At 54.7% G+C, this 57671-nt stretch carries 56 protein-coding genes and 2 tRNA genes (2 of these 58 cut by a window edge); 22 read left to right on the forward strand and 36 right to left on the reverse strand.

The annotated features are described in order from the left end of the window. Positions 1-920 carry the 3' portion of a bifunctional metallophosphatase/5'-nucleotidase gene (locus tag IKP20_02380; protein ID MBR4503805.1) on the forward strand. 550 nt of this gene lie to the left of the window's left edge, so only the last 920 of its 1470 coding nucleotides appear in the window; its start codon lies off the left edge, out of view; its stop codon occupies positions 918-920. An 88-nt stretch (positions 921-1008) separates the two neighbouring features. Here IKP20_02380 and IKP20_02385 read toward each other — a convergent pair whose 3' ends face one another. Next, positions 1009-1176 (reverse strand): preprotein translocase subunit Sec61beta, encoded by a 168-nt coding sequence (locus IKP20_02385; GenBank protein MBR4503806.1) that lies wholly within the window; start codon positions 1174-1176, stop codon positions 1009-1011. 104 nt (positions 1177-1280) lie between these two features. On the opposite strand from IKP20_02385, the gene lysS reads away from it, so the two are divergent. The 3 genes from lysS to IKP20_02400 are packed head-to-tail and all read left to right on the forward strand — an operon-like array spanning position 1281 to position 4214. Then, entirely contained in the window at positions 1281-2834 is a 1554-nt protein-coding gene (gene lysS / locus IKP20_02390) for a lysine--tRNA ligase (GenBank protein MBR4503807.1), read from the forward strand. Positions 2835-2887: 53 nt separating this feature from the next. After that, positions 2888-3070 (forward strand): hypothetical protein, encoded by a 183-nt coding sequence (locus tag IKP20_02395; GenBank protein ID MBR4503808.1) that lies wholly within the window; start codon positions 2888-2890, stop codon positions 3068-3070. Between the two features lie 4 nt (positions 3071-3074). Continuing rightward, the gene (locus IKP20_02400; GenBank protein MBR4503809.1) at positions 3075-4214 is read left to right on the forward strand and encodes an HD domain-containing protein; all 1140 of its coding nucleotides are present in this window, start codon (positions 3075-3077) and stop codon (positions 4212-4214) included. On the opposite strand, the gene serS is transcribed toward IKP20_02400, so the two are convergent. From serS to IKP20_02420, 4 genes are all read right to left on the reverse strand, one after another. Then, positions 4215-5486, reverse strand: a complete 1272-nt coding sequence (serS, locus tag IKP20_02405) for a serine--tRNA ligase (GenBank protein ID MBR4503810.1) — start codon at positions 5484-5486, stop codon at positions 4215-4217. Beyond that, positions 5479-5787 carry a YhbY family RNA-binding protein gene (locus IKP20_02410; GenBank protein ID MBR4503811.1) on the reverse strand — a complete coding sequence of 103 codons (309 nt, stop codon included), beginning with the start codon at positions 5785-5787 and terminating at the stop codon, positions 5479-5481. The genes serS and IKP20_02410 overlap by 8 nt, the downstream gene beginning before the upstream one ends. Beyond that, the gene (locus IKP20_02415; protein MBR4503812.1) at positions 5784-6104 is read right to left on the reverse strand and encodes a ribonuclease P protein component 4; all 321 of its coding nucleotides are present in this window, start codon (positions 6102-6104) and stop codon (positions 5784-5786) included. Before IKP20_02415 ends, IKP20_02410 begins: the two co-directional genes overlap by 4 nt. A 66-nt stretch (positions 6105-6170) precedes the next feature. Further along, positions 6171-7160: a hypothetical protein gene (locus tag IKP20_02420; GenBank protein ID MBR4503813.1), complete on the reverse strand. Its 990-nt coding sequence runs from the start codon at positions 7158-7160 to the stop codon at positions 6171-6173. 210 nt (positions 7161-7370) lie between these two features. Between IKP20_02420 and IKP20_02425 the strand changes: the two genes are divergently transcribed. From IKP20_02425 to IKP20_02450, 6 genes are all read left to right on the forward strand, one after another. Continuing rightward, on the forward strand, positions 7371-7889 hold the full coding sequence (locus IKP20_02425; protein MBR4503814.1) for a 50S ribosomal protein L16: 519 nt from the start codon (positions 7371-7373) through the stop codon (positions 7887-7889). Next, complete coding sequence (gene dph2, locus IKP20_02430; GenBank protein MBR4503815.1) at positions 7890-8876, forward strand: diphthamide biosynthesis enzyme Dph2; 987 nt, start codon at positions 7890-7892, stop codon at positions 8874-8876. Between the two features lie 149 nt (positions 8877-9025). Further along, a complete protein-coding gene (gene mtxX, locus IKP20_02435) occupies positions 9026-9667 on the forward strand; it encodes a methanogenesis marker protein Mmp4/MtxX (GenBank protein ID MBR4503816.1) in 642 nt (213 codons plus the stop codon). A 2-nt stretch (positions 9668-9669) separates the two neighbouring features. After that, entirely contained in the window at positions 9670-10146 is a 477-nt protein-coding gene (locus IKP20_02440; protein ID MBR4503817.1) for a 6-pyruvoyl tetrahydropterin synthase family protein, read from the forward strand. Further along, a complete protein-coding gene (gene queC, locus IKP20_02445; protein MBR4503818.1) occupies positions 10143-10814 on the forward strand; it encodes a 7-cyano-7-deazaguanine synthase QueC in 672 nt (223 codons plus the stop codon). Before IKP20_02440 ends, queC begins: the two co-directional genes overlap by 4 nt. Next, positions 10801-11427 (forward strand): radical SAM protein, encoded by a 627-nt coding sequence (locus IKP20_02450; GenBank protein ID MBR4503819.1) that lies wholly within the window; start codon positions 10801-10803, stop codon positions 11425-11427. The genes queC and IKP20_02450 overlap by 14 nt, the downstream gene beginning before the upstream one ends. Positions 11428-11448: 21 nt before the next feature. On the opposite strand, the gene IKP20_02455 is transcribed toward IKP20_02450, so the two are convergent. From IKP20_02455 to IKP20_02465, 3 genes are all read right to left on the reverse strand, one after another. Continuing rightward, the gene (locus tag IKP20_02455; protein ID MBR4503820.1) at positions 11449-14742 is read right to left on the reverse strand and encodes a leucine-rich repeat domain-containing protein; all 3294 of its coding nucleotides are present in this window, start codon (positions 14740-14742) and stop codon (positions 11449-11451) included. A 112-nt stretch (positions 14743-14854) separates the two neighbouring features. Beyond that, a complete protein-coding gene (locus IKP20_02460; GenBank protein MBR4503821.1) occupies positions 14855-15193 on the reverse strand; it encodes a NifB/NifX family molybdenum-iron cluster-binding protein in 339 nt (112 codons plus the stop codon). Continuing rightward, positions 15190-16014, reverse strand: coding sequence for an Mrp/NBP35 family ATP-binding protein (locus IKP20_02465; protein ID MBR4503822.1), 825 nt, complete (start codon positions 16012-16014; stop codon positions 15190-15192). The genes IKP20_02460 and IKP20_02465 overlap by 4 nt, the downstream gene beginning before the upstream one ends. Positions 16015-16113: 99 nt before the next feature. On the opposite strand from IKP20_02465, the gene IKP20_02470 reads away from it, so the two are divergent. Next, positions 16114-16980 (forward strand): CBS domain-containing protein, encoded by an 867-nt coding sequence (locus IKP20_02470; GenBank protein ID MBR4503823.1) that lies wholly within the window; start codon positions 16114-16116, stop codon positions 16978-16980. A 27-nt stretch (positions 16981-17007) separates the two neighbouring features. Here the strand turns inward: IKP20_02470 and ppsA are convergent, their stop codons facing one another. From ppsA to IKP20_02490, 4 genes are all read right to left on the reverse strand, one after another. Continuing rightward, positions 17008-19314 carry a phosphoenolpyruvate synthase gene (gene ppsA / locus IKP20_02475; protein ID MBR4503824.1) on the reverse strand — a complete coding sequence of 769 codons (2307 nt, stop codon included), beginning with the start codon at positions 19312-19314 and terminating at the stop codon, positions 17008-17010. A 251-nt stretch (positions 19315-19565) separates the two neighbouring features. Next, positions 19566-20372, reverse strand: coding sequence for a hypothetical protein (locus tag IKP20_02480; protein MBR4503825.1), 807 nt, complete (start codon positions 20370-20372; stop codon positions 19566-19568). Continuing rightward, positions 20369-22984 (reverse strand): hypothetical protein, encoded by a 2616-nt coding sequence (locus IKP20_02485; protein MBR4503826.1) that lies wholly within the window; start codon positions 22982-22984, stop codon positions 20369-20371. Before IKP20_02485 ends, IKP20_02480 begins: the two co-directional genes overlap by 4 nt. A gap of 107 nt (positions 22985-23091) precedes the next feature. Beyond that, entirely contained in the window at positions 23092-24792 is a 1701-nt protein-coding gene (locus IKP20_02490) for a hypothetical protein (protein MBR4503827.1), read from the reverse strand. 221 nt (positions 24793-25013) lie between these two features. Here IKP20_02490 and thrS point away from each other — a divergent pair, with 221 nt between their 5' ends. Beyond that, a complete protein-coding gene (gene thrS / locus IKP20_02495) occupies positions 25014-26768 on the forward strand; it encodes a threonine--tRNA ligase (protein ID MBR4503828.1) in 1755 nt (584 codons plus the stop codon). 75 nt (positions 26769-26843) lie between these two features. Here thrS and IKP20_02500 read toward each other — a convergent pair whose 3' ends face one another. The 3 genes from IKP20_02500 to IKP20_02510 all read right to left on the reverse strand — a co-directional run bounded on the left by IKP20_02500 (position 26844) and on the right by IKP20_02510 (position 30033). Next, on the reverse strand, positions 26844-27866 hold the full coding sequence (locus IKP20_02500) for a haloacid dehalogenase-like hydrolase (GenBank protein ID MBR4503829.1): 1023 nt from the start codon (positions 27864-27866) through the stop codon (positions 26844-26846). 65 nt (positions 27867-27931) lie between these two features. Then, positions 27932-29032: a GTP-binding protein gene (locus IKP20_02505; protein ID MBR4503830.1), complete on the reverse strand. Its 1101-nt coding sequence runs from the start codon at positions 29030-29032 to the stop codon at positions 27932-27934. Between the two features lie 176 nt (positions 29033-29208). After that, positions 29209-30033 carry a hypothetical protein gene (locus IKP20_02510; protein ID MBR4503831.1) on the reverse strand — a complete coding sequence of 275 codons (825 nt, stop codon included), beginning with the start codon at positions 30031-30033 and terminating at the stop codon, positions 29209-29211. Between the two features lie 174 nt (positions 30034-30207). Between IKP20_02510 and IKP20_02515 the strand changes: the two genes are divergently transcribed. After that, positions 30208-31335 (forward strand): zinc-ribbon domain-containing protein, encoded by a 1128-nt coding sequence (locus IKP20_02515; GenBank protein ID MBR4503832.1) that lies wholly within the window; start codon positions 30208-30210, stop codon positions 31333-31335. A gap of 44 nt (positions 31336-31379) precedes the next feature. Here IKP20_02515 and IKP20_02520 read toward each other — a convergent pair whose 3' ends face one another. Both IKP20_02520 and IKP20_02525 read right to left on the reverse strand, forming a co-directional pair. Next, entirely contained in the window at positions 31380-33347 is a 1968-nt protein-coding gene (locus tag IKP20_02520) for a type IV secretory system conjugative DNA transfer family protein (GenBank protein MBR4503833.1), read from the reverse strand. Next, positions 33340-33828 carry a hypothetical protein gene (locus IKP20_02525; protein ID MBR4503834.1) on the reverse strand — a complete coding sequence of 163 codons (489 nt, stop codon included), beginning with the start codon at positions 33826-33828 and terminating at the stop codon, positions 33340-33342. The genes IKP20_02520 and IKP20_02525 overlap by 8 nt, the downstream gene beginning before the upstream one ends. Before the next feature lie 158 nt (positions 33829-33986). Between IKP20_02525 and IKP20_02530 the strand changes: the two genes are divergently transcribed. Beyond that, positions 33987-35243 carry a histidine--tRNA ligase gene (locus IKP20_02530; GenBank protein MBR4503835.1) on the forward strand — a complete coding sequence of 419 codons (1257 nt, stop codon included), beginning with the start codon at positions 33987-33989 and terminating at the stop codon, positions 35241-35243. Between the two features lie 65 nt (positions 35244-35308). On the opposite strand, the gene IKP20_02535 is transcribed toward IKP20_02530, so the two are convergent. The 8 genes from IKP20_02535 to IKP20_02570 all read right to left on the reverse strand — a co-directional run bounded on the left by IKP20_02535 (position 35309) and on the right by IKP20_02570 (position 41830). Further along, entirely contained in the window at positions 35309-36073 is a 765-nt protein-coding gene (locus IKP20_02535) for a hypothetical protein (GenBank protein ID MBR4503836.1), read from the reverse strand. Continuing rightward, entirely contained in the window at positions 36073-37095 is a 1023-nt protein-coding gene (locus IKP20_02540; GenBank protein ID MBR4503837.1) for an ABC transporter permease, read from the reverse strand. Before IKP20_02540 ends, IKP20_02535 begins: the two co-directional genes overlap by 1 nt. Then, entirely contained in the window at positions 37092-38039 is a 948-nt protein-coding gene (locus IKP20_02545) for an ABC transporter ATP-binding protein (GenBank protein ID MBR4503838.1), read from the reverse strand. Before IKP20_02545 ends, IKP20_02540 begins: the two co-directional genes overlap by 4 nt. Positions 38040-38085: 46 nt before the next feature. Then, positions 38086-38496: a ribonuclease HI family protein gene (locus IKP20_02550; GenBank protein ID MBR4503839.1), complete on the reverse strand. Its 411-nt coding sequence runs from the start codon at positions 38494-38496 to the stop codon at positions 38086-38088. Beyond that, entirely contained in the window at positions 38487-38834 is a 348-nt protein-coding gene (locus IKP20_02555) for an aspartate 1-decarboxylase (GenBank protein ID MBR4503840.1), read from the reverse strand. The genes IKP20_02550 and IKP20_02555 overlap by 10 nt, the downstream gene beginning before the upstream one ends. Positions 38835-38884: 50 nt before the next feature. Continuing rightward, positions 38885-39661, reverse strand: coding sequence for an ABC transporter ATP-binding protein (locus IKP20_02560; GenBank protein MBR4503841.1), 777 nt, complete (start codon positions 39659-39661; stop codon positions 38885-38887). Between the two features lie 8 nt (positions 39662-39669). After that, complete coding sequence (locus tag IKP20_02565) at positions 39670-40653, reverse strand: iron ABC transporter permease (GenBank protein MBR4503842.1); 984 nt, start codon at positions 40651-40653, stop codon at positions 39670-39672. Between the two features lie 73 nt (positions 40654-40726). Then, complete coding sequence (locus IKP20_02570; GenBank protein MBR4503843.1) at positions 40727-41830, reverse strand: ABC transporter substrate-binding protein; 1104 nt, start codon at positions 41828-41830, stop codon at positions 40727-40729. A gap of 258 nt (positions 41831-42088) precedes the next feature. On the opposite strand from IKP20_02570, the gene IKP20_02575 reads away from it, so the two are divergent. Continuing rightward, positions 42089-43960 (forward strand): hypothetical protein, encoded by a 1872-nt coding sequence (locus IKP20_02575; protein MBR4503844.1) that lies wholly within the window; start codon positions 42089-42091, stop codon positions 43958-43960. A 155-nt stretch (positions 43961-44115) separates the two neighbouring features. Here the strand turns inward: IKP20_02575 and IKP20_02580 are convergent. After that, positions 44116-44188, reverse strand: a tRNA-Asp gene (locus IKP20_02580). 193 nt (positions 44189-44381) lie between these two features. Beyond that, positions 44382-44454: transfer RNA gene (locus IKP20_02585), tRNA-Asp, on the reverse strand. A 113-nt stretch (positions 44455-44567) separates the two neighbouring features. On the opposite strand from IKP20_02585, the gene IKP20_02590 reads away from it, so the two are divergent. Further along, the gene (locus tag IKP20_02590) at positions 44568-44969 is read left to right on the forward strand and encodes a VOC family protein (GenBank protein MBR4503845.1); all 402 of its coding nucleotides are present in this window, start codon (positions 44568-44570) and stop codon (positions 44967-44969) included. Positions 44970-44976: 7 nt separating this feature from the next. On the opposite strand, the gene IKP20_02595 is transcribed toward IKP20_02590, so the two are convergent. The 4 genes from IKP20_02595 to IKP20_02610 all read right to left on the reverse strand — a co-directional run bounded on the left by IKP20_02595 (position 44977) and on the right by IKP20_02610 (position 47757). Further along, positions 44977-45327, reverse strand: a complete 351-nt coding sequence (locus IKP20_02595; protein ID MBR4503846.1) for a hypothetical protein — start codon at positions 45325-45327, stop codon at positions 44977-44979. Positions 45328-45403: 76 nt separating this feature from the next. Continuing rightward, positions 45404-45733: a hypothetical protein gene (locus IKP20_02600; GenBank protein ID MBR4503847.1), complete on the reverse strand. Its 330-nt coding sequence runs from the start codon at positions 45731-45733 to the stop codon at positions 45404-45406. 112 nt (positions 45734-45845) lie between these two features. Next, complete coding sequence (locus IKP20_02605) at positions 45846-47048, reverse strand: SufD family Fe-S cluster assembly protein (GenBank protein MBR4503848.1); 1203 nt, start codon at positions 47046-47048, stop codon at positions 45846-45848. 4 nt (positions 47049-47052) lie between these two features. Continuing rightward, positions 47053-47757, reverse strand: a complete 705-nt coding sequence (locus tag IKP20_02610; GenBank protein MBR4503849.1) for an ABC transporter ATP-binding protein — start codon at positions 47755-47757, stop codon at positions 47053-47055. 119 nt (positions 47758-47876) lie between these two features. Between IKP20_02610 and IKP20_02615 the strand changes: the two genes are divergently transcribed. Then, positions 47877-48458, forward strand: coding sequence for a flavodoxin family protein (locus IKP20_02615; GenBank protein ID MBR4503850.1), 582 nt, complete (start codon positions 47877-47879; stop codon positions 48456-48458). Between the two features lie 8 nt (positions 48459-48466). On the opposite strand, the gene IKP20_02620 is transcribed toward IKP20_02615, so the two are convergent. The 3 genes from IKP20_02620 to IKP20_02630 are packed head-to-tail and all read right to left on the reverse strand — an operon-like array spanning position 48467 to position 50738. After that, entirely contained in the window at positions 48467-49180 is a 714-nt protein-coding gene (locus IKP20_02620; GenBank protein MBR4503851.1) for a hypothetical protein, read from the reverse strand. Continuing rightward, a complete protein-coding gene (locus IKP20_02625) occupies positions 49165-49680 on the reverse strand; it encodes a hypothetical protein (GenBank protein MBR4503852.1) in 516 nt (171 codons plus the stop codon). Before IKP20_02625 ends, IKP20_02620 begins: the two co-directional genes overlap by 16 nt. Positions 49681-49697: 17 nt before the next feature. Continuing rightward, positions 49698-50738: a hypothetical protein gene (locus IKP20_02630; GenBank protein ID MBR4503853.1), complete on the reverse strand. Its 1041-nt coding sequence runs from the start codon at positions 50736-50738 to the stop codon at positions 49698-49700. Between the two features lie 112 nt (positions 50739-50850). Here IKP20_02630 and IKP20_02635 point away from each other — a divergent pair, with 112 nt between their 5' ends. After that, complete coding sequence (locus IKP20_02635) at positions 50851-52995, forward strand: AAA family ATPase (GenBank protein MBR4503854.1); 2145 nt, start codon at positions 50851-50853, stop codon at positions 52993-52995. Then, positions 52992-54257: a hypothetical protein gene (locus IKP20_02640; GenBank protein MBR4503855.1), complete on the forward strand. Its 1266-nt coding sequence runs from the start codon at positions 52992-52994 to the stop codon at positions 54255-54257. Before IKP20_02635 ends, IKP20_02640 begins: the two co-directional genes overlap by 4 nt. A gap of 55 nt (positions 54258-54312) precedes the next feature. Here IKP20_02640 and IKP20_02645 read toward each other — a convergent pair whose 3' ends face one another. Continuing rightward, complete coding sequence (locus tag IKP20_02645; protein MBR4503856.1) at positions 54313-55068, reverse strand: ABC transporter permease; 756 nt, start codon at positions 55066-55068, stop codon at positions 54313-54315. After that, positions 55065-55919, reverse strand: coding sequence for an ABC transporter ATP-binding protein (locus IKP20_02650; GenBank protein ID MBR4503857.1), 855 nt, complete (start codon positions 55917-55919; stop codon positions 55065-55067). Before IKP20_02650 ends, IKP20_02645 begins: the two co-directional genes overlap by 4 nt. 292 nt (positions 55920-56211) lie before the next feature. Between IKP20_02650 and IKP20_02655 the strand changes: the two genes are divergently transcribed. The 3 genes in view from IKP20_02655 to IKP20_02665 are tightly spaced (at most 42 nt apart) and all read left to right on the forward strand, a layout consistent with a single transcriptional unit that may run on beyond the window. Next, positions 56212-56370 carry a hypothetical protein gene (locus tag IKP20_02655; protein ID MBR4503858.1) on the forward strand — a complete coding sequence of 53 codons (159 nt, stop codon included), beginning with the start codon at positions 56212-56214 and terminating at the stop codon, positions 56368-56370. A gap of 42 nt (positions 56371-56412) precedes the next feature. Continuing rightward, a complete protein-coding gene (locus IKP20_02660) occupies positions 56413-57330 on the forward strand; it encodes an ABC transporter ATP-binding protein (GenBank protein ID MBR4503859.1) in 918 nt (305 codons plus the stop codon). Beyond that, positions 57327-57671, forward strand: partial view of an ABC transporter permease gene (locus tag IKP20_02665; GenBank protein ID MBR4503860.1) — the 5' portion only. Its footprint extends 408 nt past the window's final position; 345 of the gene's 753 nt are visible here — the first part of the coding sequence; its start codon is at positions 57327-57329; its stop codon lies off the right edge, out of view. Before IKP20_02660 ends, IKP20_02665 begins: the two co-directional genes overlap by 4 nt.

A 57671-nucleotide genomic window follows, 5' to 3' on the forward strand; every position in this document is an offset into this window, starting at 1 on the left:
TCACGGTGCTGCTGACACATATCGGCTTCGAGGAGGACAAGAAGCTAGCGTCCCTGCTCGATCCCGCATGGGGAGTCGACGTCATCATAGGCGGGCATTCCCACACGTTCCTCGAGGAGCCTTTCGTGGTCAACGGCATCCCGATAGTCCAGGCCGGGGTGGGAACGGATCAGATCGGCCGTTTCGACATAACCATAGACACGGACAACAACTGCATCGATTCGTATATCTGGCGCCCTATCCCGATAACATCCGATAATTGTCCCAAAGACCCCTCCATCGACGAGATTCTGGGATCCTACAAATCCCGTACCGACGAGAAATACGGCAGAATCATCACCAAGTTCGTGAGGCAGCTGACGCATCCGACCAGGATAAGGGAGACCGAGCTCGGAGATCTGTTCAGCGACGTCATGAAGGACGCCCTCGGAGTGGACATATTCCTGATGGGTTCCGGAAGCATCCGCAACGAGCAGCTGGGTCCTGTCGTCACGAAAAGGGATCTGCGCGAGTGCTTCCCATACGACGACGAGGTCCACATGATATACGTCACCGGCGCCCAGCTGAAGCACATGATCATGCGCATGCTCAGGGACGAGGTGTGGGAAGGCGCCCACTGCGAGTTCTATCAGCTCTCAAGGGGCCTCCTGGTGGAATACGACCAAGCCACCCATTCATTCCTCAGATTCGAATTCGAAGGTAAGCCTGTCGAGGACCAGGAAGTGTTCAGCGTCGGGCTTCAGCATTTCCATTTCCTGAACATGAAGGATTCCTTCGACATAACTTTGGAGGAGGTAAGCGTCAACCGCAAACCCCGCGTGGTATCCACGTCATGCACGCAGGTCATCGAAGAGGCGCTGCAGGCTGGTCAGCACCAGAATGCGGAAGGAAAAGGAAGGCTTATATTGCACCTTCTGTAAACTTAATGAGGGCTTCTGCCCTCTCTTATTGAAATTGGTATTGTTATCGAAGCCATTCAGAATGGCGGATCGTATCTCGCAATCTGGCTCAGATGGGGGCCAGAGTGTTGGCGAGGAGCACTATGACGGTTGCCGCGATGGCAAGTCCTATGACAGTCCTGGGGCTTATCTTGAGGCCTTTGTCGTCTTCGGTATCGAAGTACCTCATAAGACCTGCGGAAGATTGGAACCCGGTGTCGTTTTTCTTGGAGGCCATGTTCTCCCCCATCAAACGATGGTTATATAATCTTTTGTCGGGCCGTTTCAAGTTTTTATTACCGAAAATCTCTTTTATAAGAGACCGATAGAGGCGCGATTAATATGCACTGGGCAGAGGTTATTGCGGAGAAAATAGCCGATAACTGCGACAATCCGGTTATCGCCACGGGCATCAGTCCCACAGGGATCATACACGTGGGGAGCCTGAGAGAACCGATCACTGGCGAGGCGGTCCGCAGCGCCGTGGAAGCCAAAGGGAAAAAAGCCAGGCTCATCTATCTCATCGATTCCTTCGACCCTCTCAGGGAGTGCTATCCGTTCCTGCCCAAAGAGTATGAGAAATACGTCGGAATGCCGATCTCCAGGATTCCCTGCCCATGCGGCAAGCACAGGAATTACGCCCATCATTTCGTGCAGCCTTTCCTGGATGCCGTCAAATCCCTTGAGATCAACTGCGAAGTCATATGGACCCACGAGCTGTATTCCGAGGGGAAATTCACCAAGTGCATCGACGACGCGATGACCAAGAGGGAGGAAGTCGTCAAGATTCTCCATGAGGTCACGGGGAAAGAGGAGAACAACAATTACGCCCCGTTCAAGCCGGTCTGCGAGAAGTGCGGAAGGTTTGCCGACCCTGTTTTGGACACTTACAAGTTCCCGACCGTGGAGTACTATTGCAAATGCGGTTTCCACGGATTCTGCGACATCAGGACCGGAGAGGGGAAGCTCACTTGGAGGCTGGAATGGCCTGCAAAATGGACCATTTTCGGCACATCGGCCGAACCGTTCGGAAAGGACCACGCGGCCGCCGGCGGGTCCTACGATTCCGGGAAGAGGATCGTTTCCGAGATCTACGGCGGCGAAGCGCCCATACCAATCCCATACGAATTCGTCCAGCTCAAGAACGGCGGCGGCGTCGTCCAGATGCACAAGTCTAAGGGATGCCCGGTCACCGGTCTCGACGCGATCCAGATGACTCCTCCTGAGGTCCTCAACTACATGTTCCTAAGGGTCCTGCCGTCAAGGACCATCGATTACGACTACGGCATGGGAATCCTGGATATGGCTGACGAGTATGACAGGATGGAGCAGAAATACTTCGCAAAGGAGTGGAAGGAGAGCGAGGACAACACGGTCAGGGCGTACGAGATAGCCCAGCACAACCATGTTCCCGCCAAGATGCCCATCCAGGTCCCGTACAGGCATCTGGTGAGCATAGTCCAGATGACCACGAATTTCAAGGAGGTTTTGGACGTCCTTTCCAGGAATACCAGCTTCCAGGGCGCCACGGATGAGGACATCAAGAGGCTCTGGCGCAGATGCGAATGCGTCAAATTCTGGCTCAACGGTTTCGCGCCGGATGCGGTGAAGTTCACCGTCCTCCAAACTGTCCCGAACACGGATTCCATATCCATGAACGAGAAGATATTCTTCCAGGCGTTGGTCGAGAGGATGAACGACTGCAACTGGACCGCCGAGGAGATAAACGACATAATCTCGGAGAAGTCCAAGAGCACCCCCATCGGATCCAAAAGCGCTTACGCTTCCCTGTACAGGATTTTCATCGGCAAAGACAGGGGCCCGAGGCTGGGATTCTTCCTGTCGAGCCTGGACAAGAAATTCGTCATAAACAGGCTGGTCCAGGCCAGCGTCTGAAACCTATGGGCCTTAGGGCCCCTTATTATATCATACGTGCCGATTCCCCTGCCATGGACAGAAAGCTGCTCTCTTTGGTTCTGTGCGTCGCGGGGTTCGTCATAATGCTCGCCACAGGCGTGGCATACATGTTAAACTCCATCGGAACGTCCATCCCATTCATCATAGGGATGGCGGTAATGATAGCGGGATACGCTATGATGGTGATGGACAGCAGGGAACATGCGTCGAGATGATCCTATGCCGGCGCTGAACGCGAACATAATGTATCTTTTCTTCGAGTCGGCGAACATGCATCGCTGGAACGACCATATCCGCCCTCTGGATCTGACGGAATTGGATAAGCAGGCCCATAAGGCCGCCATAGCCTGGGTTCTGGGGAAGACCGAGGAGAGCGCTGGGAATCCGGTTTCCTGGAGGAAGATCATCGAGAATACGATGTTCTCGTTCATCCAAAGGTCGGTCCTGACCGATCTCAAGCCTCAGGTATTCTACAAGATAACGCAGGAGAAATCCGCAGAGGTGAACGCGTTCATCATTTCCGAGGTCCGCCGTTCGGTGCCGGATTTCGATTCGGATCTGCTCTCGCGTTTCGAGGAGTTCCTCGGCTCGGATCAGAAGTCCCTCGAGGACGACATCATCCGCGCCGCACATTATCTTGCCACCCGCTGGGAGTTCGAACTGATATACGAATCCAATCGTTCCCTGTACGGGATAGACCAGACCCGCAAGGAGATATCGCAGCAGATAGGGCAGTTCATCCATCTCAAAGGCGTCAGCGAGATCCTCGCCGAAGGCCATCCTTACGATTTCATAGACCTCGTAGGGCAGCTCAGATTCCAGCAGCGCTGGGCGAGAACCCCCCGCATCCCCAGGACCTCTGTATTGGGGCATTCCCTGATGGTGGCCGACGCCATGTATCTGGCCGACGTGGACGCCAAGGAAGACGAGAGGACCGTCTACAACGACTTCTACACCGCTTTGTTCCACGATCTCCCCGAGGTCCTCACAAAGGACGTAATCTCTCCGATAAAGGCCAGCATAGGCGGCTTGGAAAGCATCCTCCAGGAATATGAGCACGAGCAGATCGACAATGTGATCATGCCTCTTCTCAACCCGGATTGGAGGGACGAATTCAGGTTCATGGTATACGATCCGTTCCATGACGAGGAAGGCGGGAGATTCGGCAGAAGGAAAGGCTACGACATCAAGACGTGCGACCTTTACGCCGCATACATGGAAGCCATGATATCCCGCAGCTACGGCGTGACTTCGAACTCTTTGGCCCAAGGGGAGACCCAGCTCCGCGAAAAACTGATGTCAAGGAAAGGTTTGGATGCCAAGGCCCTCGTGGAAGGCCTCGGCAAGATGCAGATCTGATCAGCGCCTGCCGATGGTCTCTTGGCCTCTCATGTAATGCCTGAGGACTTCAGGGACCGTCACGGTGCCGTCTTTGTTCTGGTAGTTCTCCAGGATGGCGACCATGGTCCTGGGCAGCGCAAGCCCGGATCCGTTGAGGGTATGCACGAACTCGCTCTTGAGGTGGGGTTCGGGCCTGTATTTTATCCTGGCTCTTCTGGCCTGGAAGTCGGTGAAGTTGGAGCACGAGGATGCCTCCAGCCACGCGTCCTTTCCGGGGGCGTAGAGCTCGAGATCGTAGCATTTGGAGCATGAGAAGCTCATGTCCCCGGTGCACAGCAGGAGCACCCTGTAAGGAAGCCTGAGACCGTTGATTATGTCCTCCGCATTCTTCCTCAGCTCTTCGAGCCTGGCGTAGGAGTTCTCCGGCAGGACGAAATTGACCATCTCCACTTTGTTGAATTCGTGGACCCTGATGATTCCCCTGGTATCGGCGTGCTTGCCGACTTCGCGCCTGAACGACGGAAGATACGCGGTGTAGTAGATGGGAAGCTGGGATTTCTCGAGGATCTCGTCCTGAAGCAGGTTGGTGACGGGAACTTCTGCTGTAGGGTTGAGGAACATGTCGTCCCTCTCCAGGTAGTACATGTCGTCCTTGAGGTTGGGGTACTGTCCGGTCCCGATTACGGCGTTCTTGTTGACGATTACCGGCGGGAAAAGCTCGGTGTATCCCTGATCCTGATGGGTGTCGAGGAAATAGTTGATGAGGGCGCGCTCGAGCCTGGCTCCGTCGCCTTTCAGGCAGTAGAATCCGCTTCCGGCGACCTTCGTCCCGCGCTCGAAATCGATGATGCCCAGGTCTTCTCCGATTTCCCAGTGCTCCTTGGGCTTGAAGTCGAACTTCCTCCTTTCCCCGGCTTCGTAAACTACGACGTTGTCGTTCTCGTCCTTTCCGATGGGGACGGATTCGTGGGGGATGTTGGGGATGTTGAGGACGCATTCCTGCCTGATCTCCTCCAGCTCCGCCATCCTGTCGTCATTCTTCTTGATGCTCTCGGACACCTCGCGCATCTCGGCGATCTTGGCGTCTTTCTCGTCTCCTTTGGGCATCTTGGAGATCTGAAGCGAGACCTCGTTCCTGATCTTCCTCAGGCGGTTGTTCTCTCCGGTGAGGTCCCTCCATTCCTGGTCGGCCGCCAGGAATCTGTCCAGAATGGCATCGTCTTTGTTTCTGTTCTTCAGCATCGACCTGATCTTCTCAGGTTCCGCTCTAATAACGTTCACGTCAAGCATCTGTGCACCTTCGGAATTTCTTCTGGCATAGGGAATTCCATGTCCTTTTGTCTGTGAGGACTATCATGCCTCCGCGGACGTCCACGGCAACGGAGTCTGTGGCCTCTTCGATGGACGAGGCCATGGATCTGGTATCTTCGTCCCTGGACAGGACCTTTACCTTTATCAGGCGGTTCTTTTTGAGCTGGTTCTTTATCTCTTCGAACAGCCCCTCGTCGAGTCCGTCCTTTCCGACATGGACGGTAGGGCTCAGATCGTTGGCCCTCCTCATGAGTTCCTTTCTTGCGTCCTTTTCCGTCATTTCCTCTGCTCCTTCAGATATGGCATGCGCTTTATCGCGCCGCATCTCCCGCATGTTGTTATCAGCCTGTGGTCCGACAGCCTCACCGTGCAGTTTATCCCGGGCATCATCGGCAGGAGGCAGCCTTTGCAGAAAGGCCTGTCTTTAGGCATCCTTACGCGGGTCTTCATGCCGATGGCCCTTGCGATCTCCACGTACCTGCGGGCGCGGTCGTCCCTTCCCATGCGAACGGCCTCTTCCGAAAGGTCAAGCAGGCGCTTCATGCGCTCGGCGCCTATTTCGGATAGAGCCTTCTGGGAAAGGTGCCTTTTCGACATGGCAAACAGTCCAGCCGACGGCGCATAATCTATAAAAAGAGTTGCCGGACGAATATCCCAACGTTTTCATTCGACCGGCAGGAAAGTCAGCAGGAAGTCTCTGTTATCCTTGGCTTCGCCCACGAGCTCTCTGTCGCTTTCCACGTACTGCTCCCATAGGAACGCGAAATATTCGTGGAAGGAGCATACGCATTCGTCCCATGACTGCTTTGCTATGTCTATGCCCAAAGGCGGGTAGGATATCATCCACATTTTTGAGGATGGGACATAGGAAGGCGTGGCTTCCACCGCGCTGAGGAGCGGGATGTCTTTCTTGGAGGTGATTATCCTGCTGAACGAGACCTTCCTGATCGTCGAGAATCTTTCGACGCCGCTCAGCGAGAGCAATTTGCCCCCGTAGTTTCTGCTCACGTTTCCGCGAAGCCAAACGAGCCCCATTTTCGACGCGTTCTCGGCGGCGTCTTTCGTCATGCTCTTGGAGAGCGTCATAGGGACTTCATTGCGGGAGTTTCTGAACGTCCAATGTCCCTTGATCTTCGGGTCCGCCGAAACGATCCCGAGGGCTATCCAGCTGCAGGATCCGCTTATGATGTGCTTCGACAGATACTTGCGATCGAGATTCCTGAATTCCCTTTGATAGCCGGGCGCTCCATAGACCAGCGTGTATCCGGCTATGTGGTCGGTCAGCGCTATGAGATCGGAAGCCACGGCGCTGCGCTCGAACGGATCCTTGAATTTGTCCTCCATCCATGTTCCCGTGGCGCCGGTGCCAAGGTAATCCAGGGTACCGCCCAGCATCGCGAGAGCGTCTTCCACGATGGTTTCGGATCCCGCTTCCGCCAAGGATCCCAGCCCGTCGCTGGAAGAGCCGCCGATTTTGAGGGTGAATTTCTCCAACAGTCCTTCTGGTATCTCATTTTGGAGCCACATTTCGGATCTGATCATCGATCTTCCGATGTCAGTGATGAGTTTTTGGACGTCGACCATGGTTTGGCCCGCCACCGCTATTGGGACCTGCCCTTCATCCGAAACGACGCTGAAGACGAACTGTTGCATATCGGCTAGGTAATATGCGACTGACTAATTAGCATTGGCGGTCTGGTTGCATCTGAAGGCGGTCCGAAATGATGTATAGAAGCCTATTCTGCCATTTTATCTGACGAAACTATTATATTGAGGGTGATAATGGCACCTCATTAGTCAGGGCAGCAGCTTTCTGATCAGCAAGCCGCCGACCCATGACGCATTCCAATCAAGGTGGTTTAAATGGTTAGAAAGCCCGCATCAATGTACAGGCAAATCAAAGGACAGGCGTACACCCGTCGCGAATACATGGGAGGAGTCCCCGCGAGCAGGGTAAGCCAATACGAGATGGGAAACCTCAGGGCTGATTTTCCCGTGACCCTCACTCTCAGGGTGGAGAATCGCGTCCAAGTCAGGCACATCGCCATCGAAGCAGGCCGTATCGCAGCCAACAAGGTGCTCAACTCCCAGGCTGGGACGGCAAACTACCACATGACGGTCAGGGCATACCCCCACGTCGTGTTGAGGGAGAACAAATTGGCTACCGGCGCAGGAGCGGACCGTGTTTCCAGTGGAATGCGCCAGGGATTCGGCAAAACTGTTGGTACTGCGGCCAGGCTAGAGCGCAACCAGGCGATTCTGACCGTGCGCGTGCCCGCAGAGAAAGCTGCCGTCGCCAAGGACGCTCTCTGGAGAGCCTCAATGAAGTTCCCTTCCCCCTGCTATATCGACGTGGAGAAAGGGGCCGACCTCATAAGGTAAATGTTCGATTTCGAATTGGACCGCGCTTCGGCGTGGATAAGCGGCGGAGGATTCTCTTCCGTCGCCCTCCAACTTCCCGAAGGCCTGAAAATCCGGGCCACGGAGATTTCTGAGAAACTGTTTTCTGAGACGGGCGCCGAGATTATCATTGCCGGACGCCCCTGTTATGGCGCCTGCGATCTGATGGATTACAGAGGCATAGCCGATGCGCTAATCCATTTCGGGCACTCGCCGATACCTTCCCAGGGCGAAGACCCCAACGTCCTATACATAGAGGCGCGCTCGGACGCGGACATAGATGCTTCCGTCATGGAAAAACTGGCTTCCCTTCCGAAAAGGGTCGGATTGCTGGCTACGGTCCAGTATCTGGGTCTGATACCCAAGATGAAAGGGATTCTGGAAGGTTCCGGCAGGGAGGTTCTGGTCGGAACCGGAGACAGGCGCATCTGCCATCCCGGGCAGGTGCTGGGATGCAATTGCACAGCGGCGGAATCGATCTCAGATGGCGTCGATGCGTTCCTTTTCATCGGGGAAGGCGATTTCCATCCTCTTGCCGCGGCTTTCGGCATGACTCAGCAGGTTCTGGTCCTCAATCCGGTCACCGGAGAGGTCCGCGATATGGCCGAGGCGAGAGACAGGATCCTCAGGAAGAGGTTCGCGGCGATACAGAGCGCCTCCCAAGCCCAGACGTTTTTGGTGATCGAATGCTCCAAAACGGGGCAATGCAGATCCGAAGAGGCTTCCAGGATCGCTGAAATGCTTCGTTCCCATGGGAAAACGGCATTCAAGGTGATTTTGGAGGAGGTAAATCCGATGTCGCTGATGGCCTACAGGGCAGACGCATACGTGAACACGGCATGTCCCCGCATAGCCATGGACGATGCCGCGAGATACGATCGCCCTATGCTTACGATCCCGGAGGCTGAAGTCCTACTGGGTGAAAGGCAATGGGGAGGTTATGAATTCGATCAGATCCGTTCCCCGTAAACCATTCGATTGGCTCATTTTTATAGATGAAAAATAATAGGCTGGGCATGTTCACAACCGAGACGCTTCTGAATTCGGATCTCCCGAAAGTCCGCGTCGGCATCGGCCGCGGGACGGATAGGGGATGCATAGAGAGAAGCGTTGCCGCCATGGATGGGTATGACATAACGATTTACGACGATCCCGGCGAGCTCACCGACGATTTCATCTCAGGAAATCTGGAGGCTGCGATACGCGGGGATATGTCTTCCTCAGTCCTTTTGCCTATGGTCAGGGACGGTCTGGGTCTCAGACGCATGGAAAGGGCGGCGTTCATGGAGCCCTACAACAAAAAGATGTTCATTCTCGCGCCCGTCGGCATAGACGAGGGGTGGAAGGACGAGCAGAAATTCACGATAGCCAAACGCTCGGCGGATCTGGCTAAGAAGGTCGGCATGGGAACCAAGATAGGCATAATGTCCGGCGGAAGATGCGAGGACGTAGGAAGATGCCAGGTTGTGGACAAATCGATCGAGAGCGCCTGCAAAGTGGCCAAGAGGCTTTGCGACAGCGGCTATGACGCTTATCACTGCCAGATTCTGATAGAGAACGCGGTGGACGAGGCGGACATCATAGTCGCCCCCGAGGGAATCACCGGGAACATAATCTTCAGGACGCTGCATTTCATTGGCGGCGTGAAGGCTCTGGGCGCCCCCGTCGTCAACACCGACAAGAATTTCATAGACACGTCGCGCGCCAAAGTGGATTACAGGGATTCGCTGGCGCTCGCGATGATCCTCACGGAGGATTGAACATGTTGCTGGAGATAGACGGAGGTTATTCCGGGATCAGGTTTTCCGCATGCCATTTCATACCGAGGCACGAGAAATGCTCCAGGCTCCACGGCCATTCGTACATAGTCCGCCTCAGGTTGGAGGGGGACAACGGCCAAGACGGGATGATAATGGATTTCGTCGTTCTGAAGAAGGCTCTCAGGGCTATGATCGACGAGATGGACCACAGAACGCTCCTGCCTGCGAAATCCCCTGAAGTCAGGATCAAAGAGGACGGCGACTCCGTCGAGGTGGTGAACGGATGCAAGCGGTATGTCTTCCCGAAGGAGGATGTCGCCATGCTCGACGTGCCCACCACCACTGCCGAAGAGATGTGCAGGATGATGGCTCTGCGTCTTGTGAAAGGTATAGAGTTCCCGCCCAACGTTCGTTCCGTATCGGTCGGTCTCGATGAGGAGAGAGGCCAGACGGCTTGGTATACGGAGGAGCTCAGATGAAAGCCGTGGTCCTCCTTTCCGGAGGATTGGATTCGACCACAACTCTCGCTCAGGCCATCGCAGACGGATGCGAACCAACGGCCCTGAGTTTCAGATACGGCCAGAGGCACACCAAGGAGCTGGTCTCCGCCGAGAACGTATGCAAGCACTACGGCGTCCCGCACGTCGTGATAGACATGGATCTCAGCCGGTTCCGTTCCGCCCTCACGCGCCCGGACATAGACGTCCCTCTGGACCGCGAGGGAGAGCTGGACAAGGACATACCGATCACATACGTCCCCGCCAGGAACATAGTCTTCCTGAGCGTGGCTGCGGGCCTCTGCGAGTCCATAGGCGCCGATAGGATTTACATCGGAGCAAATGCCGTGGACTACTCGGGATACCCGGATTGCCGCCCCGAATTCTTCGAGGCATATGAGCGCATGATCAATATAGGCACGAAGGCCGGCGTCGAAGGCCATCCGATAAAGATCATGACTCCGATTATGCACGATTCAAAAGCCGACATCGTCCGCAGAGGGAAGAAGCTGAACGCTCCGCTGCATCTGACGTGGTCGTGCTACAACGGCGGCGAGAAGGCCTGCGGACATTGCGATTCCTGCCGCCTCAGGCTCAAAGGCTTCGCCGAGGCCGGATACAAGGACGAGATTGAGTATGAGGATATGTGAGATCTTCAGGTCCATCCAGGGCGAAGGCCTGATGATGGGGATTCCCACGACCTTCGTGAGGACCGTCGGCTGCAACCTGCGTTGCTCCTGGTGCGATACCCAATATTCCATGTCCGGAGGGACGGAGATGACCTTGGACGAGATCATGGAATCCGTAGGGGATTCGAAGCACGTGTGCGTCACCGGAGGGGAGCCCATGATCCAGCCAGATATGCCGGAGCTGCTACGCAGAATGGTGGCTGCCGGGATCCAGATCGTTTTGGAGACGAACGGGGCCGCAGACCTGTCTCAGGTCCCTGAAGACCCTCTCATACTGATAAGCATGGATGTCAAGTGCCCCTCCTCCGGGATGTCGGAATGGATGCTGCCGGGCAATCTCAGGTTCTTATCCAAGAAAGATCAGATCAAATTCGTGGTGAAGGACGACGCTGATTTCGATTATGCCGTCAATTTCCTTAGGGAGAATCCTGTGGATTCCAATCTGATCTTCGGCCCCGTTGGAGGCACAGGCAAGCTGGAATGGCTGGTCTCCCGCGTCTTGGACTCAGGGTTGGACGCAAGGGTTCTGCCCCAGCTCCATAAGATAATCTGGGGGGACCGCAGGTCGGTCTGATCCCGCCCAAGTTTTATGTCTTCACTTCACCAGACGCAGGTATCCTCCGACCTTCGAGAACGAATGTCCTGTGAGGTTTTCGGGCGAAACCGTCAAGGCGTTACCTTGTGTGTCCTGGAACTTCAGCCCGTAGAACGCGTTGTTACCGACCATCGACAGCCCATCTGCGAATGTGATGGACTCTATCGGTTTGCATCCTGAGAAAGCGCTGGTTCCGATGTATTTGGTCGCTGATAAGTCGATGCTCCTAAGGGAAACGCATCCGGTGAACGACCATCCTTTGATTTTGAACGCCGATATCGACGCGGTCTTGAGGGAGACGCAATTGGCGAACGATTTGGTCCCGATCTCCGCCAGATTGTCGAGGCTTACAGATTCCAGGGCGCTGCATCCATAGAACGCTTTGTCCCCGAGGGAAGAGACGTTTCTGAGGTCTGCGCTCGCGAGTGATGTGCATCCGGAGAACGCGCTGGTTCCGATGGAGACGGACGAGGACAGATTGACGGCCCACAGAGAAGCGCATCCGGTGAAAGCCCAATCTCCGACCTTCGTCGGCGTCCCTATCACCGCCTTCAGTTCGGGGCAGTTCGCGAACGCCTTGAGCCCGATGTCGTAGACGTTCCCGATGTCCGCGAGAGTCAGTTTGGAGCAGCCATAGAGCGCCTTCGTCCCGATGGAAGTGACCTTCAGTTCGATGCCTCTGACGTATACGGTCTTCGGAACCGTGATGGACGTGGGGGTGCCGGAATATCCGGTGACCGAAGCGGTGTTTTTCCCTGTGACGGTGAACACCAGTCCGCCGGAAGTCATTTTGTCTCCGGTCTTCGGCAGGTCCCTGAGCGTTTTGCCTCTCAGCTCAGACACTGTCTGCTGGACGGTTTTCCCGCTCTCGTCGGTGAACGCAGTGCCATAGAAGGCGTTGCTGCCGACATACGACAGATTCTTCGAGAATGCGGCGCTCCAAAGCTTGCATCCGGAGAACGCACTGGCTCCGATGTATTCGGCGTCGGAGATGTCTATTTCCTTCAGGGAAACGCAGCCAAGGAATGCCCATCCCCCGATCTTCTTGGCGGACATGGCAACCGATGACAGCGATGAGCAGTTGGCGAAGGCTTTGGTTCCCACATCTTTCAGGCCGCCCAGATCTATTGACCTCAGGGAAGAGCAGCTATAGAATGCCTTCTCGCCCAGACTTGCGAGGTCCTCTGAGAGCTTGGCGGTTGTCAATCTGGAGCATCCGGAGAACGCGCTGGTGCCGATGGTCTCAACAGAAGGCGCATCGACTTCGGCCAGGTATGTGCAGCTCATGAATGCCCAGGCTTTGATCTCCTTGACGCCGGGCATGTCCGCGGATCTCAGCGATTGGCATCCGGCGAAAGCCTTCGATCCTATCTCTTTAACGCCCGCGCCCAGAGTTATGGATGTTATCCCTTCGCCCATGAACGCTTTTTCGCCGATCCCGATGATGGAATATTCCCAAAGCATATACAGGATAGAAGACGGGATTTCGACGGCTCCGGAGATTCCCTGCTTGCATCCGACCGCGATGGCTGTCCCTTTCCCGACCACGGAATAGCGTATGTCGCCCCAGGTGAAGGATGATATCTGCGGCGAGGACCCGTTCACTATGTATGTGATATGCGCGGTCTTGTTCGCATAATTGTCGAGGAAATTGAGCGAAGCGGCTTTAGAGGTGGTGTACACGTTCAGATAGGTTGTGACTTCCTTCCTCGTTTCGGCATCATATCCGACATAAAACGCATGATTCTCGATTTTGCATCCGTCTTTCGGTTCGAAAATCATGCTTCCCAGATTATTGCAGCCGTAAAACGCATAGTATCCGATGCGGGAGACGGATTTCCCTATCTTGGCGTACTCCATCGAGGAGCATCCGTAGAATGCGCGGTCGCCTATCGTCTCCGTGGAATCCGGGATCGAAATCGAAGCCAGCGATTTGCACCCATAGAAAGCGGATTCGCCGATGGTTTTGACGGAGGACCCGATGCTTACCGAAATCAGATTCGAGCACCCGTAGAACGCCCCTATGCCTATGGACGTAACGGTGTCGGGAACGTAATAGGATGTCGCCTTTTTCGCTTGGGGGTAGATGATCAGGGATTTGCCATCGCGGGTCATCAAGACGCCGTTAGGGGCCTTGTACGCCGTGTTGTCGGGGCTCACCGAGAAAGACTCCATCCCTGTGCATCCTTCGAACGCATGCTCCCTTATCGCGATGACGAGGCTGGGTATGTGGAACGAAGTGATCAGCTTGCATCCGGAGAACGCATACGTTCCGATCGTTCTGACGGATTTGCCCAGGGTGACGCCTCTGAGCGAAGAGCAGCCGTCGAAAGCGTGGCTTCCTATCGTTGTCACAGAATCCGGGATGTAGATAGATGGGAGCGATACGCATCCATAGAAAGCGGAATCGCCTATCATGGTGACCGAGCAGCCCATGGTTATCGAGGACAAGGATTCGCATACGCTGAACGCAGATGCGCCGATGCGCGTAACCGTATCCGGGATAGAAACGCGGGACATGGATTTGCACTCGAAGAACGCGTAATCCCCTATGGCCGTCACGCCGTTCGGTATGCTGATGGAAATCAATGACGGGCATCTGCTGAACGCGTAGTTCTTTATCTCGGTCAGCGACGCGGGAATATTGGCCGATGCCAGCGAGGAGCATCTGCTGAACGCATAGGTCCCGATGTAGGACACCGAATCGGGGATGCTGATGGAGTAGAGGGTCGCGCACCCATAGAAAGCGTAATCCCCTATCGTTTTCAGGGAACCGGGAAGAATAACGGACCGCAATGATATGCATCCGCTGAATGCGTCGTTCCCTATCCCCGTCACGGAATTCGGAATCGTTATCGATGCCAAGCTTGGGCAGCCGTTGAACGCATGATATTCTATGCCGACCAAGGAATCGGGGAGTTTCACTGTCCTCAGAGAGTCGCATCCATAGAATGCATAGCCCCCAATTGTTGTCACGGAATCGCCTATAAGGACTGAGGTCAGGGAATCGCACCCATCGAATGCGTAGGATCCGATGGACGTTACGCGGTACGTTCTTTTGCTGAACTCGACCGAGGACGGTATCTCAAGAGTCCCTGAAGGCTCTTTCTGATATCCGATCACGGAAGCATTGACGCCATCGGAGCTTTTGTATTCCAGCCCTTCGGAATTGAATGTCACAGCTCCGTCAGTATCAATCGTCGTCGCGAACAGCATCGCCGCCAGAGCGACCGCCAAAGATGCGGCGAACATCAGGCATCTGGCATTTTTCCTCAGGTTTTCCGTGGCGTTCATAGCGTTTCGCCACCCCATGGCGCTCACCAAAATTAAGGGTTGGGTGGCGGCTATGATTATTGAGGTTTATTGCGGGGGCAGACCCGCGGGAATCGGGCGGGGAGAACGCCGTTCAGATGTCCCCGTCCCTTCCGCGGCGCCTCATGTAATCGCGCACGCACTCTTCCACGGTCCCGTCCTCGTCCGCGGACACGCGTATGCCCGCTTTCTGAAGGATCTGGATCCCGTGCATGCCAATCCCTCCGGTCAGGACGGCGTCCACGCATCCGAGGGAAACGATGGCTTCCGCCACGGCGACCCCGGCCCCCGAGGGCGAATCCATGAATTCGTTGGCTATTACCCTGTAATCCAGGCTTTCGGAGTCCACCAGAAGGAAGAAAGGGGCATGCCCGAAGTCGTCCGCTATGTACGAATCCAGGCTTTCCCCCTCGGAAACGGCTATTATCTTCATTCTACCGTCTTGATGACTTTGTCGGCGATCTCTTTGAAGGCTTTGGCGGACGGCGAGTCGGGGTATCCGAGGACTATCGGAACTCCTTTGTCTCCGGAATCCACGATGCCGGGCTCTATCGGGATGCGGCCGAGGAACTGGGCGTTCATCTCTTTGGCGGTGGCTTCCCCTCCGCCGGTCTTGAAGATGTTCGTGATCTCGCCGCAATGGGGGCAGACGAACCCGCTCATGTTCTCGATTATGCCTATGATCGGAATCTTGGTCTCCGCCCCGAAGACGAGGGATTTCCTGCTGTCCAGAAGGGCGACGTCCTGAGGCGTGGTGACGATGATCATCCCATCCGCCTTGGGTATGAGCTGGACGATGGAGATGGCTTCGTCACCGGTTCCCGGAGGCATGTCTATGACAAGGTAATCGAGTTCGCCCCAGTTCACGTCCTCGATGAACTGTTTCACAGCACCCATCTTCACGGGTCCGCGCCACATTACGGGGGTATCTTTGCTCTGGAGAAGGAAAGCCAGAGACATGAGCTTGATGGACGGGGGTATCTCCACCGGGATGAGCTTCCCGTTCTCGACGTTGAGCTGATCGTCTTCGGCGGCGAACATCTTGGGGATGTTGGGCCCGGTGAGGTCCAGGTCCATTATCCCGGTTTTGTATCCTTTCATCGAGAGGGTCATGGCCAGGTTGGATGAGACCGTGCTTTTTCCGACCCCTCCTTTCCCGCTCATGACGATGATGACGTGCTTGATGTTCCTAAGGGTGTCTTGGAGGGCAGTCTCTTCCTGTATGCTCTCCTCGGTAAGCATCGGTTGCGGCATTTAGATAACCTCTGGGCAACCTTATGCGCGATGCATCTTTTAAGATTGCTGGGAGCATCCTGCGCAATATTGTTCTATTCTTACCGACATCTCTAATCCATGGCAAAGAAAACGGTTGGCGAGATAATGATCAAGGATGTCCGTTATGTCGGGCCGAGCATGACCGTGGAACAGGTGAGGCAGGAGCTCCTGAACTCGAACTTCCACGGGTTCCCGATAGTCGAGAACGGTTATCTGCTCGGTTTCGTCACCGCCAAAGACCTCCTCAAATACATCGACCAATCCAACGAGATGATCCGCAAAGTCATGACGATGAAGTCGTTCACCGCATCCCCCGGCATGGCTCTTTCCGATGCCACCCGTTTGATGTTCCGTTACGGGCTCAGGAATCTTCCGGTGGTCGACGAGAACAGGAAGATCGTGGGGATAGTATCCAACATAGACATCGTCAGGTCTCAGATAGAGGCGGGCAAGGAGCACAAAGTGGCCTCCGTCAAGACGTTCCTGGAGAAGCAGTCGGGGATGTCGATGAAGATGCTCGAGGACCAGAACATCCCTGTCGACCAGATTATACCGACCCAGAAGGAAGTGTATAACGACGAGCTCCAGGGCAGGCAGTATGAGCTGAAGAGGGGCCTCAACGAATCGCTGATTATGATCAAGAGGCGCAACGGATATCTTCTCGTGGACGGGCACCACAGGGCGATGGCCGCCAAACTGCTTGGGTATAAGACGGTGAAAGCGATAGTTCTGGTGCCTTCGGATCTGGATTACAAATTGGGTTTGGAATCCACCGCCAGCAAATGGGGCCTAAGGACGCTCAACGACGTCAAGATCATCGACAACGAGATGCACCCCTTCATGGAGGAGGCGACGCTTCTGCTGCCCTCTGAGATGGCCGAGACCATAAACAAAAGGCTGCTGGATATGATGGACGGGAACGATCCCAAAAAACTGGATGATTAAGCGGGGGATTTCTCCCCCATTTTTATTTCAGAATTTGTTTCTGAGGCTTCTGAGGTCCCTGAGGATGATCTTCTGCTCCGCGGAGGCGATGATCCTCTTGGTCTTGACGAAGGTGTCGGGGTTCAGGGAGATGCAGTCGATCCCCTGCTCCACCAGGAACTCGGCGAATTCGGGGTAAACCGAGGGGCCCTGCCCGCAGATGCTCACGAATTTGCCGTTCTCGTGGGCAACCTTGATCAGGTGGGAGATCGCTCTCTTCACGCCTTCGTTCCTCTCGTCGAAATACCCCATGCGGCCGAGGATATCGGAATCCCTGTCGCATCCCATGGTCAGCTGGGTCAGATCGTTGGATCCGATGGAGAACGCGTCGCAGTACTTGCAGAACTCATCCGCCATGAAGATGTTCACGGGGACTTCGGCCATGAAGTACAGCTTGAAGTCTTTGCTTCTCCTGAGCCCGACGGACTCCATCATCGCGGTGATGTCCTTCACCTCGTCGATGGTCCTGACGAAGGGCAGCATCATGTTGAGGTTCTTGAACCCGAGCTCATCCCTGACCTTCTTGATGGCCTTCAGCTCGCACATGAACGCCTCGCGGTAGTTGTCGGATACATATCTGGAGCATCCCCTCCATCCGATCATGGGGTTGTCCTCGGTGGGCTCGTATTCGGCTCCGCCTTTCATGTCGCGGTATTCGTTGGTCTTGAAGTCGGAGGTCCTGAGGGTGATGGGCCTGGGGTAGAACGCTTTGGTGACCGTGGAGATGCCTTCGACGAGCTTGTCGATGAGCTCCTGGGTCCTGCCTTCTTTGATGACCGCGCAGGGGTGCTCGCCGATGTAGTTGGTGAAGAGGAACTCGATCCTCATCAGGCCGACCCCGTCGCACGGGAGCTGGGCTATCTCCTCCGCCTTTGAGGGCATGGACATGTTCACCATGACTTTGGTCCCGGTTATCGGCACGAATTCGCCGATGGCAGCGGGCGCGGCGGCAGCCTCCTCTTTCCTCTTGATTATCCCTTTGTAGACGGTTCCGGTGGTCCCGTCGACGGTGATCTCCATGCCATCCTTCAGAATCTCGGTGGCATTACCGGTTCCGACGACGCAAGGGGTCCCGAGCTCCCTGGAGATGATCGCGGCGTGGCAGGTCATTCCGCCCTCGTCGGTGACGATCCCGGCGGCCCTGCTCATGGCGGGGACCATGTCCGGCATGGTCATTTTGGTGACCAGTATGTCGCCGTTTTTGATGACGTCGAGGCTCATTCCGGTCTCATAGATCACGACCTTTCCCATGGCAAGCCCGGGGCTGGCGCCGAGTCCGGAGGTGATTATGTCTTCGCTGGAAGTCGGGGTGCCGACGGATTCGTTGGTGGCCGCGTCTCCGGTGACGGTGATCGGCCTGGCCTGCACGATGTAGGCTTTGCCGCCCTCGATGCACCATTCCATGTCCATGGGCTTCTCGTAGTGGATCTCGATGTGGTGCCCGATCATGGCGATCTCGAGGATGCGGTCGTCCGGTATCTTCTGGGATTTGGTCATCGCGCTGGGGATGTCCTCCTTGACGACGCCTCCCTTGGGGCCGCGGACGTATTTCCAGGTCTGGGTGGAGACGATCTTCTTGGAGATCTTCATCTTCTGCTTGTCGATGATGTAAGTGTCAGGGGTGACCTCGCCTCCGACCAGAGCCTCTCCCAACCCGTATCCGGCTTCGATTATGATCTCATTCGCCCCGTTGTTGGGGTTTTTGGTGAACATTATTCCCGAGAACTCGGAGTTGACCATCCTCTGGACGACGACCGCCAATTTGACTTCGCTGTGGGAGTATCCCTGCTTTTCGCGGTACGCTATGGCCCTGGCGGTGAAGAGGGACGACCAGCATTTCCTGATCTTATCGAAGAGATCGTCCTCGTCCTTGACGTTCAGATAGGTCTCCTGCTGGCCGGCGAAGCTGGCGTCGGGAAGGTCTTCCGCGGTCGCGCTGGACCTGACGGCGACGAATCCGACTTTTCCGCCGGGGAAGAGGAGCTTGTATTTGGCCGACACATCCCTTCTGAGGTCCTCGGGTATCTCATATTTCTCAAAAAGGCCTCTGATCTTCTTCGAGGCGTTCTCGAGGCTGTCATCGGAGTTTCTGTCGATGCCCGCTAGCTCTTTGTTGATGGCATCGAAAATCCTGCTAGAGTCGATGAAATAATCGTAAGCGACCGTAGTGAGGACGAATGCCTCCGGAACGGGGAATCCGGCGTTCGTGAGCTCCCCAAGGTTGGCGCCTTTGCCTCCCACGAAGGGTACATCTTCAACGTGCAGCTCGTTTACATCTACGATTTTCTTATCCATTGGGTAACCCCACGTGTTGGAAATTTTTCATGCAAGGGACGGCAGAGACGCTTCGTGCCCGTCTGCAAGGATGCTAATCCCTTTACTGTTTATATCCGCTACGGTCATACAGCATCCGGGAATCCGGGCCCTCCATCGGCTATTCTTCCGGATTCTGCGTGCCTTTCCGTCGGAGGGGCTCATTCCGCATCGCGCTTGGCCGGGACGAGGAATTCGGCGATGCCGCAGCCGGTTTCGCCGTCCATCTCGGTCTAGGATATCGTCTCGATGAGCATCATCTCGTTGCTTCCCTGCATCGGGAGCCGGGCGCAGCGCATTATCTTCGCTTCGACATCGTATTCCGCGCCGGATCTGCACCGCATTCTCATCGAATATGAGGACGGAACTCCGCCGTTGTAGGCGATATCCACGTCTATTCCTATGACTGGGTCGTTGGATGCCGCGGTCCCGACGTATCCGGCGTCGACGTCGCCCAATTGCGTGGACAGCTTGGTGGCGTTGAACCCTTTTTCTTTCCCATACACGGAATTGAGCCATAGCCACATCTTCGGGGATCCCCAATCGCGGACTCCCTCGCTGAAGTCCCTTTCCCCGGTGGCGTCTATTTCGTATGACGAATCTCCGACGGTTATCTTCCCGGCCGCCAGTCCGAACTGCTCGAAGTGCTCCGACGCCGTTTTGGAGGACATCTCCGCCCTGCGGGCGTCCACGCAGTCATGGTAGTCCATCAGAGGGTTCACCGGCTTCCAGATTATGTCCAGTGACGACATAAGAGGGATCGGCTCTGCGGAGGCCACGTCGAACAGCGGCCCTTTGTAGCCGATCTTCCACGCGCCGTTCTCTTCCTTGAAAGACAGCCCCGAGCAGGATTTTCTGTCCTCGTCGCACGGCACGGCGTTCCTGATCCCGCATATGCGATCCTTCTCGATGACGAACAGGAAGACTGATTTCTCGTTCTTGTTGGGCTTGCTCCCTATGCGCATGAAGGCCGTGACGCCGTTTTTCTGGTCGTGCAGGTTGAAATAATAGCTGATGTTCCATTCCAAGTCTCCGTTCATTCCGTTCCCTCCAATATGGTGACTTCCCCTTTGCTGCCGTCGACTATCGCCACATCCCCGGTTTTCAGGATGCTGGTCGCAGATTTGACCGCAGTCACGGCCGGGATCCTGTATTCGCGGGATATGACCGCCCCGTGGCAGAGGATGCCTCCGGTTTCCGTTATAAGGCCTCCAAGCTTGGAGAACGCCACCGTCCAGCCCGGATCCGTGTTGCTTGTGACCAGGATCTCCCCTTTCTCCACCTGTCCGAGCTCCCTGACGTCCATGATGACGCGGATCCTTCCGCGATACGTCCCCGGGCTGGAAGCGGCTCCCGTCAGAACGTCGCCGTGGGATGTAGGCTCGTCATCGAAATCCACGCCGTCCAGCAGGAATTTGGGAGGCAATCTGTCGCGGTATCTCATGAACTCGGCTTTTCTCGGCGCGATTATGTCTTTGATGTCGCCGATGTCTTTCCCTTCCAGGATGTCGATGGCTTCTGTGTCCTCGAGGAAGAAGATATCTTCTCTGTCGCCCAATAGCCCGCGCTCGCAGAGCCTTCTTCCCTCTTCCAGAAAGATCAGCCTGTTCCTGTACATGATGTGGTCCAGATAGAACCTCTGGTTCTCTCTGAATATCAGATAGGTGCGCGCATACTTCAGGACCTTGAACATGAGTGTCCTTTTGAAGAGGCCAAGCTTCCCTTTTATTTCCGCCTCGGTCTCTTCCCTGCGTTTCACTCCGTTCGCGAATTCTTCGCGCAGATCGACCCCTCCGGAGCACATCTGGAGGGCCATACCTATTACGTAATCGGGATCCTCCGCCCACCTCGGAGCGTTCAGCTCTCTGGTTCCGGACCTGTGCCCGAATTCGGCGATGAATTTCCCGTACGCATCTTTGAATTCTGAATCCGATGAATCGAGCCACGAGAGGAATTCTTCCCCGCCCATCGAAGCCGCTTTCTCCCTGGCTTCCGGATCCTTCCTCAGCGCGACGCCCAAGTCTGAGAAGCCTTTGTTGGTTTCGATGGTCTTGTTGTCCTCCAATCCGGACATCAGCCCGGCGTAGATGCTGCCGTCGTCGCTCAGCCATTTTGCCGACCAGTTCTTGACCAGCAGATTGGTCATGATCGAATGCGAGACCATCCCGTAGCGGATCAGCTGATAGTGCTTGGTGGACCCGTCGCGTATTCTGCGGTACCATTGCGAAAGGCCTTCGTCCGGCAGCCCGCGGAGATCGACGGAATCGAACTCCCCGCAGAGTTTCAGGAAGTCGTCCGCCCATTCCCTGTACGCCTTGTCGGTCTTCCAGATCATGCCGTCCCTGTCGCGGATCATAAGGCAGATCTGCGATTTCACCATCCCCAAGTAATCGTTCGGGTATTTCGATATCCTATTCTGCTCCCCTTTGGGGAAGTATTCCAGAAGCTCTTTGGAGCGTATCAGTTTGGGGTAGTGGGCGAATATCCTCTCCAAAACTGTGGCCGAGAAATATACCCTGGATTTGTGGAGTTTGGTCAGAGGGCCGGATTCCAGATCTTTGTAGCCCATCATGTGCGCCCCTTCGTGGTTGACGTAGTCGGTCAGCATCTTTCCCATGACAGTGTAGAACATAGGAGTGGTGGCATCCGCCCAGTATTCGTCGCCGTATCCTCTGGACCACAGAATGCCGTCCTTCTCTGTGTCTTCAGGGAGCGTTGTTATCGCTCTTGACTGCAAAATGTAAACATTCCCGTCTTCTATGGCCCACTCTACATCTTGGGGGCATCCGAAGTGGGCGCCCAGCTTCTTGCCCTGCTCCGCGATCGATCTGAGGGCTTCGTCGTCGGCGCAGCGGGCGTTTGCTTTTTCAGGAGGGATCTCCACCTGGCTGTTCTTGCCGTCCACGAGGAAGAATCCGCGGTCTTTGCTGCGAACGGTCGCTTCGATGACTTCTCCCTCTTTGGAGACGACGTATCTGTCAGGCGTCACGAGCCCGGATACGATGGATTCACCGAGCCCCCAGGAAGCCTCTATGACCGTATGGTCCTCGCCCGTGACCGGGTCCGAGGTGAACATGACTCCGCTGATGTCCGACGATACCATTTTCTGGATGACAACCGCCATGCCCTGGGAGAGATGGTCTATCGATGCGTCGTGCCTGTACTTCATCGCCCTGCCGTTCCAATAGGAGGACCAGCAGACCAAGACCATCTTGGGGATGTCGTGCTTTTCGACGTTGAGGAAAGTGTCCTGCTGCCCCGCGAAGCTGGCTTCGGCAAGGTCCTCCGCCACAGCCGACGAGCGGACGGCGAAATAGCGCCCCTGCATCCCGGTCAGCTCTTTTTTGAGGGCTCCGAGCTCATCGGAGGGAAGGTCCGCTCCCACAATCATCTCCTTTATGGTTTTCGAAGCGTTCTCCAGAGATGCGTCGTCATCGAAATCGGTGGTCTCAAGGATGCCAGATATCTTTTCCCTCAGCCCGGTGACGTCGAGGAACATATCGTACGCATCGACCGTGACGCAATAGGCGGGAGGCACGCTGAATCCTTCCGCGATCATCCTGGCTACGTTTACGGCTTTGCCGCCCACCAGGCCGATATCTAGATTGGAGGAATCCAAAGGCACTATCGGATGCGGATTGTCGGTGGTCATTCGCTTCCGGTTATGCTGCCCATCATATTATAACCTGAGCAGTTGGGCGGGCGATCTTCATTTGTGCAGTCGATTCGCGGAATCCAAGCCAGCGCGCATCAAAAAGGTCAATCATCGTCGCAGTATGTTTCCGGCTCTTTCAGTTCGCATTCCTCTTTATGCGAATCATCAATCTCACTTAAACAGCAATTAAAGTAATGTGATCCATCCGCATCACAATGTTCGCATTCTATGGGCATGCATGACGTCCAATCAGAGCGACTCTCTTCCTCCGAATATGGAGTGCATTGGGGAGCCCGCAGCATCGCGGGAGCATTCGCGGGGAGAGTATCAGATAACAGCGGGATTTGGACCGGCACATTTTTCTGTTCCGCCGCATCGTTGGTGACCGCGGTGCGGGACAGGTTGTAGGTGTGTTTGGCCGCCCAAGAGAACATGCCGAGGTAATCGCATTTTTCCCTCACGAAAACTCTGTCAGATCCGATCATTCTGGATACGGCGTGGAAAACATTTTCGTCAGGTTCGCCGAAGAAAAATGCCCAAACTTCTTTGTTTTTGTATCTCAGATAAGAGCGCACGATATCTATGCTTTCGTTGCTTGGCCATGTATATTCGACGCAATCCGGTAATATGAGAATAATCTGGGGTTTCGTTATTTTCGCTTGGCGGTCGGTCTTTTGCCAGCAATAGTTGCAATAGCATTCTGACGTCGCTATTGCCAGATCAATTGCATCATTTATGTTTCCTAAATGATTCCCGGGGCCATCTTTTCCGTTCGGATCCCAACTGTCAGGAATGAAATCGAATTGGCGATCGTCTGATCCCACAGAACCGAAGCCGCCGATCGTTTCCGCTTTGCGTTCGAAGCCGATGGTCTGAAGATCCACTTTGTCGCATGATCCAGAGTCTTCAGCTATGCTTCTGATGTAATAGCTCAGACCCTCATTCATCAGCGCAATCGTATTTTTATCGCAAGCCGGCGCCACAAAAGTGATCGGCACATATCCGGCGTTGATTTTTTTGCTGGTAAACATCCCCTCGGATTTCTGCCATCTGTTTATCAAATTCCCGGCTATTTTTTTGAAAAGATCATCATAATATCTGTTGCTCGATGTGAAAGGATACTTTTCAGCGTCATAATATTCCAGTTTGATAGTATCGTCGACGGCAACAGATTCCACATCGATCGAAAATTCGTTGGCGGCGACGTTATCCCATTTGTACCCGTCATCGCCGTATTCAGCCAAAGTCAGAAGTCCCTGTTCAATGATATAATTCAGCGCCATCTCCGCTTTTATCGCATTTCTCTGCTTACGGATGAATGTGATATCAGAATTCACTTTTCTATATTCATTCCGATGATAGCTGATCTTTTCCGAAGGGCCCCTTGCCATATCGCTCAGCGTTTTCAGATTGTGTAGCATCCAGCAAAGACGAAGCCCCTCGTCAGTCAGGTAGTAAATAAAGAACAATTTCGGTTTCGATATGACTTTTTTAGATATCAGACCCATACGAAGGGGACTTTCGCATAATCTGTTTAGAGTGTCGGAATTGCAGTTCAAATCGTTGCATAAATCTTTTTGTATTGTTATAGCTCTTGCAATATGGTCAATATCGATTTGCTGTATTCCTTTTGGTATATAACGCTTTAAATTTTCCGAGAAACTATTGCTTGATTCGGAGTTTTCGTCATCGGAGATGTAATTGTAAAGTGTGTTCAGAATATCTACGAAATGTGGCTCATTGCTCATCGCCTCAAGCAGCGAATCGTCGTCATAGAATTCTCTAGAGCTGCCATTATCGTTCATCCCAACACACCACGTCACCGAGTCCGGACTTACAGCTTTCGCCGGGGCAGCGGCAAATCCTGACCCTATGCTATGTAATTAGGCACTCCTTAAAAATATTTATTCACGGATGTATAGGATAACAACCGCAATGCCTACCGTTATATCTCAGGAAGTCATGCGCCTCCCCCAACCAACAATCCCAGCCCGATTTCGTATTCGGACGGGTGCTGAGTGATACAATGAAAGCTCTATACAGCGACGGAACGGTAAAGGAATGCGAAGACGAGCTCAAAGTTCTGAGGCACACAGCCTCCCATGTGCTCGCCCAAGCCGTCAAAAGGTTGTACCCTGACACCAAATTATCGATCGGGCCAGCCATCGACGACGGATTCTACTACGATTTTGATAAGGAGGGCGGATTCGTCCCCGAGGATCTAGAGAAACTCGAGGCCGAGATGAAGAAGATCGTCAAGGAGAACATCAAAATCGAGACCTTTACCATGTCTCGCGAAGAGGCCATAGAGTATCTGAAGTCGAAGGGCGAGGACTACAAAGTCGAGCTCGTCAGCGACATCCCCGAAGGCGAAGCCATCAGCTTCTACAGGCAGGGGGATTTCACCGATCTCTGCGCAGGGCCCCACGCGCTGTACACAAAGGCAGTCAAGGCGTTCAAGCTTCTCTCCATAGCCGGGGCGTACTGGCGCGGCGACGAGCACAACAAAATGCTCCAGAGGATATACGGGACCGCTTTCGCATCCAAGGAGGCTCTCGACGCCCATCTCGCGATGCTCGAGGAGGCGAAGAAGAGGGACCACCGCAAGCTCGGAAGGGAGCTCGGCCTTTTCGCCATAATGGACGAGGGCCCGGGATTCCCGTTTTTCCTCCCCAAGGGTATGGTTCTGAAGAATACGCTCATCGATTACTGGCGGGAATTGCATGTCAGGGAGAATTACCAGGAGATATCCACTCCGCAGATTCTCAGCCAGCAGCTATGGCTCAGGTCAGGGCACTGGGACCATTACAAAGAGAACATGTACACCACCAAAATCGACGATGAGACCTTTTGCATCAAGCCCATGAATTGCCCTGGAAGCATTCTGGTGTACAAGATCCACACCCATTCCTACAAAGAATTGCCGATAAGAGTGGCGGAGCTGGGATTGGTCCACAGGCACGAGAGGTCCGGAACCCTGCACGGATTGATGAGGGTCAGGTGCTTCACCCAGGACGATGCGCATCTTTTCATCGCTCCCGAGCAGATTACCGACGAGATCAAAGGCGTCATAAGGCTCGTGGATGAGGTCTATTCCAAATTCGGCTTCAAATACCATGTCGAACTCTCCACCAGGCCCGAGAACAGCATGGGTTCCGACGAGGATTGGGAGCTGGCTACGAACGGCCTTATCACCGCGCTCAAAGATGCTGGGTTGGAATACATCGTCAACGAGGGCGACGGAGCCTTCTACGGCCCCAAGATCGATTTCCATCTGGAGGATTCGATCGGCAGGACGTGGCAATGCGGTACCATCCAGCTCGATTTCCAGCTGCCTCAGAGGTTCGACATGACCTACGTCGGCACCGACGGGGAGAAGCACCGCCCGATCATGATCCACAGGGTCGTCTTCGGATCCGTCGAGAGGTTCATAGGGATTCTCACGGAGCACTTCGCGGGCAAATTCCCGGTTTGGCTCTCCCCGGTCCAGGCGAAAGTTCTGTCGGTGTCCGAGAAGACGTTCGATTACGCGTCCGATGTGGCGGCGAAGCTGAAATCCGCTGGCATAAGGGTCGAGCTCGACAACAGGGACGAGAAGATCGGATACAAGATCCGTGAGGCCCAGCTCGAGAAGGTCCCGTACATGCTTGTCCTCGGCGAGAAAGAGGGCGATGACGGAACAGTCGTCACCGTCAGATGCAGAGACGGCACCGATGCCGGGACCATGAAGCTCGACGATTTCATCGCCAAAGTCAGGAAAGAGATCGAAGACAGGTCGTAATCCCGGCTCAGAAACCGTTTCCACAAACCTTTTTCCGATTTCTTTCTGAAGCGGCAGTATGTTGGTGATCTGCCCTCAGATGCGGTTGCCGCCGTCGAAGACTTCGCCGATGCTTTTGAACTTAGGTCTGACGCCTTTTTTGTAGATGGTTTTGAAGTCTTCCTTCATGGATATCACGGACCATCCCATCTCTTCGGCTTGTTTTCTGAGCTTCGCGGCGGTTTCCGGCTTGCCGTAATCCCTGACGTCATCGTCTGCCAGAAGCAAGAAGCATTTGCCTTTGTAGAAAGGGTTCTGGGACACGTAGGTGAGCATGCTGTAGTCCCCAGAGCCGTTCCCGAACGCGATTGCGGGGCACTGGCCGATGCCTTGGATGAGCTTTATGACCTTGTTCATCCCGGAGGCTACGAGCTGTATCCTGCTGGTGTAGATCAGATCGTCGTTCCAATCCATGACGTAGCTCATGCCGTCGGTGTCGCCCTGTCCGGAAGCTGTGATCAGGTACTCCGTGCCGATGACTTGGTGCATCGGTATGTCTATCGTGCCTTCGATGGTGGTCCTGACGTTGAGGATTTCCGTGGCTGAGCAGATGAAGACAGTGAACCCGCATTCCGCCAGATATTCCATCAGCTGGACCATAGGAAGGTAGAACAGATCCCGGCGGACGGCTCCGAGGTACGTGTCCGAAGGCTTCGAGATGAAGTCCTTGATGTACGACACGTATTGCCCCACGGTCATCCCGTCGAAGGCCTCAGCGTTGCACCTGTTTTTCCTAGCGGTGAATCCCGGAGGTTTCACGCCTGTGCGGATGACTTGCATCATCTCCTCAGCCAGGTCCTTCTGCTCCTGCGTGGCCCTGTATCCAGGGTCCGAGAATACGCGATGGAGGTACAGCGCCCATTCCATGTCGCCAGGATTGTTCTCCGATAGTATGGTGCCGTCCATATCGAACACGGCTATCCTGTCTTTCTTTGGTATGTATCCCTCAGACCCCGGGTTGGACGCCGCCTCGGCGAACTTCTTTATCTCTTCTATGGGAGCGGATCCCTCCGTCCATCTGTCAAAAACGAAATCAGCCGGGCTGCCGTCGGATGTCACGCATCGCCATCCCGCGCTGTTCTGTTAAATGTATCGGCGCATCCGCTATGCCGCCGGCGAAAAAATCATCTTCTGACTATGATGCAGAGTATGTCCTCGTCCTGAACGACGTGGTCCATGCCGACAGTCTGGCCAGGGAATTTCGCGCTTTTGCCCCAGACCATGGCATACCTGAAATTGTTCTTGAAATCCCTGTGGATGAGCTCGCAAACGTCTCCGACGCTGTTCCCGCGCTTGACTATGAGCGGGATGTCCATGTCCGCTTCCTGCCCCTGCGGTTTGAGGTATACGCGGATCATGTCTATTGTGTCGTATATGGCCTGTTTCAGCTCGTCTATCCCGAATCCGGTGGCTGCGGATACCGGGACGTTGCGGTAGGCTTTGTGCATCTCCTGCACCGATTCCAATTGTCCGGGCTTGGCGAGGTCCACCTTGTTGATCGCCATGATGGATTTGATGTACACCCTGTTGCCGGCCAGCACGTCCAGCATCTGTTCCACGTCGATGTCTTCGCGGACGACTACCGTCGCGTTTATGTGCCCATAGGCGGCGGTCATGTCCTTTATGGTGTCCACATCGATTTTGGTGAGCTTCACGGTGGGTTTGACGATAATCCCTCCGTGATCGCCGGGAGTTATGACAACATCCGGCCTCTTCTGGTTCATGCGGATGGCGGCGTTGTACAGCTCTTTGAACAGCACGTTCATGTTCGGGTTGAAGATGTCAACCACGAGGAGAATAACATCGGCTGATCTGGCGGCCGCGATGACCTCTCTCCCTCTTCCCTTTCCGCGGGATGCGTCTTTGATCAGACCGGGCATGTCGAGGATCTGGATTTTGGCGTGGTTATACTCCATGACTCCGGGCACGACATCGAGGGTGGTGAAATGGTACGCTCCGACCTCGGATTTGGCTCCGGTGAGCTGGTTCAGTAGGGTGGATTTTCCCACCGAAGGGAATCCTACCAATGCGACGGTGGCATTTCCAGCCTTTTTGACGTAGAAACCTTTGGTCGGACCTTTGGAAGAGCGTCTTTTCTCCTCTTCCTGGCTCAGGCGGGCGATCTTAGCTTTCAGCTTCCCTATGTGCCCTTCCGTCGCCTTGTTGTATTTGGTCTTGGAGATCTCTTCCTCCAATTCCTTTATCTGGTCCTCGATCGTCGCCATAGGTTCTCCAACGGATTCTCCCCATGTCCAAGCGGTATTTATTATTAGGCAATGGAGTTTGAATCGTATATCCAACGCTTTTAAGGTTCGGAGACCCGTCCAATTCTTTTTTTGGATGGCATCAGTACCTGTGGTTAGTAAGATTCAGCCTGCGGAGGCGGGCGATATGGCGTCTGTCACAGGTTAGGGTCGCGATCTGGTATGAACAGTTCATACAGATAATTGGCCACGTTTTTCTCGTAGCTCCTTTTTCTATAGTCCGACATGAGGTCAGATGCTTTGGACGCTTTGAGATATGATCTTTTAGCGACGTCATAGACATCATATAGGTCCGGATCTTCTTCGTCGCGATTCGAAGGCCCCTCCCCTTGGATGCGGTACGCCAGATCGCGATAGAATGACGCGAATGCGGCGGCTTCTTTGGAAGCATCGGCGTTTCCTACCTCGGCGAAAGCGCTTTCGAACCTGTCCGCTATCGGCGCCATAAGCTCCAGGTGGCGGACGATTTTGTCTGGGTCATCGCAGTATCCAGCATAGATGTCAGATATTTCATCTATCGAATCCCATATGGCCAGCAGTTCATCCTCATTCGTCGCATCGATTTCGGACAGGCTGACGATGATTTTCTGGGAAAGGCTCTCGCCATTGTCGAGAAGACTTTCTATTTTCCGATCCAAATCCGCAAGCTCGTATGGGATTTCGGCCCACCCATACTCAGGGATCGTTTTGGCGTATTCAGAGAATGCAGGGGGAATGTCATTGAGCATCGCCTCAGCATGTTCCGGGCCCATATTCTTTGCGAATCTGAGCCAATCTTCGAATGCTCCCTCAGTATCGCCTCTGTCAAGAAGCCTGAATCCGTCTGCGTATTCCGCGGTGTCGGCAGGATGGGCAAAGAGTGCGCCCTTCTTATCGCGCGCTTTGCCATCGATGTGGAATCCGCAGGAGAGGCAATAAGCCTGGCCCGCTTTGACGCTTCTGCAGCAATTTGGGCACATCATGGTATCGCAATTCCTTATGCGAAACCAAATGAAAACTTTGGCGCGGCCCAGCGATCATTGTCTCTCGCTATCTGCGCGTTTGCGGCCAAATCTGATTCCGGAGTGCGAGGGCAAAGAATTGATGCCGAAAACAGCGTAGCATATATTATTAAGAGAAAACAGATAGCGCATCCCATGGCAGAAGCAGCGGTGGGCAAGACGAGCCTCAAAGAGGACCTGTCTGCCCTCAACACCAAGCAGATCGTGGCGATAATAATCGCGATCGCTGTCGCGCTCATACTTGAGGCGATGGGATTCGCGTCCACGGCTTGCTTAGGTTTCCTGGTGGTGGCCATCATCCTGTATATGGTCCCACATCTTCTTGGAGTCAATTCAGTCAAAGTGAAAGCTTTGATCGGAGTGATCTTCATCGTATTGTCGCTCCTGGTTGGGACGTTCGGATATATGGGCGTCAACCATGATCTGAAAGACACCATAGATGTCGATGGAAAATACGTCAAGGATGTATCTTATGACGAATCCACAGGTACTTTGGTCATGACACTGGTGCCGGTTGAAGACAAGGAATTCAAGCCCGGCATCGATTATGGTCCGATAAGCGGAATATCGTTCGGCGCCATACGTCTGACGAATAAAGATACGACGACGTTCAACGATATTCAATTGGTCAAGAATGCCGACGGTTCGTATAGAGGCACAGCGAAATTGGACCTCGAAAGCGGCAAATTCTACATGCTCAAGGTATACGTCGATGAGGACAAGAAGAATTATCTGCAGTTCGCATACGATACCGGGATCTCCGACGGCGACATGATGAAGATATGCTTCGTAGGGTCTGCGTACACGACCGCATACATCGCGTCGATGTTCTTTGTGATCCTGATTTTCTCGGCTCTCATGAGGAGGAGCATCGGCAAGACCCGCGAGAAGATGGAGGAGGAAGGCCGCCTGTATCCCCAGGGTTATGGCAGATGCAAGAATTGCGGCGCCATAGTCCTGCCCGGAGAGGTGAACTGCAGGAAATGCGGCACATACATCGATGTCCCCGAGGAGATGAAGCCCAAGAAGAAGGACCGTTTCGTATGTTCCGAATGCGGATGCGAGATAACCGCTGACGCGACGGTCTGCCCCAAGTGCGGGAAGGAGTTCGACGAGGATACCGAAGCGGAGATCCGCCACGAGGACGGGACCGTAGATGTAAGCACCGATGTGTTCGTCTGCACCGAGTGCGGGAGCAAAGTCCCCGCCAACGCGAAGAGATGCCCCAAGTGCGGGGCGGTTTTCGACGAAGACGACGAATAAAACAGAAGGCAAACGCCTTCTCTTAATAAGTGAGGGGGCTCCCCTCACCTAATAACTTTTCTCGCTCTGGATGAGAGCTTTTTGTAGGTCTTGTTGTCGATGATGGAAAGCGCATCCCTCGTCATGCTCATAGCCTCGGAGGATTTCTTCGTCTCCAATCCCATCGCTACCCTTCTGCTGAGCGCATCGACCGCACCGCCCCTCTTTTTGAACAGGACGGCCGTCATGAGCAGCATGTAGGCGCCGTTCTCGATCATAGTGGAATCGGAATCGTACAGTTCTCCGACCTTCTTCGCTTTCTCCTCCGATGCCTTGACTTTTTTTGGTTTCCGGATTTCTATATCCAAAGACTCTGCCGCCATTTCGATGATGGCTTCGGCGTTGTGTCTGCGTTCGAAATCCAGTTCCGGAGGCTGCTCCTCGTCTTCCACGAACACATTTCCGAACAGCTTCTCCAAGCCTTCGAGCATTACCTCGTGGTCTGGCTCCTCCTCTTCAACCTCTATAATCGACCGCTTTCTCTCTTCAACCTTCTTTTCAATCTTCTTTTCCTCTTTCTCTTCCTTCTCCTGTCTGCGGACGATCATTTTCGGAGGATCGGCGGGAATCGGGCAAAGGGAATCGACGACGCGATCCAGGAACGTGATGAATGGTTTCATGCGCTTCCTTATGACCACGGCTCTGCCGAACGGGATCGATTGGAGCTCAGAGATGGACATCAAGGGCTCGCCCTCATCGGTTTTCCCGAGCAGTTTCTGCATCATGTCCAAGGTTCCGATCTCTTGGCTGTACATGAACATCAGGTTGGATACGTTCCCGAGTATGGCCCCGGCCTTGTCGCAGTATCTGGAGTTCAGCTGGGAGAAAGATTGGATACACATCATCCAGCGGATGTTCCTCGACCTGCTGGTGCTCAGATACACGTCGACGTCGGGTATCGGCGGGATTACCCCGAATTCGTCGAGGAGGATGTTGCATCTCACCGGCAGCGCGCAATTAGGTTCCCGGGAGGATCTCTCGTAGAGCCTCTGGATGAGCATGCTGGTTATCAGCGAGGCGATGCTGAAATATGCCCCCGAATCGTCCGGCATAATCAGAAAGATGACCTTCTGTCTGTCCCCCATGTCGAATATTTCGCTCTCATCGGTGAACATGAGCTTGTTGAGCTCCTTGTTGGAGGAGAACTTCGCCATGTATCCCCTGAACGATCCGTATACGCTTTTCGCCGTGGTGTCGGCGTTTCTTATGAGGGGAATGAAGCATTGGTTGATGTACGAGTCGTCGGGGAGGTTTTTGACGTACCTGTTCTCTTCCGAACCGTCGTCGAAGACCTTCCCTACCAGCACGGCGGCCGATGAGAAATTGATTTTTTGGATGTTGTCGTAAGTCTCGAAGAGCATTACGATCGATCCGCACAGAGCCGATCTGGAGCATTGGGTCCAATACTTGTCGTTGGAGCGGCTTTCTTCGTCTGGTATCAGGCTCAGAGCCATCTTTTCGATGTCGCATATGGCTTCGGATTTCCCTTTTTCTCCGGACCTGTATTTCAGGTAGCTTTCTTTCAGCAGATGGACGGCGTTCGATTCCGCCGGGCGCCTCAGATCCAAAACCACGTTTTCAATTCCCAGCCTGTCGCATATGGGTTTCAGCCTCGTCCGGCATTCTTCCTTAGGATCGATGATGAACGCCGACTCCCCGGATATTATGCACGAGAACGCGGATGGAAGCAGGAACAGTTGGGTTTTCCCGACACCCGTAGCGGAGGACAGGAGGGTGTGGGTGCAATCGTTGTCCACGAAGATCTTGCCCTCATGGACGTACATGACCGCTCCCCCGCACCCTTTAGGATTCTCAGGATCGAACTCCGATAGTTTGGACAGGAACGTCTTGCTGCTCTGCCATTCGAAGCTCGAATCTTCGTACGTATCCATCAGGAGGCTTTTTTTGGCTTCATCCGCCGTCATGAAGGCCGAGGGGAAGGACACCATCTCGGAGCCTTCAGGCTCATCCATAAACGATGCCTCCCTCGTTCCTTTCGAAGGAGAATTCGATCGACTTTCTCTTCCCATCCGCCAGGATTATCGCCAGCTTCTCATCGAATTGCCCATCTAAGTACGCATAGTTGCGATACACGAGGTTGTTTCCGTCTATGTAGTACGCTCCGATCTCGGTTTTCGAATTCAAATCGTTGATGTATTCGGAAGATGGCATCTTGTCCAGCCTTCTGGAGGTCAAGACCACTGCCACGTCAGAGTGGATGCGTATCTGCTGGCGAATCCTGCAGGGCTTGACAGTCTCCACGATTGCCGCTCCTTTGGAGATTTTGTAAGGTATTCCGTAGGAATCCAGCATACCCTTCACCATCTCTATGGCTTCAGATTTGGATTCTATCTTGGGGTGCGAATCCGCCGGATCATTTTTTTCATTGCTATAAATGGTTTCAGCCGGGCTTTCGTTGCGAGTCATTCCCATCCTCTTCCATTCATGTATCATTCATTTGGTATATAAATTTTAAATCCTAATTTGGATTTTGTTTTTTGGATGTTATCTTATTTAAATAAATACTATTGCATTATACAATTTTGTATTTAGACAAGAGCAATCTCATATTTCGACGCTATTATATAAAGTATCTTCGCTTTCGCAGGGATATGATTCAGTGTCCGCGTGGTACCAGGGATTTCCTTCCCGATGAGATGGAGAAACGCAGATTCTATGAGGGCAGACTCAGGCGTGTCGCAGGGAATTTCGGATTCAGGGAGGTCGAAACCCCCATTTTCGAAGATGCGGAGTTATTCATCCTCAGATCAGGCCCCAACGTTCTGAAGGAGCTCTATGCGTTCAAGGACAAAGGCGGGCGCGACATCGCTCTCCGTCCGGAGATGACGGCGCCTGCGATACGGATGTTCGTTAATGGAATGGCTAATGAGCCCAAGCCTATTAAAATATTCTATTTCGGGCAGTGTTTCAGATATGAGAGGCCGCAGAGCGGAAGATACAGGGAGTTCTTCCAGTTCGGCGCGGAGCTTATCGGCAGCGACACCCCCGAGACCGACGCCGAAGTGATTTCGATGGCCTCCGAGATGATCAAGTCGTTCGGCCTTAAGGATTACAGGATCCGCATCGGGCACATCGGAGTTCTCAGGCAGAGGATAGCCGATATCGGCGTACCCAAAGAGAACACCGCTGAAGTCCTGCAGAAATTGGACAAAAAACTGTATGATGAGGCTCGCCCGCTTTTGGAGGGTATCGGAGCGTCTTCCGCGGACATAGATGCGCTTTTCGAACTGACCGAAACCGTCGGCGGCGTAGAGGTTCTCGACAAAGTCCCGGGCGAAGCCGGAGATTATCTCAGGCAGGTCGTATCCTATCTTTCCGCCTCTGGGGTGAAGGATGTGGAGATAGATCTGGGCGTGGTCCGCGGGCTCGATTATTACACAGGCATGGTCTTCGAGGCCGAAGCTCCCTCTCTGGGTGCCGAGAAGCAGATCTGCGGAGGCGGATCCTACACTCTCTCCGAGCTTTTCGGAGGGGAGAAGGTATTCTCCACGGGATTCGCCGTAGGGTTCGACAGGATCCTACTCGCCGCAGAGAAGGAGGGGCAGGTCTATGAGCCCAAAGGCATCGATGCTTACGTTCTGTCCGTCTCCGATGACATGAGGCTCAAAGCCGCGGAGATCGTGGCATCCCTCCGTTCCGCTGGGATATCCGCCGACATCGACATAATGGGGCGCAAGATGGCCAAAGCTCTGAAGTACGCCTCGGCGGTGAGGGCGAAGTATGCCGTCATAGTGGGGGCGAAAGAGATGGAAAGCGGCTCCGTGACCCTCAGAGATATGACCTCCGGCGAGCAGAAGCTCGTGAAAACGGAGGATCTGCCCTCAGAAATAGCGGGAAAACGTTTTTGACGGGGGTGCAGCCCCATTTTCGGTCGCTTTTGGTGGGGAGGGGATGTCCCTCCCCCTGAAAGCGTTCATTTGGACCATTTGGGTTTGAGGCTCGCGTACACGAGAACCGCGAATATCAGTATCGTGATCGATGCGAACAGGGCCGCATAAAGCAGCGAAGAGCCTTCGGGCTGGCTGAACCCGTTTTCCTCGTAGGTCACGTCCACATAGATCACCGGATCCTTTTCGTAGCTCTCGGTGTTGAATGTGAACTCCTGAGTCGTCTTCACGCTTCCGCGATAGGTGTTGGAGACCCATTTTTTGGCTTCGAAGTCGTAGTAATGGAGGTCTTCGGGGTCATCGACGTAGCAGCAGATTTCGTGGCCGTTGTTGTCGACCGCTTTCGTCACGCAGAACGTGAACGAATCACCGGCTTTCACGAGGAAATCGGCTCCCCAGGGGGAATAGAAGACTTCGGGTATGACCTGTATGATGCCCCTTTCATCCGTGTACTTCAGCTGCATGAAGATGAAAACGTCGTCAGAGATGCAATAGACTCTGATGGGCTCGCCCACGCGGAAATCGGAATCCTCCTCGGGCACAGTGCCCTTGTGGTCCCCGTCGAGTATCCTGCTCATCTGGGACAGTTTGTCGGCGCTGCTCTCTTTGAAGAACATCTCGTTCGAAGTCTTCTCAAGCGCGAGGTCGTACGTTGTCCTGTAATAGCCGGCGTAGGAGTTCGATATCCTCACGGTTCCCCCGTCGGCCGAAGCTTCATCGGACAGCGCGGGAACGAACGATGACGCCAGTAATACCGCCAAAGCGATTGCGGCTGCTATCTTCCTTTCCATCACATCTCCCTCCTGCTGATTCTGTAGTATCCGATCGCAAGCATCGCAATCGCCCATGCGATCCCCACGGCTATCATTGTCCACACCGATGAGAGGTCCATGAACGCTATGGCTATCATTCCCACAGATCCGGACATGGGCGCTCCGAGTATCCCCAGCGCGGCTTCGCCGAGGAAGAACGGGAGCAGGGTCAGGGTATAATCGTTGAACTGGGTGCATATGATCATCGCGGCGAACGGAATTATGAAGCTCATGACTGCGAACGGCAATATCGACGATCCCTTTTTGGTGAAGCATCCTAGGCAGTAAGCGGTAGCGGAGTACGCCAGGATGCCGATGACCGTGAGAAGCAGGGATTCGAGGATGAGGTCCGCGAATATGGTGTCGTATTTCGTGATGACGGTGATGATCGCCATGCTGTACGCGAACATGAACACCCCGACGCACATGACGAACCCGGCCAGATACTTCCCGAAATAGAACGATGCGCGGGACATCGGCAGCGGGATGTTCAGATAGGCTGTTCTGTCCTTGAACTCGGTAGGCATCTGCTTCCCGCACATGACCGAAGTCACCAGACCGAGCATCAGCGGCAGGAAGAAGAGGAGCCCGGCTATGCGGGTGTTCGAATAGGCCTCGCTGAAACCGAAATTCGTAAGGAAGTTCACGAATCCCGGCACCCCCAAGGCAATAATCGGTATCAGAAGCGCCATGAACAGGAGGATGTAAGTCCATTTCATCTTCGCGAACAGTTTCATCTGGGCCATGAAAACGGTCAGAGTCTGGTTCGCGGAGGATCTGATCGAGTATCTGACGTTCCTGTGGGCCTCCTCGTCGGTGGCGTAATATCCCGTGTTCCTCCAGGTGCCGGATCCTTCTCTCTGGGTTTCGCCCTCGACGTGCGAGTAGAAGGATTCTTCCATCGCCTTCTTTTCCGCTTCATTCCTGGCCCTCGCTGCCTCCCCCTTTTCGACGGTCTTTTCGAAGGAAAAGAAATCGACCACTTTCGACAGGCCGCTCATGGTTTCTCACCTTCCGTGAGCTCCATGTAGAAAGTCTCCAGCGAGGCTCCTCTCTCGTTCATCGAGAGCATGCCGGCGCCGGAGTCGAAGACTGCTTTGGCGATCGCGGCTTGCTGCTCCGGGGTGCCCTGGAACCCTATGGATACCGTGCATTTCCCTTTGCGCTCGGCGGAGGAGACGCCCTCCATCGCGGATATGTCCCTCAGCGAATCGTCAGGAATGGGCCTGATGGTGCAGATGGTCAGTTCCACGCCGGTATGTCCGCTGCTGTGGATCAGCGTGCTGACGTCGCCGGATGCTATGGTCCTGCCGTCCCTTATCATCGCGACGGAGCCGCACAGCTCGGAGACCTCGCTCAGGATGTGGGTGCTTATCAGGAGCGTCCTGTCCTTGGATTTGAGCCCTTTGAGTATCTGCCTCACCTCGACCATCCCTCTCGGATCGAGGCCGGATGTTGGCTCGTCGAGTATGATGATCTCCGGGTTCGGAAGCAATGCCTGGGCGATGACGACCCTCTGGCGCATCCCCTTGGAGAATCCGCTTATCGGTTTGTCTCTCCATTCCCACATCTTCATCGTCTCCAGGACGTCCCTGGATCTGATGGCGATCTCCGTTCTGTCCATCCCGTATATCTTCCCGATGTACTCTAGTATCTCCGCGGGAGAGAACGAAGGGTAGAGGTCCGGAGTCTCTATGACGCAGCCCACATGCTCCATCGCGTGCCTGTGGTCTTTGATGTCGATCCCATCGATGCGGACCGTCCCGGAAGTGGGTCTGAGAAGGCCGGTGATGGCTTTGAGCGTAGTGCTTTTGCCTGCGCCGTTCGGGCCCATGAGGCCCATGAATTCACCCCTTCTAACGGACAGGTTGATGTCTGAGATCGCTGTAAAATTGCCATAGGTCTTTGTGAGATGTTCCGTTTCGATGGCAATCTCGTTTCCCATATCCGCAAGAGAATCCGTGCGGTATTTAACGTTGGTTATTCAGGTTTCATAAAAGGCTTCGGTTCGAATCCAAGGTTCTGTTCACCAGCTCGTCCGCTTTCGGGATGAATTCCTCGTGCCTGCGGACGTTCCTGTATTTCACGGAAGGTATCAGCGATGCCAGCGCCACGGCATCGTCGTGCAGCGCCTTCATGTCCGGGGATTTCACCTTGTACTGCCCGGTCATCTGCCTTATGACCAGCTGGGAATCCATGACGAATTCGGCTTCTTCCGCGCCCAGATCCAGCGCCTCTTTGATCCCGGCGATGAGGCCGCGGTATTCGGCGTAATTGTTGGTGCGGACCCCCAGGAACTCAGACTTTTCGCGGATGATTTTCTTGTCCAGCGTCACGACCACGCCGTACGCAGCCTTCCCTGGGTTCCCTCTGGATCCGCCGTCGGTGTAGATTATGTACATCGGTATACCAGGTCCCTGACGGGCTTGTTGTCGCCGTCGACCAGCACGACTTTGGCATGGATCGGATCGTTGGTGAGCTCGAAAGCCATTATGATGACCTTGTCGCCTATCTCGCACATGTGCGCCGCGGCTCCGTTGAGCGCTATGATTCCGGATCCGCGCTCTCCCGGCAGGGTATACGTCTCGAAGCGGCTTCCGTTGTTCACGTCGGCCACCAGAACCTTCTCGCCCACCCATATGCCTACCCTGTCTAGGAGGTCCAGATCGACGGTTATGCTGCCCTCGTAATCGGGGCGGGCCTCCGTGACGGTCGCCCTGTGGATTTTGCTGCGGATCATCCAGCGCATGCGCGACCATCGGCGTACAATAAATGAACTTTCCGTCGGTTTCAGCCTTTGAAGGAACCGTAGAGCCTGACGGTATTGGCTCCGCGCTCGTCTTTCTCGAATTTGGCGTCTATTCCGAACACGATTCTCATGTTCTCTTCCGTGAGTATGTCTTCGGGCCTGCCCATGGCGAAAATGTTGCGGTCGTGAATGAGAACCATCCTGTCGCAGTAGCGGGCGACCATGGGAAGGTCGTGGGACACTATGACGACTGTGAGCCCCTTCTCGCGGGATAAGTCCCTGATCAGATCCAGGATCTCGAATTGCATGTTGATGTCGAGATGCAGCGTGGGCTCGTCCATCAGGATGATGTCCGGGGATTGGGCTATGGCCCTGGCGATGATCGCCCTTTGCCTCTCCCCGCCGCTCATGGTGTTGATGTGGCGGTCGGCCATGTCCGAGATTCCGGTCTGCTCCATGGCTTCCTTTATTATGCGCTCGTCATCGGAGGTGAGGCCTCTCAAAGATTCCTGGAACGGCATCCTGCCCATCTCCACGATCTCTCTGACAGTGAATGCGAAGCGTATCTCGTTGGATTGCGGCACGACGGCTACTTTCTTGGCTATATCCTTCTTTCTCATGTCAGCGATGTCGTCCCCCTCAATGAGGACGCATCCATGCTCTGGAGAGAGGTTTCTGTTGAGATTCTTGAGGAGGGTAGATTTCCCGCATCCGTTCGGGCCGAGTATCCCTAGTATCTCCCCTTTGCCGACGCTGAGGCTGATGCTGTCGAGGACTTTCTTCTCCCTGTAGGAATAGCTGAGTTCTTCGACATCCATTTTCCCGCTCACCATCCCACCTCCTTTTTCCTGCTGCACAGAAGATAGATGAAGAACGGCGCTCCGATGATGGCTGTGACTATCCCTATCGGAAGGACGCCGAAGAACTGGGCGGCATAATGGGCTATGAAGTCGCACATCACCACGAAGGCTCCCCCGCCGACGGCCGACAGAGGAAGTATCAGGCGGTTGTCAGGGCCGAGGATCAGCCTTATCATGTGCGGTATGACCAGCCCGACGAATCCTATGGTGCCTGCGAAGCATACGCAAGCGGCAACGACGAGGGATGAGACGACGAGAAGGAACAGCCTGGTCCTTCTGACGTCGACGCCCAGGTCCATGGCATGGGCATCCCCAAGCATCATCGCGTTCAGGTTCATGGATTGGGTAAGCATCAGAGCGATTCCGATGAAGATTATCGGGAGCGCAACGCATATCTCATTCCATCCGGCATCTCCGAGGCTTCCCATGGACCAGAACACTATGCTCCCCATCTTCTCGCTGGGCGCGACGTAGGTAAGGAACGAGACCAGCGCGGAGATCAGAGACGAGACAGCGACTCCGGCGAGGACCAATGTCTCGGTTTTCACCAGGCTTCCTCCGGAGCGCGATATTGTGTAGACCAGAACCATCGTCGCGAAGCACAGAACGAAGGCGGCCAGCGGCTGGGTGATTGCCATCGGGATCAAGGATATCGGGAATATTATGGCCAATGCGGCTCCCAGAGACGCCCCAGAAGACAGCCCAAGGATGTAAGGCGTGGCCAGAGGGTTTCTGAACACCGCTTGCATCACGCCTCCGGTTACTGCGAGGCCGGCGCCTATCCCTATGCCGAATACGATGCGGGGGACGTTGTGCCCGTTGACGATGATGTCGTTGGCCCACGTCCCATGGCCTAGGAGAGCATCCACGACTTCGGCGATCGAAAGCATTTCCTTCCCGGCGATGGAAAGGTCCAGGAAGACGAATATGAGGAGGAGGGCCAAAGATATGGCCATCACAATCAGCGACGATGCGATTCCGCGCTTAGCTTTCATTCTCCTCCTCCTTGTGTTTGGGTTCCGCTCAGGCCTTGTTCTTTTTCAGCTTGAAATAGAGGCCGATAAGGGCTAAGAGAAGGATCGCCGACATCGCAGCCGCGGCGTATACGATGTATTTCCCAAGGCCCTTGTCTTCGCTCGGCTCAGGGGCAGGTTCAGGAGCGGGCGTCGGCTCGGACGCATACAGCGCATTGGCGATCTCGGTGAGACCATCAGCAGATTCTGGGCACCAATTGTTCCACTGGAGGCCCATCGGGATGACTTTGATGGTCCTGTCTCCGGAGAACACTTCGTTGTAGAAGTCATCTAGAGTCTTCCCGGCGCTGAAGTATGAGTTGGACACGAACACTACGGCATCTTTGTTGTTCTCCAGAAGCTTGGTTATGGCATTGACGTCGCCATATCTGGCGGCAGAATTCGAAGGGTCATATCCTATGTTGTTGGCCTTGCAGACGTCCAGCATCGATTTCATGATTCCGGTGTTGCCGATCTGAAGCGATTTGCTGTAATACCAGACGTAGAGCGCTTTGGGTCTGTCGGTTCCATCGAAACTGGCCGCTTTGTCTTCCACGGCTTTGATCTTGCTCTTCATCGCAGTGATGGAGTCCGGGATGCTTCCGGATGCGATCAGCGAAACGTCCTCCACCATTTTGACCAGATCGGAATAGCTTTCGATGGTATTCCAAACGAGGATTCTGGTGAATCCCTCTTTGCTGAGTTTTTCGCGGAGCTCGAGGTTGCTGGAATAGCTGGTCAGGATGATGGTATCGTCGAGGGAGAATTTCCCGCTCTCCACCATCTTCACTATTGTCGTGATGATGTATTCGTGGTTGGTGGTCCCATAGAAGCTTTTGAGATCCTCGGCTCTGAGGTCCTTCAGCTCTTCGAATTTAGTGTATTCGTAGGTGGAATACATGTCGACTGCCACGATTTTGTCGACCGCTCCGGCATCGGCGATGGTGAGCGCGGTAGCGGATCCGTTGAGGATGATCTTGTCTTCGGCTTCCGCGTATTCGAAAGTCATTCCCGTCCCGTCGGTGACCGTGAATGCGGCTTCGGAATCCTCGGCGAGAATCGGCACCATGCAGATGGCAATGATGGCGATTGGTATCAGCATTATTCTGTTCATGTTTTTACCTGCGTTATTAAGAAAACAATTGTCTGTGCTACCATAAAGGGATTGATATAAAATTCTATTCAGTCAGAATTATCCGATTTGTGTCAAATTTCTAATCCAATAAAAACGATGCCAGCAGAGAGGATCGGTTTGCATTCTCATGGTTGCGCGGCGAGTCCCGGCAATTTATCCGAAGAGACATTTTCTGCGGCCAGCGAGGGACTTTTTTGCCAAACATAAATTAAAGGAACATTGCCACCACGGACTGCTATGGGAAATAAGAATTCGATGATATTGATTGTCTGTGCGCTGGCGATCCTTGCGATCCTGGCCGGACTGTTCCTCACGCATCCCGGAGAAAAAAGTGATGCGGGGAAGAAATCTCTGGAAACCGTAAATGTAGGGGTCTACAACATGTCCTACTTGCCCTACGACATAGCTGACGACCGCTATTACGAAGATGCGAAGCCCCTGTCGGAATATAAGAACGGCGACTTCCAGTTCAAAATCGTGGAAGGCGAGAAGGAGGTTCTGTACATCACCCTCGAAGACTTCGCCCGCATGTACAGCGACGACTACACCGAAGGCTGCACCGGAGCCGTCACCACCAGCGGGAACATCTCTACGTGGACGATCAAGGACAAGAGCGGCAAAGAGGTCTACCACATGACCATCGATGCCAAGAGCATGACGATCTCAGGGAACGGCAGGCCGTACGAAGCGATCAAGCCGTACGAGATCAAGAACACCTTGATGGAGCAGGTCAAAAACGAGGCTACCGACCTCGAGAACGCCGATAAGGAGTATGTGTACTCGTTCAAGGGTTACGGCCTGGACCCCATTGTTGATGGCGGTAAGGTCTACTATCCGATCGGACTGCTCTCCGTCCACGCCCAGCACGAGATCAACAGGGCGTTCCTATACTCCTCTGCTGACAAGATACTGTTCGAGTTTGCGGTGGAAGATCAGAAGGAAATGTCATTCGATTTCGGGAAATACGAGAGCACCGCGACTATATACAAAGTCGTGGAAGAATCCTTCAAGCAGTACGAAAAGGAGAATGACGGCGAAGTCACCTATACGACTCCGATGTACGTCCTCGAGCACACCAAGAGCCTTTTCTACTACCTGATGGACAACTATTACGGGCTCGCCAGCGTGCTCGGATACAAGAGCATGGGAGATTACTTCCGCAACACCACGTACGAAGATGATTTCCTGTCCGAAAACCCCAGGGTCCGCTCGGCGGCTTACGGCGTGGCTGTCTCGCTTCTGAACGACGCGCATTCCGGTTTCACCGGGTCCAGATACATCGGCGAAAATGCGGGTCTTGCCGGCAACAGCTACTTGCAGACTCTCAACAGGGACCGCCTGGCTCTCAACCAGCTGCTTTCCTCGCAGAGGGACGCCGAGCTGAAGAAGGCCGGAGACAAGGTGGATTCGACCGACGTCAGATACAGCTCCGACGGAAAGACCGCATACTTCTCGTTCAACGATTTCTATATCGCGACTTATTTCAAGGATCCGATGGACGATTATGACAGAAACAAAGACGCATACTATCTGTTCGTCAAGAACCTCAACGAAATGAAGAACAAGGGCGGCGTCGAAAGGGTCGTCATCGATGACAGCCTCAACGGCGGCGGTTACGTAATGGTCATGGGCAAGATCCTCGCCCTCATATCCAAGAACAACTATGCGGAACTGTTCTTCAAGGATGAGAGCAACGGCCAGGTGATCAAGTACAGCTACCAGGTGGACTCCAACGGCGATGGGAAGTACGATACCGACGATTGCTTCGGACTGCACTTCAAGTTCTACATCCTGACCAGCGCGTATTCCTTCTCCTGCGGCAATGCGTTCCCATACTATGCGAAGGCGTACGGGCTTGCGATCACGGCCGGAACCGCATCGGGCGGAGGCGAGTGCACCGTCGATACAATATACCTCCCGTTCGGCCAGAAGATTGCCCATTCGGCTACGACTCATGTAGGCATCTACGACGCGGAGAAGAAGGAGTTCACCGGCGTAGAGCGCGGTGCGTCGGCCGACATCAGTATCGATGTGAACCCGTACAACGTGGATCAGATGTCCGCGGCCATAGAGGCCTACGAAAAACTGCACCCAGAAAAATTCTTCTGAGCGAGGATCCAAACTTCGGGGTCATGCGCCCCGATCCCTTCCTTCTTTTTGATCGGAACGTTATGATGCCGGGTCCAAGGCGCTTTGATTCGGATCCAAGGAGTCTTATTCTAAACGATCAGCCAATCCGAGAAATGCGCAAGAATTAGGATGAGCGCCCTGGACGGAATTCGAATCCGTGTCAAAGCCTCGACAGGGCTTTATGATAGGCCACTACACTACCAGGGCAACGGGGTTCGGTTAGAGTCAGCCAATATTTATGGGTTTTCTGTGTCCAGCGTTTGCCAACCTTGAACGCGAAGGCTCTCTTTTGATCCTATGAACCGAAATCGCTGTCGGATGAAGAGCAACCAATAGTGTTATGTCCGCAGAAAATACGCGATAATATGCGAAAATCGAGAAAACGCTCGAAAAGGATGAGCGCCCTGGACGGAATTCGAATCCGTGTCAAAGCCTCGACAGGGCTTTATGATAGGCCACTACACTACCAGGGCAACGTAGGAGGGTACATCGGTTGTGTATATAAAGATTTGTATGTTTGGCAAACTCGCCACCAATTTTTTTCAGGTGCTTCCGCTTTATATATGGGGCCGGAGATTAAATGGCCATGCCGATCGGGGATCCCCATGGGGGACTTTTCGAATATACCGTGGAAGGGCTGCCGGAATCCATATTCGCATTCAGCATACCTGTCTCTGATGTCTCGAAATCGGCCGAATTCTATCGCGATATGCTTGGGATGCAGATTCTGGGGTCGAAAGACGGCCGCGTCTATATGCGCAGAGGGGATTGCAGAATCGTTCTGTGCGAATCCGCAGCCGCGGGGATAGACACCGGCGTTTATCTGGCTGTGGATTCCCCATTCAGCACGCATCGCCGCCTAATAGATGAGGGCGTGGAGTTCGTCACCGATCCCGCGCGCACTCCGTTCGGGGTGGAGACGTCGTTCTTCGATCCGGACAGGAACATCATCCACGTGATCGATTCCCAATCCGATTTCAAGCTCTGAGCCGCTCTCATCCCAAGAAGAAGTCTTTCACATGGGGCCGCAGCAGATAGATAATGGTCAGGATGTTGATCAGTATCGACGCCACGCCGATGATGTTCACGATGGGGACCGGAATCATCAGGATGCCGCCGATGATGCCAAGAACGGACAGCAGCAATCCTATGTACCACATGGCGTCCCAGCCCTTGAAGATCCCGACTGACATGAGAATTATGATCAGAGAGGAGATCAAAGTTATCGGGCCCCAGAACATGTGGTGGCCAGCTATGAGCCAGACGCCTCCGATTAGCGTTATGACTCCCAAAGCAAGATAAAGGCAAGCTACCAAAGTGACTGCGATAGGTCTGTCGGCGGCCATGCGGGCCTATCATCGGATGCGGATAAAGATTTTCTTGTCTCCGAGAAAAGGGCGGGGCACAGGCCCCAAAAGAGTTTCAGTCGAGGAAGTAGGATTTCACGTTGGGTCTGAACAGGTAGTAGATGATCACGATGTTGATGATGATCCCTATGATACCCGCTGGCAGGCTGAACAGGCCAACAACGATGCCGATGATGGAGAAGATCAGCCCAAGGTACCACCAAGCTTTCCATCCCTTCAAGAATCCGAGAGCGATTACGAAGCATATCAGGGCGCCTATTCCAGGTATCGCAGATCCCACTAGGCCAACCGGGCCTAATGCCACGATGGACAGGAGCAGCGCCAAAGCGGCGAGAGCCATCAATATCCCGAGGACTATGTACAGCAATGCCACCAACGTAACCATTAAAGGGGCTTGTTTATCTGCCATAAAAAGATGATTGGGTGGCACCGATATTTATAGTGTGCGCACCCGGGATAATTTGGAAGAAGTTGGCGGATTTTTCCGCCGTTTTTCTTCAGTTACCGAGGTTGGCCTGCCCTATGGCTGTGTCCAGATCTTTCTGCAGGGATTCCGGGAGACCGTTGATGCTTCCAGACAGGAAACCTTTCACGATCATGCTGACGGCTTGGTCCTCATCCAGACCTCTGGACATTATGTACTCGATCTGATCCCTGGCGATCTTTCCGACGGCCGCTTCGTGGGTCATCTCCACGTCCGCTACGTGGGCTTCCAATTCGGGTATGGCCAAAGTGGATCCGCCGTCCTTCAGGATGATGCTTCTGCATTCCAGATGGGCTTTCACGCCCGGGGCGTTGCCTACGAGGCGGCCTCTGGCGCACATCTTCCCGCCCATGGAGATGCTTCTGCTCATGATCTCGGCCCTGCTGCCGAATCCGTTCAGGTTGACCATCCCTCCGGTGTCGATGTCCGATCCGGCATGTGCCAGGCACACGGTGTTGTATGTGGTGGACGCGCCCTCGGCGAGGTCTGCGGCGGGGAAGCTCTGGATGGATCCCACCGGGTTCAGGAGGATGTAGTTGTTGACGTAGTTGGAGTTCTTCCCGACGACGGTTTTCGTCCTCGGGCGGACGTTGGTCTTGTTGCCCCAGCTGTGGACCATGGAGTAGGTGAGGTTCGCGTCGTCGCCGATGTACATCTCGGTGACTCCGACATGCAGCGAATCGTTGGCGTGGTGGGCGGTGGTGCACCCGGTGATCATCTCCAGAGACGCGCCATCCTCCACGATGATGATGTTGTGGACGTTCTGGACCGTTCTGTTGGTCTTCAGAAGCATGCACGACTGCATCGGGGTCTTGATGTGGTATCCGGATTTGACGCGGACGAAGAAGCCGTCCCCATCTTCGAGATAGGTCTTGGCGGTGTATTTGTCCTTCGCGGGGTCCATGGCGTTCCACATGAAGTCTTTCAGGCCATCGTGTTTCTTGAGCGCCTCGCTGACGGACGTTACTTCCAAGCCTTCTTGGATCTTGGGGCTGCAATGGCTCATCCCGTTGTCGATGAACAACAGGCTTCCGGAGCGGGCCATCTCGTCCGCCACCACCCCGACCTGTTCCATATATCTTTTGTACTCGGAACTATCCAGATCGGATATCTGGTCGGCATCTTTGGAGCCCTCTTCGTACATTTCCAGGTCTATGTCTTTGCCGTAGGCGCCTTTCTTGTTCAGGGCCTCTTTAACCGAATCTCTGCCTGGCATCGAATCACTCCCCGTAGCCGTTCTGCTTTATGTTCCTCAGGAGGTCTGCGGGTTTTCCTGTGCGCTGGATGACCCCTTCCTTCATGACGTAGCCGCGGTCCGCGCCGATGTAATCCAGAATCTGTCCCGTGTGGGTAATCACGAGGGACGACACGTGCCTCGCCGAGCCGGAAGCGGAGTCGAAGAGCAGATCCTTCACTTTGTTGCCGATGAGGTCGATGCTCTCCAGATCGACGCCCGATTCAGGCTCGTCCAGGAGTATGAATTCCGGCTTCTGGGCCGTAAGCTGGAGTAGCTCGGACCTTTTTATCTCTCCGCCGGAGAAACCGACGTTGATGTCTCTCTCCAAGAACTCCCCCATCTTGAAGTTGGAAGCCTGGTCCAAGACATCTTTGTTTTTGGCGGAGGCTTTCACGAGATCGCCGAGCTTCACCCCGAAGATGTTGGGCGGCCTCTGCATCATCATGCCTATCCCAAGCCTGGCGCGCTCGTCCACGCTCATGCCAGTGATGTCCTGCCCTTTGAAAAGGATCTTTCCCTCGGTCACTTGGCATGTGCTGTAGCCCATGATGGTGGAAAGGAGCGTGGATTTACCCGAACCGTTCGGCCCGAACAGAACGCATGTCTCACCTTCTTCGACCGTCAGGTTCACTCCTTTTAGGATCTCCCTGCCGCCCGCTTCGGCGTGGAGGTCCGCAATTCTCAGCATCTCGGTCATTGAATCTCCTGCGTTCCCTATATCAAATTGATACTTAAACCCGCATTCTTGATGCGCCAAAAAAGCCTGCGATACAGCAGTTATTTTTATCGAATGCCGTATGCGCTGGCATGAAGGTCATCGCGCTCAACGGGAGCCCGCGTCCGCTCGGGAACACAAGCAACATTCTGAACGAGGTCCAGGATGAGTTCGAGAAGGAAGGGGTGGAGTTCGAGATCGTCCACCTTTATGAGTACCAGTTCGCCAACTGCAACGTCTGCCTCACCTGCGAGATACGCGGCGACGGCAGATGCATGGACGAGGACGATGGCTTCAATCCTCTGCTGAACAAGCTCCGCGCCGCCGACGGCTTGCTTCTGGCCGCCCCATCCTATGCGGGAGCGTGCCCCAGTGTCATGCAGACTTTCCTGGAGAGGGCGCAGCTCGTTTTCGAGAAGGGGGATCTGGGATTGAGAGGCAAGGTCGGAGGGGCCATCGCGGTCCATTCCCATCAGGGAGGCTCGCTGGTATTCAACCAGATGGTGGATTTCATGCTAAACAACTGCATGATCGTGGCCGGCTCCAATCCGCTTCCGATAGTGCGTGCGCTCAACTCGCCTCAGTATTCGGACGACGTCTCCGGAATGAAGGGCGTAAAATCCCTTGTCGCAAGCATGGTCTCCGCGCTGATGCGCCTGAATGGGTACGAATGAGATTCCTTTCAGAAGAAATAGAATCCGCAGCGTCCGTGGATGCACGCTTTTGCGGCCGCTTCCATCCTTTCGACGGGCCCCGCGTAGCGCCTGACAGCCATTTTACCTTCTTCGGGAAGCTTCTCCCTGAGGATTCCGCACTCTTTCAGGAGTTTATCGGCATCCTCGCGTGCGAATCTGCGTCCGGATTTGGCCGATTCCGGGGCCGAAGCCACTATTTCGCAGCCATATTTCCCGGCGATCTGCGGGAGAAGGGAATTGTCCGGGCCGAAAGCTCCGATGCATCCGCGCCCTTTGTCCCATGAGAGCGGGCATTTGCCGCAGATCTCGGACATATCGTCGAACGAGATCATGTCCCAGCCCGTCATGGATTCCTCCGCGGCGGAAATGGCTTTCTCCCTGTCGGAGGCCGACAGCCCTTCCAAGGAAGCCCATCCGCTGACGGATTCCTCCGAGAGAGGCTCCAGAATCTTCCTGTCCGCTTTCTTAAGGCTGCTGATGTAGACGAAATCCTCGCTGGGGTCCAGGGAGTTTCTCTCCGCGAAATCGTCCCAGTCTTGGACGGCTTCCATGGCCTTCTCGATGGGCACCACCCTTTCCTTCTCCAGGATATCGTCCAATCCGCTTCCCTCTTTCACACGGACCCTTATGATCTGTCTTCTCAGATCCCCGCATCCGGCGCATTCAGAGTCCTCGTATCCTATGCCTATGTTGATTCCCATCGCCTTCTCCTCCTTCTCGATTCCTTCTCAAGGATCTCGTATTCCTCGTCGGTATCGTTGGCCAGCCTGTACGTCACGTATCCGTTGGGGTCATACATCTCGAGGAATTCCTCCCTGTGGTCTTTGTATTGGCAGTAATAGATCGGAATCCTGAGCAGCTTCAGAGCGGCGACGATCCCGATCATCCCGGTGACGAATACCCCGATTTTGAGGCTAGCCTTGCCGCCCTCGATCTCCAGAACGTCTCCGGAGGTTATGAGCCCTTCCAAGTTCCCGAAGTTTATGATGAACAGGAACCATATGTACCCCACAATGAGCGCGGCTATCTGCGCCCATATGCGCTTCGCGTCGCCTTTCCGGAAGTAACCTATGGCGAAGGCTGCGGCTGCCATTATGGGGCTGAACATGACGGATCTCCACAGGATGTCCGATATCCCTTGGATGCTGTACCCTGTCAGGTCCAAGTCGAGGCCGAAGGCTTTGGGATTTTCGAGGACCATGATTGCGATATAAGGGATCAGGGCGTACAGAATAAGCGCCCAAGTTGCGCGGATAGCCCCTCTGGCCGGGCTGTGGATGCCCATCGGAGCCCTCCATTCATCGTTTCCAGCGTTTTGAGGGCTTTTATCAGTCCCTCGGAGGAGTCCTTCGGGATCACCGTCGACACGTTTCCGGATGAGATGGTGATCTCCCCGTTTTTCTCAAGCGATTTTGCGAGGGATGCCGACGGGGGATCGTTCCTCCCGTCGATCTTGAGGACTCCGCCGGACATCTCGTAGTCCGCGTAAATTCCCATTTTTCCGGCGGAATCCGGCGCTATGCCGATGAAGGACAGCACTGGAATCCCCGTCTGCTTGGAAATGCCGCTTATTATGTCGGTATCCACTCCGTAAGTGGAGAACGCGAACTTTTCCGCGGCCGGCTCGGATTCTATCTCGGCGCTCATTTTAACGCTGGCGCCATAGTTGAGATCCAGTTCCAGCGTGGTCCCGCATCCCAGGGAGAATGCGGCATATGCGATGACGTAGGGGACGGTGAAATCGAGGCGGAGGATGCTTCCGTTCTCCCGCGTCGATGATATCGCCGGGATGGAAATATCCGATCCGGAGAAGCGCAGATGGGCGCTGGCGTCGGATATGCTGGCGATGGCCTCAGGCAGATGGACGTCCATGACCGTCCTCACCGATACGGCGTCGGAGTATCTGACGGCTTTCTGCGAAGCCAATTTGCCGTCCGAATCGAAAACTCTGGCTTTCACCGCCCCGCTTTCGATCACTTTCTTGGCTACTTGAAGCGCGTTTGCGGAATCGACGGGATCGGAATATTCGCCATACGTTATCACGCATCCCTGCAGCCCTTGAACGGCTTCGGAAATGTTCAGCGCGAGGCATTCGGCATTCATCTCCTGGACGTCGTATTCCGCGCCGGTGGAGATTTCGATTTCTCCCTCGGCATTTCCCATTCCAAGGAGGGCCGACGCTACCGGAGCCAGCAGAACGGCGAAGATTGCGATGGATATCGCGGCATGGAAAAGTCTCGCCGTCGTTTCCGCTTTCATGTTTTGGGTATCGAAATTGCACATAAAACTGTTGGCGATGGTTTCTATTTCTCGTAGATTCTGAATCCAAGAATAACACCATATAAAAAGGGGATGCAGGATATAGCATCCAGTGAGTTCCATGTTCCAGGTCGCGATTTATGGCAAAGGAGGCATCGGGAAATCCACGATGGCCGCCAACATCTCCTATTCCCTCGCTTCGCGCGGCCGCAAGGTCATGCAGGTCGGCTGCGATCCGAAGCACGATTCGACGCGCCAGCTGCTGGGAGGAAGGGCGCAGACCACCGTTCTCGATTACGCCCGCTCCGTCCCGGTTCTGAAGAGGAAGCTGGAGGACGTGATAGAGACCGGCGCCGGAGGGGTCATCTGCGCAGAGGCCGGAGGCCCAGAGCCCGGAATAGGATGCGCCGGACGCGGGATTCTCACGACTTTTGACACGCTGAAGAAGCTGGGCGCGGATTCCCTGGATGTGGACATAAAAATCTATGATGTTCTCGGGGACGTGGTGTGCGGCGGGTTCGCCGTTCCTCTGAGGGGGGAATATGCTGATGCGGTCGTCTTGGTGACTTCCGGGGAGTTTATGTCCATGTACGCCGCGAACAACATCATGAAAGGGCTCTCCAATTTCGATACCGGAAAGCCCCGTCTGCTCGGGATGATACTGAATTGCCGCGGGGTGGAGCACGAGCTGGAATCGGTCGGGAGGTTCGCTGAAGCGGCGGGCGTCCCGATAATCGCCGTCATACCCCGCGACTACTCATTCAGGGAAGCAGAGGCGAAAGGAGCCACCGTCCGCGAGCTGTTCCCAGATTCGGACATCTCCGCGAGGATAGATTCCATCGCCGACGCTATCTCCCAGGCGTCAGATGGCAAGGCCGAGCTTCGCTACCCCCATCCTCTGGACGATCTCCAGCTCACCGATCTGGCCGCCGGAAGGGAGATACGCCCCGGTTCAGGGGAATCCCAGCCGCGAGTGGCCTGCTCCGGATGCGGGCGCAGAACGTCCATCAAAGGGACGAGGATAATGAGCTCCTGCGCCGCATATGGGGCGGTAGCCGCCTTCACCAGGCTTACTGATTACACGGTACTGATCCACGGCCCGCGGAGCTGCATGTATCTGATGGACATGTCCCGCGGGAGCATATCGATGAAGCTCCATTCCAAAGGGGCGTACGATACCTTGCCTACGCACAATCTCCGCTGCACCATGATGGACGATTCCGTGTCCATATTCGGCGGTGTCCGCCTTCTGGAGGAATCCTTGGAGGAATCGATTTCGGAGGGATGCGATAAGATAGCCGTGGTCACCGCCTGTATGCCGGGGATAATCGGCGATGACAGCGTCGGGGCGATCGAGAAAGTTTCTTCGAAGCATCCGGGCACGGAAATATGCTGCATCCAAACCGACGGGGACGTTGCCGGATCGTTCGACGAGGGCATGGCGATTGCTTCCGAGTTCATCTGCGGGCTGATAGACGCATCTGTCAAGCCGGAGCGCGGGCTGGTCAATCTCGTGTCTTATTCGTTCTTCAACATCGAATCCAGCAGGTATCGGAGCGAGCTTGGGCGCATCCTATCCCTGTTCGGGCTGAGCGTCAACTGCAGGTTCCTGGATGAGACCACGTCCGAACGCGTCAGGGACTTCTGCAGGGCTTCAATCGACCTTCTGGTATCCGGGGACAAAATGACCGCCGGGATGATGGCGTCGATATCGGAGCGCACCGGCAGAAAACCGTTCCCGCTTCCCCTGCCGGTAGGCATGAGACAATACTCCGAGTGGCTTCGTCTCATGGGCGAGACCTTGGGCATGGAAGAGGCCGCAGAAACGGAGCTCAAACGCGCAGAAGAGGAGTACGGCAGGTTCTTGGCAGATCACAGGCACCGTTTCGAAGGCAAGAAAGCTATAGTACTGAACAGGAGAGGCGACTGGCTCGCGGAGCTTCTGGACGATCTCGGGGCCGAGATAGTCCGCATGGGGATGATGTCCGGGCTTCCGCGGACGTATACTACCTCGTCCGATCGCTTATCCAGCAGGATCACGGAGGATTACTCCTGGGAGATGCTGGCCGAAGACCTCAGGCAATTCGATCCCGACCTTCTGATCTCAGATCTTCCATATCCAGTGATGGGGAGGTGCAGGGTCGCCAGGACAAGGAAGGTCGGCATCGGGATCATAGGCGCCATGGATTATGCCGTCTATCTGGAGAACGTCATGAGGCTCCCTCCTACGGAGGGCTGGAAGGAGGCCGTGAAATGAGGAGTCTCCCTGACGGTTTCAACGGCGCCATCATGGCCGTGGAGAGCATAGATGATGCCGTCGCATTCCTGCACGGGCCCGGAGGCTGCAGGGTGAGGCATATGGTGCATTCCAGCGCTGTATATCCCAGGATGGCACCGGGGTCCGACGAGGATTGGTTCGGTCCCTATTATTATGGATATCCTCGTGTGCCGGCGACGTATCTGGACGAGTACGATTTCATCAACGGGGCCTTCTACAAGCTGGACGAGGCTCTGCCGATAATCGCCGGAAAGAAGCCGTCGCTGATAGTCGTCATCAATTCTCCGGGCGCCGCGCTGATCGGGGACAATATAGAGAAGGCGATCAGGGACAACGGAATGGAAGACGTGGCGATATACATGGACGAATCCCTGGTCTCCATGCCGGTCACCGAGTGCTATGGCCACATGATGAGGGCGATAATGAGGCACCTCTCCCCGAAAAGGGGCGTGGTCAGGCCCGGGACCCTGAACATATTGGGTCTGTCCCTTTTGGACAAGGACTGGGCCGCGGCCAGGGATGAGCTGTGCGGATACGCCGAATCAATGGGTCTGGAGGTCATCTCGACTCCCGGGGCAGGCGCTTCTGTGGCCGATCTTATGGCGTCGGCGGATGCAGAGTTCAACATGGTGGTATGCCCGGAGATGTGCGCCGGGCTCACGGAATATTACGAGTCGCTCGGGATCCCGACGGTCCGTTCACCGGCAGGGGCCCCTGTCGGTTTCTCGGCCGTCAGGGAATGGATAACGGCGCTTGCCAGAGCGTCCGGGAGGGACCCGTCGCCAGCGCTGGAGAAGGTCCGCAAGGCCGAGAGGGCGGTATACGATAAGCTGTCAGGAATGAGGTACATGCCGCTGAGGATCAGGGCACTTTCGTTTTCCGCAGCGGAGACGGCTTCCGTCGTCAGGCCTCTGACGGAGTGGCTGTACGGATATCTCGGGATGATCCCGATTGCGGTCGCGGTCGATCCCGGCTCGGATGCCGGCGAGATATCCGCCCTGAAAGGTTTCCTGGATTCCCATGGCATGGGCGATGCGTTCGGTAAGGAGCCGGTCGAAGGCAGCGATGTCGTCCTATGCGAGGGCGTCACGGCTAACACCATGGCCATGCGCGGATGCATCGGGATACCGATAGGCCATTCGGGCAGCGGATTGGACGACATGATCCCCCGTCCCATATACGGGATCCAGGGGGCCAGATACATACTCGATGAATTGGTCCACGGCGTCAGAGGGTCATGACCCGCCACTGCCGATCAGAAACAATTGGGAATGGCTGGGGGTCTCCCCCTCAGCCTCATATTTTCTTGGTTTTCAGGAGATAGATATCCACCGCGAAGAACGCGACGGCGAACGCCAGCAGCACAACGAGGGATATCCAGGGGAAATCCAGATAATCCGGGAGCGCAGCGGCTCTTATTATTTCGCTGGCGTGGGTCAGCGGCAGGCAATACAGGATCGCCTGGAATACCGGGTTCAGAGAGCTGACCGAGAAGAACGTGCCGCAAAGGAACGTCATGGGCAGGATGATCAGGCTGTTCAGGGTTGCCATCGTCTGGTGGGATTTGGCCATCAAAGCGACGGCAACGCCCAGAAGCGAGAACGCGACGCACGAGAGTATTATGCAGATTATTATCATCGGCGAGAGGACGAGCTCCGGCGCAAGGAACAGGCCCAGCGCGTAAAGCAGGAAGCAGCTCAGCATCCCTCTCAGGAGCCCCAGGACGCATTTGCCAAGGACGATCGATGACAGGCTCAGCGGGCACATCATCATCTCGTCGAAGCTTTTGTAATAGAGCCTCTGGACGTTCATCCTGGTCGCGCTGGCCGAGAACGACGACGACAGCGACGACAGCGCCGCGATACCGGGAATTACGAAGGCGACGTATGAGACCCCTATGTCGGTCTCGCCGGTTCTGAGCCCGTATCCGAAAGCTATGAGATACAGGAGCGGGCTCATGATGCTCATCACGAGGATGTTCAGGAAGTTGTGCTTGAAGAACATCAGGTCTCCCCAAGCCACGTGGAACGTATCGACAAGGAGGTTGCTCATGTCTGCGCCCCCACGCTCTTGCCGGTAAGCTCTACGAACACGTCTTCCAGATTGGTCTTCCTTATGGAGACATCCCCTTCTTTGGTGGCCGCGAATTCCTTTGCTTCATCTCTGTCTTTGAAGTATCTGTATACCGTCTTGCCGCCTTCCGAATACTCCACCGCAGTCGATCCGACTTTATCGCAGAGGACGCGGGGCTCGTCCAACGCTATGATCTTCCCTTTGTCGATGATTCCGACCCTGTCGCAGAGGGATTCGGCCTCTTCGATGTAATGGGTGGTCAGTATGATGGTGGTGCCTTCGGCATGCAGTTTCCTGATGATGTCCCAAAGAAGGCGGCGCGCGTTGATGTCCAGACCCGATGTCGGCTCGTCCAAGAACAATACTTCGGGGTTGTGGAGCATAGCGCAGACGATGGCCGCCCTTTTTTTCCATCCTCCGGAGAGCGAGTCCACGGGTTTGTCCAGATATTCTTCCAAGCCGAAGAAATCGGTGAGCTCGGCTATCTTTTCCTCGCGCTCCTTCTTCCTGATGTCGTGGTACATCGCGTGGGAGATCATGTTCTCGCGGATGGTTAGGTCTTTGTCCAAGGAGACCTGCTGCTGGATGACCCCCATGCACATTTTGGCGGCCGAAGGCTCTTTTTTCACGTCGTGCCCTCCCACCTTTATGGAGCCTTCATCGAATCCGGTGAGCGTCGCCACGCATCTCAGCGTAGTCGTCTTCCCAGCGCCGTTCGGCCCCAGAAATCCGAAGAGCTCCCCTTTATGGATGCTCAGGTCGAGGCCGTTCACGGCGGTTTTATCCCCGAACCGCTTAACCAGACCTTTTATCTCGATTATGTAGTCCATCTTATCACTCGGAACGCTATTTTGACGCCGTAGGATGTCCAGTGGCTTTGGAGACCAAGTATCGCGTCACTTTGTTGGACAACATGTTCTTCTAATCTATATATGCGCGTTTGCGCGGTTTTTGGATGAAGACAGTTAAGCTGGATTGGATGGCGATTCAGTCCAGCATCGCTATGAATAACTCAGAATACAATAATTACAATAACTACAAGATTAACAATAATTACAACATACTGTTATTATAGTAGAAATACGTAGTATGATTGCTGGGAATTATTCCTGGAGGGATTGAATGAATAGCACAGTGGTAGCAGACAAGCAGATCAAAATGAACGGCAACAGCCTTTCGATCCACATCACCAACGAAGCGAAGCTTCTGGGTCTTGGATACAACGATGTGGTCAGAATCACGCTTGAGCGCATAGATGATAGAGACTCTATAAGATACTGAACAACGTGTCTGTTAAATATCTTCTAAAGATACCTTCTGGCAATGGCGACCAACCCGTCGAAGAAAGCCCCCATTCCGGAAGGTATCTCCGATTGTTCCCCTTCCCCGGAGAATGATGCGATAGTCTCGGTGGAAGGCCTAACCATACGTTTTGGGAGCTTCACAGCGGTGGACGGGCTGACGTTCGGCATAAGGCGCGGCGAGGTCTTCGGTTTCCTGGGTCCGAACGGGGCCGGGAAGACGACCACGATACGCGCCATAACAACCATCCAGAGGCCGACGTCCGGGAAGATAACCATAGATGGGCACGATTCCGCCACCGATTATCTGGAGGCCAGGAAATGCATCGGGATAGCCCAGCAGCACATCAGCCTCGACAAGGACCTGACGGTCAGGCAGAACATAAAGTACCATGCCATGCTCCACAAGATTCCCAAGGACGTAATGGAGCTCAGGATAAAGGAACTGTCCGATGTCCTCGGCCTCGGCGAGCATATGGACAAGATGATTGCCGATCTCTCAGGAGGGTGGAAGAGGAAGGCGGCCATCGTATGTTCTGTGCTCCATGAGCCGTCCATCCTGTTTCTGGATGAGCCTACGGCCGGTTTGGACACCCAATCGCGCCATCTTCTTTGGGAGCTGGTCCGCACCCTCAACTCAAGGGGCACGACGATATTCCTGACCACGCATTACATAGAGGAAGCCGAATCGCTGTGCGACAGGGTGGCCATAATAGACAGGGGCAAGATGTCCGCAATAGGCACCGTCGACGAGCTCAAGAGTCTGATCGGCGGCACCACTGTCGAGGTGACATGCGGGAACAAGGTGGAAACGCACCACTTCGCGTCGATGGAGGAAGCCAGGGCATTCGCAGACGGCATCAAAGATTCTTACATCAACATCAGGATGACGACGCTGGAGGACGTTTTCCTGGCGGTATCCGGAGGGAGTCTAAGATGATCCTCTGGGATATCATAGACGAATCCTATCGCGTCGCTTGGGGCGATCTCTGCTATATCAAAGGGAACCTGGCCGAGACCGTATTGACCGGGATAGTGGGGCCGCTACTGTACCTGCTGGCCTTCGGATACGGGATAGGCGGAAGCATGGGCGGAGGCCAGGATTACATCGTTTTCATCGTGCCCGGGATTATAGCTCTCACAACCCTTTCGGCGACCTTCAGCACTGTATCGATGAAGATCCTGGTGCAAAGGCTGTTCTATATGAGCTTCGACGAGATGCTCCTCTGTCCGATACACATAGCGTCGGTAGTGATCGGGAAGACCTTGTCGGGTGTGATA

The organism is Candidatus Methanomethylophilaceae archaeon (assembly GCA_017524805.1).
GTDB lineage: Archaea > Thermoplasmatota > Thermoplasmata > Methanomassiliicoccales > Methanomethylophilaceae > Methanoprimaticola.

Coding starts and splice junctions, on each gene's coding strand:
- IKP20_02650 (MBR4503857.1), bottom strand. CDS start 55,919: ATGGACTACATAATCGAGATAAAAGGTCTGGTTAAGCGGTTCGGGGAT.
- IKP20_02450 (MBR4503819.1), top strand. CDS start 10,801: ATGAGGATATGTGAGATCTTCAGGTCCATCCAGGGCGAAGGCCTGATG.
- IKP20_02415 (MBR4503812.1), bottom strand. CDS start 6,104: ATGTCGAAAAGGCACCTTTCCCAGAAGGCTCTATCCGAAATAGGCGCC.
- IKP20_02385 (MBR4503806.1), bottom strand. CDS start 1,176: ATGGCCTCCAAGAAAAACGACACCGGGTTCCAATCTTCCGCAGGTCTT.
- IKP20_02510 (MBR4503831.1), bottom strand. CDS start 30,033: ATGATGTGCCCAAATTGCTGCAGAAGCGTCAAAGCGGGCCAGGCTTAT.
- ppsA (MBR4503824.1), bottom strand. CDS start 19,314: ATGGATAAGAAAATCGTAGATGTAAACGAGCTGCACGTTGAAGATGTA.
- IKP20_02595 (MBR4503846.1), bottom strand. CDS start 45,327: ATGGCCGCCGACAGACCTATCGCAGTCACTTTGGTAGCTTGCCTTTAT.
- IKP20_02400 (MBR4503809.1), top strand. CDS start 3,075: ATGCCGGCGCTGAACGCGAACATAATGTATCTTTTCTTCGAGTCGGCG.
- IKP20_02570 (MBR4503843.1), bottom strand. CDS start 41,830: ATGAACAGAATAATGCTGATACCAATCGCCATCATTGCCATCTGCATG.
- queC (MBR4503818.1), top strand. CDS start 10,143: ATGAAAGCCGTGGTCCTCCTTTCCGGAGGATTGGATTCGACCACAACT.
- IKP20_02645 (MBR4503856.1), bottom strand. CDS start 55,068: ATGAGCAACCTCCTTGTCGATACGTTCCACGTGGCTTGGGGAGACCTG.
- lysS (MBR4503807.1), top strand. CDS start 1,281: ATGCACTGGGCAGAGGTTATTGCGGAGAAAATAGCCGATAACTGCGAC.
- IKP20_02605 (MBR4503848.1), bottom strand. CDS start 47,048: ATGCCAGGCAGAGATTCGGTTAAAGAGGCCCTGAACAAGAAAGGCGCC.
- IKP20_02420 (MBR4503813.1), bottom strand. CDS start 7,160: ATGCAACAGTTCGTCTTCAGCGTCGTTTCGGATGAAGGGCAGGTCCCA.
- IKP20_02395 (MBR4503808.1), top strand. CDS start 2,888: ATGGACAGAAAGCTGCTCTCTTTGGTTCTGTGCGTCGCGGGGTTCGTC.
- IKP20_02425 (MBR4503814.1), top strand. CDS start 7,371: ATGGTTAGAAAGCCCGCATCAATGTACAGGCAAATCAAAGGACAGGCG.
- IKP20_02490 (MBR4503827.1), bottom strand. CDS start 24,792: ATGAACGATAATGGCAGCTCTAGAGAATTCTATGACGACGATTCGCTG.
- mtxX (MBR4503816.1), top strand. CDS start 9,026: ATGGATGGGTATGACATAACGATTTACGACGATCCCGGCGAGCTCACC.
- IKP20_02660 (MBR4503859.1), top strand. CDS start 56,413: ATGGCGACCAACCCGTCGAAGAAAGCCCCCATTCCGGAAGGTATCTCC.
- IKP20_02640 (MBR4503855.1), top strand. CDS start 52,992: ATGAGGAGTCTCCCTGACGGTTTCAACGGCGCCATCATGGCCGTGGAG.
- IKP20_02600 (MBR4503847.1), bottom strand. CDS start 45,733: ATGGTTACGTTGGTGGCATTGCTGTACATAGTCCTCGGGATATTGATG.
- IKP20_02410 (MBR4503811.1), bottom strand. CDS start 5,787: ATGACGGAAAAGGACGCAAGAAAGGAACTCATGAGGAGGGCCAACGAT.
- IKP20_02525 (MBR4503834.1), bottom strand. CDS start 33,828: ATGATACATGAATGGAAGAGGATGGGAATGACTCGCAACGAAAGCCCG.
- IKP20_02515 (MBR4503832.1), top strand. CDS start 30,208: ATGGCAGAAGCAGCGGTGGGCAAGACGAGCCTCAAAGAGGACCTGTCT.
- IKP20_02630 (MBR4503853.1), bottom strand. CDS start 50,738: ATGAAAGCGGAAACGACGGCGAGACTTTTCCATGCCGCGATATCCATC.
- IKP20_02550 (MBR4503839.1), bottom strand. CDS start 38,496: ATGTACATAATCTACACCGACGGCGGATCCAGAGGGAACCCAGGGAAG.
- IKP20_02540 (MBR4503837.1), bottom strand. CDS start 37,095: ATGAGCGGCCTGTCGAAAGTGGTCGATTTCTTTTCCTTCGAAAAGACC.
- IKP20_02535 (MBR4503836.1), bottom strand. CDS start 36,073: ATGGAAAGGAAGATAGCAGCCGCAATCGCTTTGGCGGTATTACTGGCG.
- IKP20_02485 (MBR4503826.1), bottom strand. CDS start 22,984: ATGACCACCGACAATCCGCATCCGATAGTGCCTTTGGATTCCTCCAAT.
- IKP20_02590 (MBR4503845.1), top strand. CDS start 44,568: ATGCCGATCGGGGATCCCCATGGGGGACTTTTCGAATATACCGTGGAA.
- IKP20_02560 (MBR4503841.1), bottom strand. CDS start 39,661: ATGGATGTCGAAGAACTCAGCTATTCCTACAGGGAGAAGAAAGTCCTC.
- IKP20_02620 (MBR4503851.1), bottom strand. CDS start 49,180: ATGGGAATCAACATAGGCATAGGATACGAGGACTCTGAATGCGCCGGA.
- IKP20_02505 (MBR4503830.1), bottom strand. CDS start 29,032: ATGGCGACGATCGAGGACCAGATAAAGGAATTGGAGGAAGAGATCTCC.
- dph2 (MBR4503815.1), top strand. CDS start 7,890: ATGTTCGATTTCGAATTGGACCGCGCTTCGGCGTGGATAAGCGGCGGA.
- IKP20_02555 (MBR4503840.1), bottom strand. CDS start 38,834: ATGATCCGCAGCAAAATCCACAGGGCGACCGTCACGGAGGCCCGCCCC.
- thrS (MBR4503828.1), top strand. CDS start 25,014: ATGAAAGCTCTATACAGCGACGGAACGGTAAAGGAATGCGAAGACGAG.
- IKP20_02465 (MBR4503822.1), bottom strand. CDS start 16,014: ATGCCGCAACCGATGCTTACCGAGGAGAGCATACAGGAAGAGACTGCC.
- IKP20_02470 (MBR4503823.1), top strand. CDS start 16,114: ATGGCAAAGAAAACGGTTGGCGAGATAATGATCAAGGATGTCCGTTAT.
- IKP20_02655 (MBR4503858.1), top strand. CDS start 56,212: ATGAATAGCACAGTGGTAGCAGACAAGCAGATCAAAATGAACGGCAAC.
- IKP20_02575 (MBR4503844.1), top strand. CDS start 42,089: ATGGGAAATAAGAATTCGATGATATTGATTGTCTGTGCGCTGGCGATC.
- IKP20_02545 (MBR4503838.1), bottom strand. CDS start 38,039: ATGGGAAACGAGATTGCCATCGAAACGGAACATCTCACAAAGACCTAT.
- IKP20_02530 (MBR4503835.1), top strand. CDS start 33,987: ATGATTCAGTGTCCGCGTGGTACCAGGGATTTCCTTCCCGATGAGATG.
- IKP20_02625 (MBR4503852.1), bottom strand. CDS start 49,680: ATGGTCCTCGAAAATCCCAAAGCCTTCGGCCTCGACTTGGACCTGACA.
- IKP20_02480 (MBR4503825.1), bottom strand. CDS start 20,372: ATGAACGGAGACTTGGAATGGAACATCAGCTATTATTTCAACCTGCAC.
- IKP20_02455 (MBR4503820.1), bottom strand. CDS start 14,742: ATGAACGCCACGGAAAACCTGAGGAAAAATGCCAGATGCCTGATGTTC.
- IKP20_02615 (MBR4503850.1), top strand. CDS start 47,877: ATGAAGGTCATCGCGCTCAACGGGAGCCCGCGTCCGCTCGGGAACACA.
- IKP20_02610 (MBR4503849.1), bottom strand. CDS start 47,757: ATGCTGAGAATTGCGGACCTCCACGCCGAAGCGGGCGGCAGGGAGATC.
- IKP20_02460 (MBR4503821.1), bottom strand. CDS start 15,193: ATGAAGATAATAGCCGTTTCCGAGGGGGAAAGCCTGGATTCGTACATA.
- IKP20_02520 (MBR4503833.1), bottom strand. CDS start 33,347: ATGGATGAGCCTGAAGGCTCCGAGATGGTGTCCTTCCCCTCGGCCTTC.
- serS (MBR4503810.1), bottom strand. CDS start 5,486: ATGCTTGACGTGAACGTTATTAGAGCGGAACCTGAGAAGATCAGGTCG.
- IKP20_02440 (MBR4503817.1), top strand. CDS start 9,670: ATGTTGCTGGAGATAGACGGAGGTTATTCCGGGATCAGGTTTTCCGCA.